This window comes from Pseudoalteromonas aquimarina, from assembly GCF_049257255.1.
Lineage (GTDB): Bacteria > Pseudomonadota > Gammaproteobacteria > Enterobacterales > Alteromonadaceae > Pseudoalteromonas.
In genome coordinates, this window is the sequence record NZ_JBMMUG010000001.1 from 692,059 (window position 1) to 749,729 (window position 57,671).

General features: G+C 39.5%; 58 protein-coding genes (2 of these 58 only partly in view). 35 read left to right on the top strand and 23 right to left on the bottom strand.

What is annotated here, in order from left to right:
* From AAEU29_RS03150 to AAEU29_RS03180, 7 genes are all read left to right on the top strand, one after another.
* Nucleotides 1-52, top strand: partial view of an NADP-dependent isocitrate dehydrogenase gene (locus tag AAEU29_RS03150; protein ID WP_421972019.1) — the end only. 2,177 nt of this gene lie to the left of the window's left edge; only the last 52 of its 2,229 coding nucleotides appear in the window; the start codon falls outside the window, past its left edge; its stop codon occupies nt 50-52.
* A gap of 90 nt (nt 53-142) precedes the next feature.
* Nucleotides 143-814 (top strand): rRNA large subunit pseudouridine synthase E, encoded by a 672-nt coding sequence (locus AAEU29_RS03155; protein ID WP_421972020.1) that lies wholly within the window; start codon nt 143-145, stop codon nt 812-814.
* Between the two features lie 87 nt (nt 815-901).
* Entirely contained in the window at nt 902-2,002 is a 1,101-nt protein-coding gene (gene mnmA / locus AAEU29_RS03160; protein WP_421972021.1) for a tRNA 2-thiouridine(34) synthase MnmA, read from the top strand.
* On the top strand, nt 2,002-2,601 hold the full coding sequence (hflD, locus tag AAEU29_RS03165) for a high frequency lysogenization protein HflD (protein WP_372770692.1): 600 nt from the start codon (nt 2,002-2,004) through the stop codon (nt 2,599-2,601). The genes mnmA and hflD overlap by 1 nt, the downstream gene beginning before the upstream one ends.
* A gap of 29 nt (nt 2,602-2,630) precedes the next feature.
* Complete coding sequence (purB, locus tag AAEU29_RS03170; RefSeq protein WP_421972022.1) at nt 2,631-4,001, top strand: adenylosuccinate lyase; 1,371 nt, start codon at nt 2,631-2,633, stop codon at nt 3,999-4,001.
* Nucleotides 4,002-4,092: 91 nt separating this feature from the next.
* The gene (locus AAEU29_RS03175; RefSeq protein WP_421972023.1) at nt 4,093-5,262 is read left to right on the top strand and encodes a JmjC domain-containing protein; all 1,170 of its coding nucleotides are present in this window, start codon (nt 4,093-4,095) and stop codon (nt 5,260-5,262) included.
* A gap of 11 nt (nt 5,263-5,273) precedes the next feature.
* On the top strand, nt 5,274-5,732 hold the full coding sequence (locus AAEU29_RS03180; protein WP_372770689.1) for a GNAT family N-acetyltransferase: 459 nt from the start codon (nt 5,274-5,276) through the stop codon (nt 5,730-5,732).
* Here the strand turns inward: AAEU29_RS03180 and AAEU29_RS03185 are convergent.
* From AAEU29_RS03185 to AAEU29_RS03205, 5 genes are all read right to left on the bottom strand, one after another.
* Nucleotides 5,716-6,156, bottom strand: a complete 441-nt coding sequence (locus AAEU29_RS03185; protein ID WP_421972024.1) for a DUF4826 family protein — start codon at nt 6,154-6,156, stop codon at nt 5,716-5,718. The genes AAEU29_RS03180 and AAEU29_RS03185 overlap by 17 nt on opposite strands.
* Nucleotides 6,157-6,224: 68 nt before the next feature.
* Nucleotides 6,225-6,755: a DUF924 family protein gene (locus AAEU29_RS03190; protein ID WP_421972025.1), complete on the bottom strand. Its 531-nt coding sequence runs from the start codon at nt 6,753-6,755 to the stop codon at nt 6,225-6,227.
* A gap of 77 nt (nt 6,756-6,832) precedes the next feature.
* On the bottom strand, nt 6,833-8,059 hold the full coding sequence (locus tag AAEU29_RS03195) for an FtsX-like permease family protein (RefSeq protein ID WP_421972026.1): 1,227 nt from the start codon (nt 8,057-8,059) through the stop codon (nt 6,833-6,835).
* Nucleotides 8,056-8,739 (bottom strand): lipoprotein-releasing ABC transporter ATP-binding protein LolD, encoded by a 684-nt coding sequence (gene lolD / locus AAEU29_RS03200; protein ID WP_421972027.1) that lies wholly within the window; start codon nt 8,737-8,739, stop codon nt 8,056-8,058. The genes AAEU29_RS03195 and lolD overlap by 4 nt, the downstream gene beginning before the upstream one ends.
* Entirely contained in the window at nt 8,732-9,928 is a 1,197-nt protein-coding gene (locus AAEU29_RS03205; protein WP_421972028.1) for a lipoprotein-releasing ABC transporter permease subunit, read from the bottom strand. The genes lolD and AAEU29_RS03205 overlap by 8 nt, the downstream gene beginning before the upstream one ends.
* A 203-nt stretch (nt 9,929-10,131) precedes the next feature.
* On the opposite strand from AAEU29_RS03205, the gene AAEU29_RS03210 reads away from it, so the two are divergent.
* The 9 genes from AAEU29_RS03210 (at nt 10,132) to AAEU29_RS03250 (ending at nt 20,879) form a co-directional block, all read left to right on the top strand.
* Nucleotides 10,132-11,793, top strand: coding sequence for a SulP family inorganic anion transporter (locus tag AAEU29_RS03210; protein WP_421972029.1), 1,662 nt, complete (start codon nt 10,132-10,134; stop codon nt 11,791-11,793).
* Between the two features lie 79 nt (nt 11,794-11,872).
* Nucleotides 11,873-12,454: a PilZ domain-containing protein gene (locus AAEU29_RS03215; protein WP_421972030.1), complete on the top strand. Its 582-nt coding sequence runs from the start codon at nt 11,873-11,875 to the stop codon at nt 12,452-12,454.
* Nucleotides 12,455-12,514: 60 nt separating this feature from the next.
* Nucleotides 12,515-13,552, top strand: coding sequence for an agmatine deiminase family protein (locus AAEU29_RS03220; RefSeq protein WP_421972031.1), 1,038 nt, complete (start codon nt 12,515-12,517; stop codon nt 13,550-13,552).
* A 2-nt stretch (nt 13,553-13,554) separates the two neighbouring features.
* A complete protein-coding gene (locus AAEU29_RS03225) occupies nt 13,555-14,442 on the top strand; it encodes a carbon-nitrogen hydrolase (RefSeq protein ID WP_421972032.1) in 888 nt (295 codons plus the stop codon).
* Nucleotides 14,443-14,460: 18 nt separating this feature from the next.
* Nucleotides 14,461-17,928, top strand: a complete 3,468-nt coding sequence (mfd, locus tag AAEU29_RS03230) for a transcription-repair coupling factor (RefSeq protein WP_421972033.1) — start codon at nt 14,461-14,463, stop codon at nt 17,926-17,928.
* Nucleotides 17,928-19,001: a CsiV family protein gene (locus tag AAEU29_RS03235; protein ID WP_421972034.1), complete on the top strand. Its 1,074-nt coding sequence runs from the start codon at nt 17,928-17,930 to the stop codon at nt 18,999-19,001. Before mfd ends, AAEU29_RS03235 begins: the two co-directional genes overlap by 1 nt.
* Before the next feature lie 9 nt (nt 19,002-19,010).
* Nucleotides 19,011-19,259: a DUF3862 domain-containing protein gene (locus AAEU29_RS03240; RefSeq protein WP_421972035.1), complete on the top strand. Its 249-nt coding sequence runs from the start codon at nt 19,011-19,013 to the stop codon at nt 19,257-19,259.
* Between the two features lie 98 nt (nt 19,260-19,357).
* Nucleotides 19,358-20,302, top strand: coding sequence for a LysR family transcriptional regulator (locus AAEU29_RS03245; RefSeq protein ID WP_421972036.1), 945 nt, complete (start codon nt 19,358-19,360; stop codon nt 20,300-20,302).
* 124 nt (nt 20,303-20,426) lie between these two features.
* The gene (locus AAEU29_RS03250; RefSeq protein ID WP_421972037.1) at nt 20,427-20,879 is read left to right on the top strand and encodes a hypothetical protein; all 453 of its coding nucleotides are present in this window, start codon (nt 20,427-20,429) and stop codon (nt 20,877-20,879) included.
* On the opposite strand, the gene AAEU29_RS03255 is transcribed toward AAEU29_RS03250, so the two are convergent.
* The 4 genes from AAEU29_RS03255 to AAEU29_RS03270 all read right to left on the bottom strand — a co-directional run bounded on the left by AAEU29_RS03255 (nt 20,880) and on the right by AAEU29_RS03270 (nt 26,763).
* Complete coding sequence (locus AAEU29_RS03255; RefSeq protein ID WP_421972038.1) at nt 20,880-21,980, bottom strand: isocitrate/isopropylmalate family dehydrogenase; 1,101 nt, start codon at nt 21,978-21,980, stop codon at nt 20,880-20,882.
* A 55-nt stretch (nt 21,981-22,035) separates the two neighbouring features.
* Nucleotides 22,036-23,145: a DUF3083 family protein gene (locus tag AAEU29_RS03260; protein ID WP_421972039.1), complete on the bottom strand. Its 1,110-nt coding sequence runs from the start codon at nt 23,143-23,145 to the stop codon at nt 22,036-22,038.
* A gap of 238 nt (nt 23,146-23,383) precedes the next feature.
* On the bottom strand, nt 23,384-25,972 hold the full coding sequence (locus tag AAEU29_RS03265; RefSeq protein WP_421972040.1) for a TonB-dependent receptor: 2,589 nt from the start codon (nt 25,970-25,972) through the stop codon (nt 23,384-23,386).
* A 398-nt stretch (nt 25,973-26,370) separates the two neighbouring features.
* Entirely contained in the window at nt 26,371-26,763 is a 393-nt protein-coding gene (locus AAEU29_RS03270; protein WP_421972041.1) for a hypothetical protein, read from the bottom strand.
* A gap of 334 nt (nt 26,764-27,097) precedes the next feature.
* Between AAEU29_RS03270 and ccoN the strand changes: the two genes are divergently transcribed.
* From ccoN to AAEU29_RS03330, 12 genes are all read left to right on the top strand, one after another.
* Nucleotides 27,098-28,528, top strand: coding sequence for a cytochrome-c oxidase, cbb3-type subunit I (ccoN, locus tag AAEU29_RS03275; protein ID WP_372769776.1), 1,431 nt, complete (start codon nt 27,098-27,100; stop codon nt 28,526-28,528).
* Nucleotides 28,529-28,538: 10 nt separating this feature from the next.
* A complete protein-coding gene (gene ccoO, locus AAEU29_RS03280) occupies nt 28,539-29,189 on the top strand; it encodes a cytochrome-c oxidase, cbb3-type subunit II (protein WP_421972042.1) in 651 nt (216 codons plus the stop codon).
* 5 nt (nt 29,190-29,194) lie between these two features.
* Nucleotides 29,195-29,383, top strand: a complete 189-nt coding sequence (locus AAEU29_RS03285) for a cbb3-type cytochrome oxidase subunit 3 (RefSeq protein WP_038641407.1) — start codon at nt 29,195-29,197, stop codon at nt 29,381-29,383.
* The gene (gene ccoP / locus AAEU29_RS03290; RefSeq protein WP_421972043.1) at nt 29,380-30,333 is read left to right on the top strand and encodes a cytochrome-c oxidase, cbb3-type subunit III; all 954 of its coding nucleotides are present in this window, start codon (nt 29,380-29,382) and stop codon (nt 30,331-30,333) included. The genes AAEU29_RS03285 and ccoP overlap by 4 nt, the downstream gene beginning before the upstream one ends.
* Before the next feature lie 159 nt (nt 30,334-30,492).
* Complete coding sequence (locus AAEU29_RS03295; RefSeq protein WP_421972044.1) at nt 30,493-30,984, top strand: FixH family protein; 492 nt, start codon at nt 30,493-30,495, stop codon at nt 30,982-30,984.
* A gap of 3 nt (nt 30,985-30,987) precedes the next feature.
* Nucleotides 30,988-33,360: a heavy metal translocating P-type ATPase gene (locus AAEU29_RS03300; protein ID WP_421972045.1), complete on the top strand. Its 2,373-nt coding sequence runs from the start codon at nt 30,988-30,990 to the stop codon at nt 33,358-33,360.
* A gap of 13 nt (nt 33,361-33,373) precedes the next feature.
* Nucleotides 33,374-33,544, top strand: coding sequence for a cbb3-type cytochrome oxidase assembly protein CcoS (ccoS, locus tag AAEU29_RS03305; RefSeq protein ID WP_274760097.1), 171 nt, complete (start codon nt 33,374-33,376; stop codon nt 33,542-33,544).
* Nucleotides 33,534-34,196 carry a sulfite exporter TauE/SafE family protein gene (locus tag AAEU29_RS03310; RefSeq protein ID WP_421972046.1) on the top strand — a complete coding sequence of 221 codons (663 nt, stop codon included), beginning with the start codon at nt 33,534-33,536 and terminating at the stop codon, nt 34,194-34,196. The genes ccoS and AAEU29_RS03310 overlap by 11 nt, the downstream gene beginning before the upstream one ends.
* 47 nt (nt 34,197-34,243) lie before the next feature.
* On the top strand, nt 34,244-34,975 hold the full coding sequence (gene fnr / locus AAEU29_RS03315; protein WP_421972047.1) for a fumarate/nitrate reduction transcriptional regulator Fnr: 732 nt from the start codon (nt 34,244-34,246) through the stop codon (nt 34,973-34,975).
* 80 nt (nt 34,976-35,055) lie between these two features.
* Nucleotides 35,056-35,985, top strand: coding sequence for a universal stress protein UspE (gene uspE / locus AAEU29_RS03320; RefSeq protein WP_421972048.1), 930 nt, complete (start codon nt 35,056-35,058; stop codon nt 35,983-35,985).
* A gap of 58 nt (nt 35,986-36,043) precedes the next feature.
* Nucleotides 36,044-36,946 carry a tRNA 2-thiocytidine(32) synthetase TtcA gene (gene ttcA / locus AAEU29_RS03325; RefSeq protein WP_421972049.1) on the top strand — a complete coding sequence of 301 codons (903 nt, stop codon included), beginning with the start codon at nt 36,044-36,046 and terminating at the stop codon, nt 36,944-36,946.
* 138 nt (nt 36,947-37,084) lie between these two features.
* Nucleotides 37,085-38,077 carry a 6-phosphofructokinase gene (locus AAEU29_RS03330; protein WP_421972050.1) on the top strand — a complete coding sequence of 331 codons (993 nt, stop codon included), beginning with the start codon at nt 37,085-37,087 and terminating at the stop codon, nt 38,075-38,077.
* A gap of 32 nt (nt 38,078-38,109) precedes the next feature.
* On the opposite strand, the gene AAEU29_RS03335 is transcribed toward AAEU29_RS03330, so the two are convergent.
* The 6 genes from AAEU29_RS03335 to AAEU29_RS03360 all read right to left on the bottom strand — a co-directional run bounded on the left by AAEU29_RS03335 (nt 38,110) and on the right by AAEU29_RS03360 (nt 44,835).
* Complete coding sequence (locus tag AAEU29_RS03335) at nt 38,110-38,934, bottom strand: LytR/AlgR family response regulator transcription factor (RefSeq protein WP_274760091.1); 825 nt, start codon at nt 38,932-38,934, stop codon at nt 38,110-38,112.
* A 2-nt stretch (nt 38,935-38,936) separates the two neighbouring features.
* Complete coding sequence (locus tag AAEU29_RS03340) at nt 38,937-40,001, bottom strand: sensor histidine kinase (protein WP_421972051.1); 1,065 nt, start codon at nt 39,999-40,001, stop codon at nt 38,937-38,939.
* A 163-nt stretch (nt 40,002-40,164) separates the two neighbouring features.
* Entirely contained in the window at nt 40,165-41,721 is a 1,557-nt protein-coding gene (locus tag AAEU29_RS03345) for a SulP family inorganic anion transporter (RefSeq protein WP_421972052.1), read from the bottom strand.
* A 172-nt stretch (nt 41,722-41,893) separates the two neighbouring features.
* The gene (locus AAEU29_RS03350; protein ID WP_372768726.1) at nt 41,894-42,352 is read right to left on the bottom strand and encodes an Lrp/AsnC family transcriptional regulator; all 459 of its coding nucleotides are present in this window, start codon (nt 42,350-42,352) and stop codon (nt 41,894-41,896) included.
* A 77-nt stretch (nt 42,353-42,429) separates the two neighbouring features.
* Nucleotides 42,430-43,074, bottom strand: coding sequence for an MBL fold metallo-hydrolase (locus AAEU29_RS03355; protein ID WP_421972053.1), 645 nt, complete (start codon nt 43,072-43,074; stop codon nt 42,430-42,432).
* A 3-nt stretch (nt 43,075-43,077) separates the two neighbouring features.
* The gene (locus tag AAEU29_RS03360) at nt 43,078-44,835 is read right to left on the bottom strand and encodes a M14 family metallopeptidase (RefSeq protein WP_421972054.1); all 1,758 of its coding nucleotides are present in this window, start codon (nt 44,833-44,835) and stop codon (nt 43,078-43,080) included.
* 106 nt (nt 44,836-44,941) lie between these two features.
* On the opposite strand from AAEU29_RS03360, the gene AAEU29_RS03365 reads away from it, so the two are divergent.
* Nucleotides 44,942-45,769, top strand: coding sequence for an SDR family oxidoreductase (locus tag AAEU29_RS03365; RefSeq protein ID WP_421972055.1), 828 nt, complete (start codon nt 44,942-44,944; stop codon nt 45,767-45,769).
* A 252-nt stretch (nt 45,770-46,021) separates the two neighbouring features.
* On the opposite strand, the gene rplT is transcribed toward AAEU29_RS03365, so the two are convergent.
* The 4 genes from rplT to thrS all read right to left on the bottom strand — a co-directional run bounded on the left by rplT (nt 46,022) and on the right by thrS (nt 49,299).
* Nucleotides 46,022-46,381, bottom strand: a complete 360-nt coding sequence (rplT, locus tag AAEU29_RS03370; protein WP_010387194.1) for a 50S ribosomal protein L20 — start codon at nt 46,379-46,381, stop codon at nt 46,022-46,024.
* A 15-nt stretch (nt 46,382-46,396) separates the two neighbouring features.
* Nucleotides 46,397-46,597 carry a 50S ribosomal protein L35 gene (gene rpmI / locus AAEU29_RS03375; protein ID WP_010560234.1) on the bottom strand — a complete coding sequence of 67 codons (201 nt, stop codon included), beginning with the start codon at nt 46,595-46,597 and terminating at the stop codon, nt 46,397-46,399.
* Between the two features lie 171 nt (nt 46,598-46,768).
* A complete protein-coding gene (infC, locus tag AAEU29_RS03380) occupies nt 46,769-47,326 on the bottom strand; it encodes a translation initiation factor IF-3 (RefSeq protein WP_372768734.1) in 558 nt (185 codons plus the stop codon).
* 62 nt (nt 47,327-47,388) lie between these two features.
* Entirely contained in the window at nt 47,389-49,299 is a 1,911-nt protein-coding gene (gene thrS, locus AAEU29_RS03385; protein WP_421972056.1) for a threonine--tRNA ligase, read from the bottom strand.
* Nucleotides 49,300-49,473: 174 nt separating this feature from the next.
* On the opposite strand from thrS, the gene AAEU29_RS03390 reads away from it, so the two are divergent.
* Together AAEU29_RS03390 and AAEU29_RS03395 are read left to right on the top strand one after the other, a co-directional pair.
* Nucleotides 49,474-50,451 carry an endonuclease/exonuclease/phosphatase family protein gene (locus AAEU29_RS03390; RefSeq protein ID WP_421972057.1) on the top strand — a complete coding sequence of 326 codons (978 nt, stop codon included), beginning with the start codon at nt 49,474-49,476 and terminating at the stop codon, nt 50,449-50,451.
* A gap of 99 nt (nt 50,452-50,550) precedes the next feature.
* On the top strand, nt 50,551-50,991 hold the full coding sequence (locus AAEU29_RS03395; protein WP_421972058.1) for a DUF3010 family protein: 441 nt from the start codon (nt 50,551-50,553) through the stop codon (nt 50,989-50,991).
* A 40-nt stretch (nt 50,992-51,031) separates the two neighbouring features.
* On the opposite strand, the gene AAEU29_RS03400 is transcribed toward AAEU29_RS03395, so the two are convergent.
* The 4 genes from AAEU29_RS03400 to cobU form a co-directional block, all read right to left on the bottom strand.
* Complete coding sequence (locus tag AAEU29_RS03400; RefSeq protein WP_421972059.1) at nt 51,032-52,273, bottom strand: amidohydrolase family protein; 1,242 nt, start codon at nt 52,271-52,273, stop codon at nt 51,032-51,034.
* Nucleotides 52,274-52,284: 11 nt separating this feature from the next.
* Nucleotides 52,285-53,667: an amidohydrolase gene (locus tag AAEU29_RS03405; RefSeq protein WP_421972060.1), complete on the bottom strand. Its 1,383-nt coding sequence runs from the start codon at nt 53,665-53,667 to the stop codon at nt 52,285-52,287.
* 106 nt (nt 53,668-53,773) lie between these two features.
* Entirely contained in the window at nt 53,774-54,370 is a 597-nt protein-coding gene (locus AAEU29_RS03410) for a histidine phosphatase family protein (RefSeq protein ID WP_421972061.1), read from the bottom strand.
* Nucleotides 54,351-54,875, bottom strand: a complete 525-nt coding sequence (gene cobU, locus AAEU29_RS03415) for a bifunctional adenosylcobinamide kinase/adenosylcobinamide-phosphate guanylyltransferase (RefSeq protein ID WP_421972062.1) — start codon at nt 54,873-54,875, stop codon at nt 54,351-54,353. Before cobU ends, AAEU29_RS03410 begins: the two co-directional genes overlap by 20 nt.
* A gap of 69 nt (nt 54,876-54,944) precedes the next feature.
* Between cobU and cobT the strand changes: the two genes are divergently transcribed.
* From cobT to AAEU29_RS03435, 4 genes are all read left to right on the top strand, one after another.
* Nucleotides 54,945-55,958 carry a nicotinate-nucleotide--dimethylbenzimidazole phosphoribosyltransferase gene (gene cobT / locus AAEU29_RS03420; RefSeq protein ID WP_421972063.1) on the top strand — a complete coding sequence of 338 codons (1,014 nt, stop codon included), beginning with the start codon at nt 54,945-54,947 and terminating at the stop codon, nt 55,956-55,958.
* Nucleotides 55,958-56,725: an adenosylcobinamide-GDP ribazoletransferase gene (gene cobS, locus AAEU29_RS03425; RefSeq protein WP_421972064.1), complete on the top strand. Its 768-nt coding sequence runs from the start codon at nt 55,958-55,960 to the stop codon at nt 56,723-56,725. Before cobT ends, cobS begins: the two co-directional genes overlap by 1 nt.
* A gap of 2 nt (nt 56,726-56,727) precedes the next feature.
* The gene (gene cobO, locus AAEU29_RS03430; RefSeq protein WP_421972065.1) at nt 56,728-57,324 is read left to right on the top strand and encodes a cob(I)yrinic acid a,c-diamide adenosyltransferase; all 597 of its coding nucleotides are present in this window, start codon (nt 56,728-56,730) and stop codon (nt 57,322-57,324) included.
* A 217-nt stretch (nt 57,325-57,541) separates the two neighbouring features.
* On the top strand, nt 57,542-57,671 hold the 5' portion of the coding sequence (locus tag AAEU29_RS03435) for a DUF3718 domain-containing protein (RefSeq protein WP_421972066.1). The gene runs 221 nt beyond the window's last position; only the first 130 of its 351 coding nucleotides appear in the window; the start codon lies at nt 57,542-57,544; its stop codon lies beyond the right edge, outside the window.

A 57,671-nucleotide genomic window follows, 5' to 3' on the forward strand; every position in this document is an offset into this window, starting at 1 on the left:
AGCAATGCGTCCAAGCGAGACATTCAACAATATCATTGCTCAAATTGCATAATATTTTAGAATGAATGATAAAAGGGCAGCATGTTGTTGCCCTTTTTTATTTGCTACACTTTTCATCTAGCGCGTTTTTTCACTCATCACTATGACACGACTATCAAAACCCAAATCAGCTCACATTAATAAGCAAACAAATAAACCTGTTAAAAAAAAGCCATCAGCATTTAAACGCAAGCCATCTTATGAGCGCGAAGTGAAACCTCATCAAGGGCCAACTCATATCGTATTATTTAACAAGCCATTTGATGTACTCAGCCAATTCACTGATGAAGGTGAAAGGAAAACACTCGCTGATTTTATCGATATAAAAGATGTTTATGCAGCAGGTCGTCTCGATAGAGACAGTGAAGGCCTTTTGTTACTAACCAACAACGGTAAGCTACAACATAAAATCGCTTCGCCAAAACATAAATCACCTAAAACCTACTGGGTGCAAGTAGAAGGTGATGTTTCAGAAGAAGCAATCAATGCGTTAACGCAAGGTGTTGAACTAAAAGATGGTAAAACACTTCCGGCAAAAGTAAAACGCATGGATGAACCAAAGGTTTGGCCGCGCAATCCACCCATTCGTGAGCGCAAATCAATTCCAACCACATGGTTAAGTATCACCATTACCGAAGGTAAAAACCGCCAAGTAAGACGTATGACAGCCCATGTTGGTTACCCTACTCTTCGCTTAATTCGCTATTCAATTGGTAAATATACCCTTGATGGTATTGAAAATGGTGAATTTAAACTTATAACAGAGAATAATTAAGCATTAGGCGTAGTCATTTTAGAACATGTTTTATTAAAACAGCTATGATATAATTCGCGCCTCAAATTTTCGGAGTAATTCAATACTATGAGTGACAACAGTAACATCAAAGTCATCGTTGGCATGTCTGGCGGTGTAGACTCTTCAGTTTCAGCTTATCTACTAAAGCAACAAGGCTATCAGGTTGAAGGCTTGTTTATGAAAAACTGGGAAGAAGATGATACTGATGAATATTGTGCTGCTGCACAAGATTTAAAAGACGCACAAGCCGTGTGTGAAAAACTAGGTATTGAATTACACACCGTAAACTTTGCTGCAGAATACTGGGACAACGTATTTGAGTATTTTCTTGCTGAATATAAAGCAGGTCGTACGCCTAACCCAGATATCATGTGCAACAAAGAAATCAAATTTAAAGCATTTTTAGAGTTTGCTGCAGAAGCACTCGGCGCTGACTATATTGCAACAGGTCATTACGTTCGCCGCGCTGAAAAAGACGGTAAAGCGACGTTAGTTCGCGGCCTTGATGATAATAAAGATCAAAGCTATTTTCTCTACACATTAAGCCACGAGCATGTTGCGCAAACCTTATTCCCTGTTGGTGAAATCGAAAAACCAGAAGTTCGCCGTATTGCTGAAGAGCAAGGGCTAATTACGCACGATAAAAAAGACAGTACGGGCATCTGTTTTATTGGTGAACGTAAATTTAAAGACTTCTTACAGAAATTCTTACCAGCTCAGCCGGGTACCATTGAAGATTGTGAAGGTAACAATGTAGGCGAACACGAAGGCTTAATGTACCACACGCTTGGTCAGCGCAAAGGCTTACTAATCGGCGGTATGAAAGAAGGCTCAGGTGAACCTTGGTATGTTGTTGATAAAGACATCGCACGTAATGTACTTGTGGTTGGTCAAGGCAAAGATCACCCTCGCCTATATTCAAACGGTTTAATGGCAAATCAACTACACTGGGTTGACCGTGAAGGGCCAAAAGCTACACTTCGCTGTACAGTGAAAACCCGCTATCGCCAAACAGATATCCCATGTACCTTACTGGTTGGTGAAGACGGTGTAGCCCGTGTGTTATTTGATGAGCCACAAAAAGCGGTAACACCAGGCCAATCAGCCGTATTTTACCTAGAAGAAACCTGTTTAGGTGGCGGCATTATTGATTCGGTGATCCGCTAATGGATAAAAATCAGGTAATGGCACTGGCTGCTATGTGCCAAATCACCAAAGCGGTACAAAAAGTAGCGCAAACCGGTTCAATTACCGATTATGAAATGCAGCAACTACTTTCAGGTATTTTAGTTACCAATCCAGATGCACCGTCAGATGTATTTCGTGATATGGATTTACGCCAAGGTTATCAATTAGTTGTTGAACAACTCGACCCCGGCCAAAACAAAAGCATTGAATTAGTAAAATATGTAGGTGGGTTAATTCAATTAGAGCGCGCGTTAAATGCAAACCCCAAAGCGCTCAACGAATTAGCAACACGCATCAGTAGTATTGAGAATCGTCTTGCACATTTATCAATCTCAGATGATGCCATAATTGCTAGCCTTGCTGACATCTATGCAGATGTCATTAGCCCGCTTGGGCAACGTATTCAAGTATTTGGAAAACCTGCCCTGTTACAACAGCAATCGGTGCAACATCGCATTCGTGCATTGTTACTTGCAGGTATTCGCGCCGCAGTATTATGGCGCCAAGTAGGTGGTAAACGCCGCCACTTCTTTTTTGGCAAAGGTAAAATTGTCAAAATTGCAAAACAGTATTGTTAATCTCTAGTACAAAAAATTTAGGAGTGATTATGGAGCTTTCAGCGTTAACTGCTATTTCACCTGTTGATGGTCGTTACGGCAGCAAAACAACTGAGCTTAGAGAAATCTTTAGTGAGTATGGCCTAATTAAATACCGCGTAACTGTAGAAGTTCGTTGGTTACAAGCACTTGCTGCTGCAGAAGGTATTGATGAAGTACCATCACTAAGCGCTGAAGCAAATCAAATCTTAGATAACATCGTTGCAAACTTTAATGAAGAAGATGCAATGCGTGTTAAAGAGATTGAACGTACAACCAATCATGACGTTAAAGCTGTTGAATACCTACTTAAAGAAAAAGTAGCTGACAACGCTGAGCTAAATGCAATCAACGAATTCATTCATTTTGCATGTACTTCAGAAGACATCAACAACTTATCGCACGGCCTAATGTTAAAAGAAGCACGTGAAAACGTACTTTTACCTTACTGCGATAAACTACTTGATGCAGTACATTCACTTGCAAAAGAATACCAAACAATCCCGATGATGTGTCGTACCCACGGTCAACCAGCTTCACCTTCAACTATGGGTAAAGAAATGGCTAACGTGTACATGCGCCTTAAGCGTCAGCGTGACCAAATCGCAAATGTAGAATTACTAGGTAAGATCAATGGTGCAGTTGGTAACTACAACGCACACATTAGCGCCTACCCTAACTACGACTGGCATGCACATGCAGAAAAGTTTGTAACAAGCCTTGGTCTTGAGTGGAATGCGTTCACAACACAAATCGAACCACACGATTATATTGCTGAGCTTTACGATGCAATTGCACGTTTCAACACTATCTTAATTGATTTTGACCGTGACGTTTGGGGTTACATTGCACTTAACCACTTCAAGCAAAAAACAATTGCAGGTGAAATCGGTTCATCAACAATGCCACACAAAGTTAACCCAATTGACTTTGAAAACTCTGAGGGTAACTTAGGTATTGCTAACGCTATTTTTGCGCACCTTGCACAAAAACTACCAGTATCTCGCTGGCAGCGTGACCTTACTGATTCAACGGTTTTACGTAACTTAGGTGTAGGCATGGGCTATGCGTTAATCGCATACCAAGCGACACTTAAAGGTATTAGCAAACTAGAAGTTAACCAAGATAAGCTATTAGCTGAGCTTGATCAAAACTGGGAACTTTTAGCTGAGCCAATTCAAACGGTAATGCGTAAATACGGTATCGAAAAGCCATATGAAAAATTAAAAGAGTTAACACGTGGTAAGCGCGTTAATAAAGAAATTATGGCGGATTTCATCGATAACCTTGAATTACCTGAAGCGGTAAAAGAAGAATTAAAACAACTTACACCTGCTAATTACATTGGCCGTGCAGTTGAATTTATCGACGACATCAAATAAACGTTAATTAAAAAACGTTTTTACTTGAATAAAAAGCGGAAGGTATTTTAAATATCTTTCGCTTTTTTAATACTAATTTTTAGAGACAGTTATGTATCAGCTCAGCTTTAATATCAAAACGCCAGATGGAATAATTACACTCTCACAGCAAGAGTTTATCAATCAGTATTGGCAAAAAAAACCAGCATTAATTAAGTCAGGTTTTGCTGATTTTGCTGATCCAATAAGTCCTGATGAACTTGCCGGCCTTGCCATGGAAGAATGCATAGAGTCGCGCCTAATTACCAATCACAACAATGAATGGCAAGCGTATCATGGTCCCTTTGGAGACTTTGAGTTACTAACACCCAACAACAGTACCCTGCTTGTTCAAGCGGTAGATCACTGGCATCCAGATGCAGCTCAGTTAATCGAACCTTTTCGTTTTATACCAAACTGGCGAATTGATGATTTGATGATCAGCTTTTCAACGCCTAGCGGTGGTGTTGGCCCGCATTTAGATCAGTACGATGTTTTTATAATACAAGGCCAAGGCAAACGTCATTGGCGTGTTGGCGAATCAACACAAACAGTTAATGAAGTTATTCCATGTAAAGATTTGCTGCAAATCGATGGTTTCGAAGGATGTATTGATGAAGTACTTGAACCAGGTGATATTTTATATATTCCACCGGGCTGCCCACATGAAGGCTATGCAGTAGAAAATGCAATGAACTACTCTGTTGGTTTTAGAGCGCCTAATCAACGCGAACTGTTGTCATCATTTTCAGACTATTTAATCGATAATGATTCGGGTAATAAACGTTATAGCGACCCAACAATACAGCTTCGAAGCAATCCTGGTGAATTTTTACAAAATGAAGTGAATGACGTTAAGGCACAAATGATAAATGCGCTTAATAACGATAACGACTTTAATTTGTGGCTATTGCAAAGTCTCAGTGAAGCTAAACACGACTTAGATTTAGCGCCACTTGAAGATGAATTTGATGAAGATTACGTGCGTGAATTACTAAGCCAAGATATTGAAATTCATCGTTTAGGTGGCCTTCGTTGCTTTTATTTATCAACAGAAGATGCGGTATTATTTGCAGTAAACGGTAACGTATTAACCCTGCCAAATAACTGCTTAGCATGGGTAAAAACACTTTGTGAGAACGTGACTATGACATCCGATCAGATAAAAAGTTCCACAAGTTGTTCACACTTTATACAAAACTTTACTAATCTTTTAAATGAGGGCTATTGGTATTTTGATTAGTTGAGGCATTGATGAGCTTTACATTTAAGCAAGTGACGTGGCGCGAAAAACGCAAAGAATTAAAGCAAGTTAGGGAAAAAGTATTTGTTTATGAATACCATATACCTATTGATGTTGAATTTGATAAATGCGATTTAAACTGTCAGCATTTGCTTGGTATTGATCATCAAGGCAATAGTATTGCTACCGCTCGGATAAACAACCTAGGTGAAATTGGCCGAGTGGCAGTACTTCAAGCGTATCGTACCAATGAGTTTTACAATTTGATGTTTCAGCAGATTGCGCTTTGTGCAAAGCAATTGGGTGCAGAAGAACTGTCGTTTAATTGTAATCTGATAGAAAAAGATAAATTTACACAGTGTGGCTATTCAGCCCGTGGCAATGTGTTTATGGAAGCAGGTATTGCGCGACAACGTTTAGTATGCCCATTGTCGCGCTTTGATCCCAAACCGTTTACGCTGGTACACTAGCCCAAAGTTTGTCGTTGTTGTAAAGATCATACAAACCATGCGCACGGTTTACGAGAAGATTGGCAAAATCAACTTGTGCTTTCTCTCGTACACCTGCATTCATAATTTCTTCTGCTTTGATTTGCCATTGGAATGAAAAATAACGTAATGCATCACGTGCGTTGGTTGCAGCAGTTACTTCAACATGATCCGTTGGTAAATTACCTGAAATTACCCAATAGGTTTTACCCTGCTGGCTTTTAATTTTCCAAATTGCACACATAGGTGCAAGATAACGACTTTCTTTATCTAAAATCGCTTTTGGAAGAATGCCTTTTTCTGCTAAGTGTTTATTTGCACGATCAAGTGTTTCTCGTGTCCATTGATTACGCGCTGCTTCAATTTCAGCTTGCGTTGGTTGTGGTTTTTGTTCTTGGTTTTCCATAATACATCTTTAGAAAATTTCAATTGCCTCACTCTACTGATTCAACAACGGCAAAGCAAGCAGTAACGTTAAAAAGATGAATTAGGTTGTGTCAGAAATGTTAATTCTTGTTCAGTAGACACTCGACCAAGAATTTCATTGCGATGCGGATAGCGACCAAACTGATCAATGATCTTTTTATGAGCTATTTCAAAATCTAAGTTAGGATGTTCAGCATAGAGCGAGAGTGCAACTTCATGAATTTTTATACTTTCACTGTGCATAAAAGGTAAATATAGAAAACCGACCTCCGTTTGTGTGAGCTGCTTATTAAAGCCTTTTTCAATAGCATGCTGAGCTAACACAAGAGCTATCGCGTCTTGACTAAATGCACTTGGGGTGTTGCGATAAATATTTCGAGAAAATTGATCAAGTACTATTATTTCACAAAGCGCACCTTTCGCAGTCACTCGCCAGTGGCTAAGTTCACCTTTACTTGCTGCAATCAATGTTGCTTCAAATTCATTGCGGATGGTTTCATCAAGTGTCGGATTTACACGAAACCAATCTTCACTTTTCAGCTGTTTAAACCAAAAATCATACACTTCTTGCCACTGCATATCGCACCTCATTTTTACTTTATTAAAGCAATAGATGTAGCACACATAGTGCTTTATTTAAACTAATGAGATTACGGCTAATGACCTAGAATCTTAGCAGGATCCGTTTTACTTGCTTTAACGGCAGGATAAATACAGGCAACCACAGCCATGGTAAAAGTAATGACTGTAGTAATAACCAAATCTTTAATGTTAATTTCACTCGGTAAATAATCAATAAAATACACTCCCGAGAGTACATTTTTACCCAGTAATTCACTTAAAAATATATAAATATCACTAATTGTTAATGATAACAAAACACCAAAAGCCAGCCCTAACGCTAAACCTATCGCAGCTTGATGCACACCTTGCAGTAAAAAGCAGCGGATAATTGTGCCATCAGTAGCGCCCATGGTTTTTAATATCGCAATACTGGACTGCTTTTCTTTCACTTCCATAATCAACGTGGACACAATATTAAAACTTGCCACCGCCACAATTAAAAATACGGTGATATACACAATAAGCCGTACCATTTGAATATCTTGGTATAGGTTACCTTGAGAGCGATACCAAGTTTCAATGTAAACCAATTCATCGAGTGATTGCCCAATAGACAAAGCGCTTTGCCTTGCAGCAAACACATCCGCTACTTTAACTTGTAGGCCATCAAATTCAGTATTTGAAAAACGCTTTAATTGCTGCGCTTTTGCTAAAGTAATTTGGCCATAATTCATATCTAATTGACCGCCTAAATTTATCGTACCCACTAGCGTTAAATTGATACGATTAATACTGGCGAGCGATTGTGTACCTGGCTCTGGTAATAACACAGTTACAGTGTCACCTAGGGATAGTGCCAGCTTTTCAGCCAATGCTTTACCTAAAACAACCTCCCCATCGGCTAGATTAATACTGGATTTTGGCGTAATGTATTCAGCACTTTTAGACACTGTTTGCTCAAGTGCTGGATTGATGCCTTTAAGTACAACCCCATGCATTTTGCCTTTGTGAGACACCATTGCGTTTAATTTGATATATGGTGCAACAGCTTTTACTTCGGGATGCGTTAATAAACGCTGTTGATGGTGAGTAAAATTATCAAGCGGTTTTGATGGTGCATAATATTCAATATGCGGTATTACACTGAGTAAGCGGTCTTTTAGGGCAAATTCAAAGCCATTAATCACCGAAAGTGCCAGAATAAGCACGGCAACACCTAACGAAATACCAATGGTTGACGATTTACTAAAAAAACCACTAACGGACTTTTCGCCCTTGCCTCGCCTAAACCCTTTTACCAAATAAACACTTAAACTCATTGGCTTACCAGTTGCCCCTGTTTAATAAACATGGTTTTATCAAGTTTTGCTGCCAACTCTAAATCATGGGTAACCACAATAAATGCCGTGTTATGACTGACTTTTAATTGATTAATGAGCTCGTAAATTTTCTCACCGTTTTCTTTGTCTAAATTCCCTGTTGGTTCATCAGCCAATACTAATGCCGGTTTTGTAATAAGAGCACGTGCAATAGCAACGCGTTGACGTTCACCACCAGAGAGTTGATCTGGTTTATGTGACACACGATGACTTAAACCAACGTTATTTAACATCTCAGTCGCTTGGGTTTTTGCATCCGTTTTAGCAACGCCGCCAATTAACAATGGCAACATCACATTTTCTAGCGCACTAAACTCCATCAATAAGTGATGAAATTGATAAATAAAGCCTATGTGTTTGTTACGAAACTCAGCCTGTTGTTTACGATTAAGCTCTGTGGTATCAACACCTTTGATTTCTATCGTACCTTGATTTGGTTTATCAAGTGTTCCAAGTAAATGCAGCAAGGTACTTTTACCAGAACCAGAACTGCCCACAATCGCTAATGTGGTACCCGCTTCAAGTTCTAAATTAAGGTCATTTAAGATGTCGAGTTGTACTTCGCCATCTTGGTATGATTTAGTTAAATGCTCACATTTAACAACAACGTGATTATTCATAGCGTAATACCTGTGCTGGGGCTAATTTAGCTGCGCGGGTTGCAGGGTAAAAAGTAGCTAAATAACTCATAATAATGCTTAAAGAAAAAATGACAGTAACTTGAAGCCAAGATACATCTACGGGTAATTGCATTCCTGCAATAATTTGAATGCCGATTAGTGCCAGTATTTCATTGATATTGACCGCCATGCTCAAACCAAGCACAACGCCTAATATGCTACCAACTAGCCCGTTATACAGCCCTTGCACCATAAATACTTGTAACACACCACTTGGGGTTAATCCTAAGGTCTGTAATATCGCTATTTCTGATTGTTTTTCAGAAACCATCATTGTAAGTGCAGAGAGAATATTAAAAACCGCTACTAAAATAATTAAACCAAGCAATAAACTCATAATGCGTTTTTCCATTGCTACCGCTGAAAATAACGAGCCTTGGCTGTCTTTCCAATCGCCTACTTTTAGTGGTTGTAATTGAGGCAGCTCAGTTAATAGGGTTTCAAGTTGAAATGGGTCATTAAGATAAACGGCGACTTCATTAAAATCTTTTGGTTTCACTCTATTAAGGCGAAGTAAATCATTGGTGCTAGTTAAAATAACTTGCGAATGAAATGCTGGATTATCAATCAATACAGCAACCGTAAAAAGGCGTTGCGACGGCATGCGACCAACGGGTGTAAATGTAGTAACGCTTGGTAGCATCAAACGCACTTTATCACCTACAGCAACATCTAACTGTGTGGCTAAACGGCGCGTAATTGCAACGGCATATTTGGTGTTGCTGAGTGCTTCAACAATACTTGGATTTAACATATTTTTGAGCGGGTTTTGTTGCTCTTTATCCACGCCATATATTTGTGCTGCAAGTAATTTACTGTTCGAAACAACAAGCCCTTCACTGCTTTTGAATTTCGAAATCGCGTTCACGTTCGCATTGCTACTGAGTGCTTCAATTACCGTGTGTTGATTATCACTATTCAAGGATAAGGTTAAATGGGGAACAATTTGAAGCATGGATTGTTTTAAACGGTTTTCAAAGCCATTCATAACACTAGTTACACAAATAAGCGCAATCATGCCTAAGGTAATACCGGCTATCGAGAAAAAAGAAATAAAAGAGATAAAGCCATTGCCTTTGGCTAATTTCGCATAGCGCATGCCAATAAACAAACTAACTGGCTGAAACATAGATTAATGATTGTTTAATAAGTGTAATTTTCAGGAAGTTTAACACTTCTTAAGGATAATTGTATTTTTTTCTAGTACACGAATTGTTTTGTTACATAACAGATCTGATCAGTACAGTTTTATGCTTTAAATCGCGTCATGCTACTGTAACTTATTGTACAGTCTGGTTAGAATACCGCGTCTGAAAAATTGGGGTAAAACTTTTGATTGAGCGATTTAAGCATTTTCAACTTCGTGGTGACTTATTTGGTGGTGTCACTACAGCAATCATTTCATTACCACTCGCCCTTGCATTTGGTGTTGCCTCTGGAGCAGGCGCTGAAGCAGGTATTTGGGGTGCTATTCTAGTCGGTTTATTTGCAGCCCTTTTTGGCGGTTCTAACTCGCTTATTTCAGAACCTACCGGTCCAATGACCGTTATTATGACTGCTGTGCTTACTGCTATGATGGCTAAGCACCCTGAGCAAGGCATGGCAATGGCTTTTACCGTGGTAATGATGGCCGGTGCTTTTCAGTTTTTACTGGGCTCTTTAAAACTCGGTAAATACGTCACCTTAATGCCATACAGTGTTATTTCAGGCTTTATGTCTGGCATTGGTGTTATCTTAATTATTTTACAACTTGCTCCACTACTTGGTCATAAACCACCGTCTGGCGGAGTTGTTGGTACGTTATCTGAATTACCAAGTTTAATTGCCAACCTTCATTTCTCAGAGCTCTTTTTAGGTCTCGCTACGTTAGCAATATTATTTTACTTTCCTAAAAAGTACCGCAAATATATTCCTGCACAATTAGTTGCATTAATCGCAATTACCTTAGTTTCGGTTATTTTATTTACTGACGAGGGCATTCGTCGGATTGGTGAAATCCCTACTGGCTTACCAAATATGGTATTCCCTACGTTTACCTCTGATCAGTTCGTTACCATGATTATTGAAGCCATGGTACTTGGTACGCTTGGTTGTATCGACACTCTGTTGACTGCGGTTATTTCTGATTCACTTACACGCCAAGAACACGATTCAAACAAAGAATTAAAAGGCCAAGGTATTGCGAACATGATCTCAGGCTTGTTTGGCGCATTACCTGGTGCAGGTGCAACCATGGGCACGGTTGTGAGTATACAAGTAGGCTCTCGCTCCCCTGCTGCTGCAATCATACGCGCGATTATTTTAATGCTAGTTGTACTCGTTGCTGGTAGCTTAATCGAACCAATTCCAATGGCTGTACTTGCGGGTATCGCACTCTATGTTGGTATCTCCATTCTTGATTGGAGCTTTTTACAACGCGCTCACAAAGCAAGCATGCAACAAACAGCAATTATGTATGGTGTAATGTTATTGACCGTCTTTGTAGACTTATTAATTGCTGTAGGCCTTGGTGTATTTATTTCGAATATTATTGTTATTGAACGCTTAAGCCGCGAGCAAGCAAAACATGTAAAAGCAATTAGTGACGCCGACGATGACGATGTACCGCTTAACAATGATGAGCGTGCTATTTTAGATAAAGCGAAAGGAAAAATTCTATTTTTCTATTTATCAGGGCCAATGATTTTCAGTGTATCGAAAGCGATATCTAGGCAGCATACCTCTGTACACAAATATAAAGCGATGATACTCGATTTAAGTGATGTACCAATGATTGATATGACCGTTGGCCTTGCCCTCGAAAACGCGATAAAAGATGCCATTGAAGCGCGCTGTGAAGTTTTCTTATACTGCCCGAATCAAGATGCTAAATATCAGTTAGAACGCCTTGGTATTGATGAGTTAATCGGTAAAGAACGCTTTGTAAATACCCGATTAGATGCACTCAACCAATCATTAGAAGTGGTTGAAAACGTACCTTTTACAGGCAGCTAACTGAAAAATAATAAATTCTTTGCCTGAACTTACGAGTTCAGGCTAAGATATTAAATTATTTAGTCAAACAGCTTACGTTATGTCTTATCTGCTCGAGCAATTTAATCAATACTTTCAAATTGAACACGCGATTAGTGTTAATTTAGAACCAGTCGAAGAAGCTAACTTGCCAAAAGACGATAGCGACATAGATAAAATCATTCCCCCGCTATTTTTACTCGCTAATGAAGTAAATATACTTGAACAAACAGCGCTTAGACCACTTCGTCAACTAGGTGATGTGGCTGAAGATTTAGCGCAGTACCTTAAACTACAATCCCGTAAAATTGATTTGATCCTGTCACATATTTTAGCCAGTGAAAATCAGCAAGAAGACCAACTTGAAACCCATAGTTTTGGTGGCAGTGGTTTTGTACTCCATACAACTGATCAATATCAAGCTAATGCGTTTTATCGTTGTAAATTATTTTTAGCAGATGAAGCCGCAGCAGTATTTTGTTTTGCGCAAGTGGTCGATTCACAAGCTGACGAAGGAAATTTTAAAACTCGCTTTATTTTTAGCCACATCCGAGAGCAAGATCAAGAGCTCATGGTAAGGGCGAGTCTACATGCGCAAGCAAAAGTGTTAAAAAAGAAGCAAACAAAGAAAAACATCAATTAAACACTAATAAATAACGCCACCATTTGATAATATTGGCCAAAATTCCCTTTGTAAAACACTATGAAAACAGTTTTTCCTGCAGAATGGGCACCACAAGATGCCGTTCTTTTGACATGGCCACATAAAGATACTGACTGGGCAAATATATTAGATTCAGTAGAAGTAACCTATGTTGCTATTGCACGTGAAATTTTATCTGAACAAAGCTTAATCATTGTGGCGCATAACGACGCACTTAAAGCACATATTAGCCAGTTATTTATTGATAACAAAGTAGCTACAGATAACCTTCATTTTGTTGTTTGCCCAACTAACGATACTTGGGCACGTGATCATGGCCCTATTTGCACATATAAAGGTGATAGCTTGCATGCGCTTGATTTTACCTTTAATGGTTGGGGTAATAAGTACCAAGCAGATCTTGATAACGCGATAAACCAGCAGCTTTTTAACTCTGTACTTGCGGCGGATGCATCAAGTAGCAAAGTTGAACTGGCACTTGAAGGTGGCGGCATTGAAACTGATGGTAAAGGAACATTACTTACTACCAGTGAGTGTTTGTTAAACGAAAACCGCGAAAACAATCTTTCTAAAGAAGCGCTTGAAGCCAAACTCAGTGAAGTATTAGGTGTTGATCATTTCCTTTGGGTTGATCACGGGTATCTTGCTGGTGACGATACCGATAGTCACATTGATACATTAGTGCGTTTTGCCCCAAATGATACTTTGGTTTATGTTGCCTGTGATGACAGTGATGATGAACACTTTAACGCATTACAAAACATGGCATTGCAATTACAAACGCTTAAAACACCTAGTGGCGATGCATACACTTTACATGCCCTACCTTGGCCAAGTGCAAAATTTAATGATGAAGGTGATCGTTTGCCGGCAACTTATGCCAATTACCTTATTATCAATAACAAAGTGTTAGTTCCTACATATCAAGATGCTAACGACCAAACTGCACTTGATCTTATTGCTAAAGCATATCCAGAGCATCAAGTTGTTGGAATTGACTGTCTGCCATTAATTCACCAATTTGGCAGTTTACATTGTATTACCATGCAATTACCTAACGGTTTTTTACGGAGCTAATCATGTCTCAGACAATTAAAGTTGCTGCGATTCAGCATTCTAATAGCGGTGATTTACAACATAACCAAGATAAAACTGTTCTTGGTATCAAAGAAGCGGCCAAAAATGGCGCTAAGCTAATTGTACTTCAAGAATTACACCGTAGTTTGTATTTTTGCCAAGTAGAAAGCACAGAGTGTTTTGATCTTGCTGAGCCAATTCCAGGGCCAAGCACAGCTCTCTATGGCCAGTTAGCAAAAGAGCTGAATGTTGTTATTGTGACATCACTTTTTGAAAAACGCGCAACCGGTTTATACCATAACACCGCTGTTGTACTTGATACTGACGGCGAAATCGCAGGTACTTATCGTAAAATGCATATTCCTGATGACCCAGGTTTTTATGAGAAGTTTTACTTCACTCCAGGTGATTTGGGTTTTCAACCAATTGAAACATCTATCGGTAAATTAGGCGTATTAGTATGTTGGGATCAATGGTTCCCAGAAGCTGCTCGCTTGATGGCAATGGCAGGCGCAGAATTTTTAATTTACCCAACAGCAATCGGTTGGGATTTAGATGATGAAAAAGCAGAGCAGCAACGCCAACTTGATGCGTGGGTCATCGCTCAGCGCGCTCATGCGGTATCAAATGGTTTGCCTGTTATTGCATGTAACCGTCAAGGTCACGAAGCCGATCCAAGTGGTCAATCTAAGGGGATTCAATTTTGGGGCAACAGTTTTATCACTGGCCCACAAGGTGAAATCCTAGCGCACGCTTCAAATAATGACGATGAAATTCTGTATGCCGATATTGATAAAGCACGTAGCGAATCTGTTCGTCGTATTTGGCCGTATTTACGTGACCGTCGTATCGACCATTACCAAGATCTAACGAAATTATACCGAGATTAATACTAAGGAGTGACATTAATGCAAAGTCAGTGGCTTAACTTACCCTGGGTTAAAACACGTAATGACAAAATTGCCTGGGGCAATTTAGTTGGTTCGGCCCTAAGTTTAGCAATTTCAGATGCAGTACAAAGCCATACTGGATTTAAATTAATTGTCACTCAAAACTCGCAACAAGCTTTAAAACTTGAGGCTGAGCTTTCTTATTTAGTGCCAGATGTCCCAGTCAATTTATTCCCTGACTGGGAAACACTGCCTTATGACCATTTTTCACCCCATCAAGACATTATTTCGCAGCGTTTAAGCCTGCTTAGTCAACTGCGTAATCAGGAAAATGGCGTGCTTATTGTGCCAATTGCCGGCTTGATGTTACGCACTGCGCCATGTGAATTTATTTATGGCAAAGCAATTAAGTACCGCGTTGGTGATACCTTAGATAGTATGACGCTTCGCAGTGCCCTCGAATCGGTTGGCTATATTAATGTGCAACAGGTAATGGCGCATGGTGAATTTGCGATACGTGGGTCAATTATTGATTTATTTCCAATGGGCAGTGATACCCCACTACGCATTGATTTATTCGACGATGAAATTGATTCAATTCGTCAATTTGATCCTGAAACACAACGCTCGCGCGACAACATTCAGGAAATCGATTTATTGCCTGCCCATGAGTTTGGCACAGACGAAGATGATATTGAACGTTTCCGCATCAATTACCGCGAAGCATTTGGTTTAGCACATGAAAAAGGTTCGATTTATTCGCAAGTGAGTCAAGGTAGTTTACCTGCAGGGATTGAATACTACTTACCGCTCTTTTTTGATAATACAGCGACTCTGTTTGACTACTTACCCTCAGATAATGTGATTTTCACATTAGGCGATATTGAACACAGTTGCCGCGAAACCTGGCTTGATATAGAAAAACGTTTTGAAAACCGTAAAGTCGACCCATTACGCCCGCTTTTAGAGCCCAACAAACTCTATCTGAATGTTGAGAATATATTTTCTAAACTCAATGAATCGCCACGCATTGCGCTTTCACAAGGTAAGTTAGGTACCAAGGCAGCGAATCACAACATTGCGCTTCTAGACCTTCCTGATATTCGTGTAAATCATCAACTGAAACAACCGTTTGAGTTAGTGTTAAATTATATTTCAACGCTTAAATCGGATAATCATCGCATTTTATTTAGTGTAGAAAGTGATGGCCGTCGTGAATCATTATTAACATTACTTAAGCCAACCGGTCTTAAACTAGCCGAATTTGATAATCTATCGCACTTTTTGAACAATAACAGTGACGTTGGTCTGATTGTATCGCCACTTGAGCAAAGCATTTCATTACACACTGAAAAGCTCACAATTATTACTGAGCAAGAGTTACTGGGTGTAAAGATTTCTCAGCGTCGTCGCCGTAAACACAAATACGAAGTCAGCCAAGATGCTATTATCCGAAATCTGGCTGAGTTACAAATTGGCCAACCAATTGTTCATTTAGATCATGGTGTTGGTCGCTATCAAGGCCTAGAAACCATTGATGCCGGTGGTGTTACAACTGAATTTGTGACAATTCACTACCTTAATGAAGCAAAGCTCTACGTACCTGTTGCCTCTTTGCATTTACTGTCGCGTTATTCAGGCGGTGATTTAGAAACAGCACCGCTCAATAAGCTCGGCTCTGAAGCCTGGGAAAAAGCCAAGCGTCGCGCTGCGGAAAAAGTCCGCGATGTCGCCGCTGAATTATTAGATATTTACGCTCAGCGTGAAGTAAAACCGGGTTATGCCTTTAATCATGATAGTAAGGCCTACCGTCAATTTGCCGATAGTTTCCCGTTTGAAGAAACCGACGACCAACAAAATGCCATTGGTGCCGTGCTTAACGACATGCAAAAACCGCAAGCGATGGACAGACTTGTGTGCGGTGATGTTGGTTTTGGTAAAACAGAAGTTGCCATGCGCGCCGCTTTTGTGGCGGTAAATGATTCAAAACAAGTTGCTGTATTGGTACCAACCACCCTACTTGCTCAACAACATTTTGAAAACTTTAAAGACCGATTTGCCAACTCTGCTGTTGAAGTTGCTCTGCTGTCTCGTTTTAAAACTGCAAAAGAACAAAAGCAAACCCTTGAAGGCTTAGCTGAAGGCAAAATTGATATTGTTGTTGGTACCCACAAATTACTTCAGCAAGACATTAAATTTGACGATTTAGGACTTCTTATTGTTGATGAAGAGCACCGCTTTGGTGTGCGCCAAAAAGAAAAAATAAAGTCGTTACGAGCAGATGTTGATATTTTAACGCTTACTGCAACACCAATTCCACGTACGCTTAATATGGCGATGAGTGGCATGCGTGATTTATCAATTATTGCAACGCCACCTGCTAAACGTTTGGCAGTTAAAACCTTTGTTCGCCAAAATGATGATGAACTGACAAAAGAAGCCATCATTCGTGAAATTAAGCGCGGTGGTCAAGTTTATTTCTTACACAATAATGTTGAAACTATTGAAAGCTTTGCGAATGATATCGCCGCGTTAGTGCCTGAAGCAAATGTGCAATTTGCGCACGGCCAAATGCGCGAAAAAGAACTCGAATCTTTAATGTCGGATTTTTATCATCAAAAATTCAATGTGCTTGTGTGTACCACAATTATTGAAACTGGTATTGATATTCCAACTGCAAATACCATTTTAATTGATAGAGCTGATCGTTTCGGTCTAGCACAATTACATCAGTTGCGTGGTCGTGTTGGACGAAGCCACCATCAAGCTTACGCCTATTTACTAACACCACATGAAAAGCTAATCAGTAAAGATGCCAAAAAACGCCTTGAAGCTATCTCGTCTTTAGAAGATTTAGGTGCTGGTTTTACCCTAGCAACTCATGATTTAGAGATCCGCGGTGCGGGTGAACTACTCGGGGATGAGCAGAGTGGTCAAATTGAAAGCATCGGCTTTAGCCTCTATATGGAAATGCTCGACCAAGCAGTTGAAGCATTAAAACAAGGTAAAGAGCCAAGCCTTGACAATTTATTGCGTAAACAAAGTGATGTCGACTTAAAAATCCCAGCGCTTATTCCAAATGACTACATTCATGATGTAAACACACGTTTAAGCATGTACAAACGTATCGCAAGTTGTACAGATAAAGATGCAATGGACGAGTTAACAGTTGAATTAATTGACCGATTTGGTTTACTACCTGAAGCATTACAAAATTTGTTTGCAATTCAGCAACTCAAAATTACGGCAGGTGAAATAGGCATTACAAAAATTGATGCCAATATAAAAGGTGGCTATTTTGAATTTAGCCAAGATACTAAGGTTGATCCGAGTTTCATTATCGGGTTGCTGCAATCAAGCCCACAGTTTTATAAAATGGAAGGTGCAAGTAAGTTGCGTTTTATGATTGAAGAAAAGAATAATCAAGAACGCTTAAAACTTGTAACGGCAATGCTTAAAGACTTTGCACAAAAGGTTTTGAAATAATGATAATAAAATACGTTTTGCCATTTACGCTGCTAAGCGCAAGTTTTATGGCAAATGCCAATCTACGTTGGTTTGATATTGAATTGATCTTTTTTGAAAGACAACTTGATAGTGAATTAAAAGAAGACTTATCCGCTGATGATTTTGCTGCAATAGACTACAGCAAAACGAAAGATATCATCGCGGATGCATATCAAGAAATTCAAAAAATTAAATATAAAGAATGTACTGGTGAATTTGACATAACGGTTAATCAGGAAGAAACCTCTTCAATCGGTGAGCAGCGTTTCGAACGCACTGTTACAGAGCCTGAAATGCAAACGCCTGCTGAAGTAATGCCTGAACAAGATGCCCCGACTGAATTTGACGACGAGCAACTAGCTTGTCATAAAGACATCGACATTACAGCACTTGAAACACTCCCGTTAACACCGGAAGCCCTTACTCAAGAGCATACAGACTACATTTACTTGCTTTCAGAAGAACAACTCGAACTGAAAGAAACAGTCGCACGATTAAAACAGCGTGGTTTAAAACCATTATTACACACGGGTTGGCGTCAGCCTGAAAGCAACGTCAGGAATGCAACTCCAATGTACCTTTACGGTGGTAAAAATTTATCTGCTGTTGTTAATAAAACAGAAAAAGCTCAATCATTAGAGCAAATGTTAGAAGAATACACGCAATTCGATACTTCATATGAAATGGATTATGGAATTGATGAATCATCTACTGAAACGCTTCATCAAGCATTACCTGCAATTGATGACGCACCGAAAGAATCAATTTTAGCAAAGCAAACTTGGCAGTTAGAAGGTAAATTCAAAGTGTTTATTCGTCACAATTACCTTAATATCGAAGCTGATTTTGACTTAAATGATTTAACTGAGCAAACTGTAGAGCAATTAAATTTTGAGCAAAATCAAAATGCATTTTCTGCAGAGCAGCTTACTGAAACCGTATTAAAAACAGATCGTTTTTCACAATTTCGCCGTGTGATAAGTTCAGAAATTCATTATTTCGACCATCCAAGGCTCGGTGTGATTATGCAAATTCGACGTTATAACCATTAAGGAATAGCCATGAAAAAACTACTAATCACTGCTGCGGCAATGCTTACACTTACTGCTTGTTCAAAAGTGACTTTAGAAAACTACGAAAAAATCAAAGTAGGTCAGAACAAAGAAGAAGTTGAAGCAATTTTAGGTGGCGCATCAAAATGTGAAGAGAAAACAATGCACACTGATTGTACTTGGGGAAATGATAGCACCAACATTAAAGTTACATTTGTTGGCGGTAAAGTTACTTTGTATTCAGAAAAAGGCCTGTAATCAGACTTTTTTACACAATAAAAAAGCCGAATCTATCGGCTTTTTTTATTTTTCAATACGTTGTACTCTAAATCAAATTTTAGTTTGTACAGTCACTAATGAATATTCGCAATATTGATCTCAATTTACTGGTTTACCTTAACGTTTTACTTGAAGAAAAAAGTGTATCTCGTGCAGCTAATAAACTAGCATTAACACAGCCTACCGTAAGTGCAGCATTAAAAAGATTAAGAGAGTATTTTTCAGACCCGCTATTGGTTAGAACATCTGGTGGTATGCAGCCAACGGAAAAGGCGCTAGCATTAAAACCTCAGATCAGCGAATTTATTCGTTTAAGTGAATCAATTACTCAATCTGACAGCCATTTTGATCCAACATCTGCAACTTACACCTTTAAAATTCTCACTAATGATTACATTGAAAGTTGCTTACTATTTCCTTTTATTGCGAGTACCTCAAGTAGTTACCCTAACCTTAGCTACAACATCACTTCGCCAGGCGATACCCAACTAACTGAACTACAAGAAGGCAGTGTTGACCTTGCAATTAATCGCTTTAAACAAGCACCCACCTCTTTTCATCAAAAACGTTTATGGCGCGATAATTTTCGTGTTGTTTGTCATCAAAATAACCCGTTTGCAACATCACCAACACTCGAGAGCTATTTATCACAGCCACACATTTGGGTAAGTAGAAGTGGTATTACGAGTGAAAACCGTATCTCAAAAGATAGCCATCCGAATAAGCTAGGAGAACTCGATGAAGCGCTATGGCAATTAGAGAAACGCCGCAATATTCAAGTTTTTACACGGCATTTTCAAGCGCAAAAGTTAATTGAACAATCGCCTAATTTACTACTCAGTATTCCAAACAGATTGGCAATATCGAGCTTTCAGACAGATAACTTAGTCACACTGCCGTTGCCATTTCAAATGGTACCGCAAGAAATTTCTATGGTGTGGAGCCCAATAAAACACTACGACCCTGCCCATACATGGTTACGGCAACAACTTAGTGAGTTCGCAACCACGTTAGCGAGTTAAATAACACACTATAGATACTGTCTATAACTACAATTGAATTATTCAATTTTTAAATTGTGATGTTGTTCGATAGTCTTTTTGTTAAGGCAAATGCCTTTTATCAAAAATAACGAGGAACATTACAATGAGTACAGGTCAATTTCATAAGCATCAATTTTTATACATTGAAGAAAACTTATTCAATCAATTAACTAAAACATATCATTTAGAAAACCCTGAATGCCAAGCTCAATTTATTGAAAATTATATTAAATTATTAAAAGAGTTTGGTGGACAAATCAGAAAAACAATCAATGAAACAAATACTCAAACGATTGGTAATGAAAGCCTATGTGAACTAGCGAGTATTTCAACACCATTAATTACTGAGCGTTTATTAACAGGTGAAACACTTGAAATTAAAGATAAATACAGCTGCCCTACACCAACACTTGTTTTTGCTGCATTTATCGCTGCTTCTGGTACTGCACAAGTGGTAGATACATCGCAAGTGCCAACCAAACTTGCCACTATTTTCCAGCAATGTGTCAATTACTTACGCCCATTTTATCAAGCTCAACTTAAGTTATCGGCTTAATTAAAGCACCAATGTTTCTTGAAACTGCTTAAAGGATATCGGTTTATCCTTTAAGCTTTTTTCTACCTCAAACAAAGCCTTAGAAAGGCACCTTGCAGCCTCGTCACACTTTAAATGATAAAACAGCGAAACAACCGCATTGAGTAAAGCGACGGGTGTTATTTCATCTTGCCCCACAAGCGCGTGAAGCGGGCCATGTTTTGGCTCAACAATACAAATATTATTGCCATAGTTAGTTTGGCTCACCTTGTTAATCAAGCCTAAACTTCCCGTAAAATACTCATTTAGAATGGTTGCTAGATAATTTGCACACACAAAAATGGTATCTTCTGATGCTGTGTTTTGATGGCTAAAAAATTGCAACAAAGAACACACATCAATCGCAATATCATCTACGTATTTTGGCAATGTTTCACTGTCATCATTTGCACTTTGGCTATTGAGTGATGCCAACGCCCAGCGCACCACACTGCCCTCTGAAATCGGTAAACTATTGGCATGATGGACTATAATTATTTTTTTAACATTTCTTGATTTTGCAAGCGCAATCGCAGATTTTAGAAGCTGTTCAATGCTATTTTGTGACAAATACTTGAGCGCCATAACACTTTGCTCGGCTAGCGCTACTTTATTTACACCAAGTTCATCTTTTAAGAAATTAGCAAGTAGCTTGCCGTCGAACGATGCTGTTTGCCATTCAAGTTTTACAGGTAAATCTTCGCTATTATCTCGCAGCACATAAATATCATTTTGATTATTGGTTTGATAGCGGGTGTAAGATGTTTTAAGGCCAAGTTCATGGCGTAACGCAACGTTTAGAGATTTAAAGCCATAGCCAATAGGTGCAGTAATAGGCCCAATCAACGCACATTTTTGTTGCTCAATAGTATTGAGGGTGTGTTCTGGAAACCAATCCCCTTGATATTCAAAAGCCGCTTTTTCACCACACAACACAGCTAACCATTCAATTTTCCTGTTGCCGTGATAACAATTAAACATCACCTTGTCGGCAATTTTACGGGCATAGTTGATAAGTTCTGGACCTACACCGTCGCCTTCAACATAGGGTACTGTGTAGTTTAATGTGGTGCTGTTTGTCATAGTGTAATTTATTGCTCTTTTTGATTTACACTATGACAAATTAACAGCCTGTGATTCAAGCTTTATAGCTAAAGTGTTGGTAAAACCTTAGTAGCATAGCTTGGTCATGCTCTGTAAGTTGTAATTTTTGACCTAGTTTATCGAGTAATTTGATTACTTTATTTATGTAAACCGCATAGCCAGATTTAACCGACGTCGATTCAGGCATATAAAACACAATATGAGCTGCACTATTAGTGTATTCATCTTCAATAATTTGAATCACTTCATGCTCAGTGTTGCCAAAATTTAAACTCACCAATTCACCTTTTTGATTCGCACTGCCAGTGACAAAATTCGATTTAACAACTGGATAACGATTTGATGCAACGTAAGCTAAATGATTAATACCAACTTCTTGTGCAAGCTGAATAAGCAGATGCGAAATCTCCGCATGCATTTGGCTCACTTCATAGTTTTGGCTCAACACCTTTTCATTTAACAGTTCGCTAAAATTTGCTTTTACAACAATAAACGCTTTGCTATTTCGCTCTTCTGGTAGCATTAAACCTGAACTTTCATAGCGCTTTTCAATCACTCGAAAACCATGGGCTTTTGATTGTGTTGCAGATGAATGCTTTTCTAAAGTAAAGCTAATATGCTGATGATCTTGTAATTTGATGCCATCAATAAAATTAAACGACAGTTTAATTTCAGATACTAAGTTAACTACTTTCTGATGAAATAATGCCGCATTTTCACGCAGGTTATTGCCTGTTGCAAAACACACTAAACGAATTGATTTAAGTGATTCGGTGCCTTCTGGGCAAATGCCAATGACCCCTTTGCTCTTTTCAGGGTTGTAATAAACAATGTGCTGCTCTTGGGTGGTGTTAATCTCATTATCCACACCATAGCGTACTCGGATAAATTTATTCGAAGCAACTAACGCGACAAAGTCGATATCATGCTGTGCAATAATACGACGTACTTTGTTTAGTAATAAACTTAGTAGTTCTTTTGGCGTGGGATTAAGTGTTTTGTCAGAAAGCTGTGCGATTAAATTATCGTTTACTGCAAGTTCAGCGATAATGTATTGGTTGTCCCTTGCATCAGCCGGTACATACACGCGGTTATCTTGCTGTTTAATACGACTGATTAAATTTCTATTCCTGATGATACCCATTTACTTTCAACTCAGTTAACAATTTGCCGAGAGAATAGAATGAATGGGTGACAATTACTTTTCAGAACTATGACGCTTTAATGAAACAACTTAATTACTTAAATTAAAAGCGCTAAACACTCCTGTTTATCTTTTTTAAATCGACTGAATTGACATTAATATGACATTTAAGTGTCAATTTATTTAATGCAAAAAAAAACCGCACCAAAAGGCGCGGTTTTATACTGGTTAAATGTTATTAGAATTTAACATTAACGCCAGCGTAGAAATAACGACCTAATACATCGTATGTGTATGGGTCAGTATTTGAATCGTTGTTACCTGAATAGTATGGCGGTTGCTTATCAAATAAGTTATTGATACCCGCAGATACTTTTACAGTTTCTGATACGTGATATGCACCACCGATATCATGATACACAACAGAGCCTGTGCTTGGTGCGTAACATTTAGCTGGGTTATCTAGACATGAATAGCTGTCCATACCTGAGATGTAACGTGCTTTATAGTTAGCATCCCACGCATCACCTTTAACAGAAACAGATAGGTTTGATTTGATATCAGCATAACCACCTGAACCAGATGTGATTAAGCCAACATAATCTACTGTTTCATCAGTTAATGTAACTGTTGTTTCCATTAGGTAAGTTGTATCTAGTGCAGTGCGCCAATCTAAACCAAGTGCTTCAAATGAGTATGCTAAGTTTAAGTCAATGCCTTTCGCAGTTTCAGCACCAATGTTTTGTAATTGGTTGTTGAATGAAATACGACGAGAGTTATCCATTGAGATATCAGCAGATTTACAAAGCGCAGAATCTGTATTGATTGGTGTACCCGCAGCATCTAAACAGTTATCAACAATGTACTGGTTATCTACAGTTGCAATTGAGTTTTCAATTGAAATATCGTAGTAGTCAACCGTCATTGAAGCGCCATCTAACCAGCTTGGCTCATATACGAAACCAACTGTTAGTGTTTCAGCTTCTTCAGGTGTTAATGCTGCATTACCGCCAACAGTTACTTCTGCTTGATCCTGACCTACTGGGTGAGATACTTGGTTAAACGAAGGTGATTTACCACCGTATAGCTCATCAACCGTTGGTGCACGGAATGCAGTAGACGCTACACCACGGAACATGATGTCGCTGTTCACTTTCCAAGTAAAACCAAGCTTCCATGTTGCATCGCTACCGAATGTTGAGTAGTCAAATGCACGGATAGCAGCGCTAAGCTCTAGGTTTTCAGCAAATGCTTTGTCTGCAAGCACTGGGATAGCAAGTTCAACAAACGCTTCGTTTACATCGTAACGGCCTTCAGTTGGTTCAACTTTAGGGTCGTTAGCAAGACCTTGTGCAGTTAGTGAATCAGGAATGTACCAAGCTTTTTCAGAACGGTGTTCAACGCCTGCTGCAAAACCTAAGTAACCTGCTGGTAACTCAAATAACTCACCTGCAAGAGAACCACTAAACATTAACATTTGGCTGCCGCCAGTGTTTTGCTCAGTGTACAGGTAACCTTGCATGTTGTCGTATTGCCATGAAGTTTGATCAAGCGGGTTAAATATACCTAGCTCGATATCTTCTTGGATTGAACCCATGTTATGAAGATTTGATAAACGGTCAACAGAATCGTTACGACCAAAGTTTAATGCCGCATCCCATGACCAATCATTTGATAGAATACCTTCAGCACCGATTACAACACGCACTGTATCAACAACTTGTGAGAAGTCACGTGTACCTGTATCGCTCATACGACGACCGTATGAAATCTCGTCACCGTAGTTAACGCCATGTTCAACTAGTGAATCACCCATCCAATCTTGGTAAGTGAAATCGAACCATACTGGCTGTGGTGCCATTTGTTGCTCAGACCAACGCTTTGAATACATTGATTCTGCAAATAGAGTTGTGTTATCTGTTAGCTCGTAAGTACCTAAACCAGAAAGGTTAAGACGCTGCATTGGTGTGAATAGGTAGCTATCTTTCGAGTAGTTATATTTATCTTGATCACCAAAGTCATGCCAAGAGTTGTCTGGGTTACCTTGCAGTGACTCATCACCTGACCAAATGTGGCCGTAAGGTGTGTAGCTTGAACCACCACAGTAAAGCTCTACATTACCTGCGTCGTTTTTACGCTCTGAAACTGGGCAAGAAGAGAAACCACGGTCTGCTTGAGACGCTTCACCACGATCCATGTATTGTACGCCAAGTACAATGTTACCTTTATCGAATGAAGTACCAACAGTAAAATCTACTGAGCTCTCTTCAGCATCGCCTTCACCTGAAATACCCGTTTGAGCATTCATGTCTAGGCCCTCAAAATCCTTTCTAAGAATGATGTTTACAACACCTGCAACTGCGTCAGTACCATATACTGCTGATGCACCGTCTTTAAGAACTTCAACACGTTGGATCATCGATACCGGAATGGTGTTTAAGTCTACAGTTGACGCAGCACCAGTACCTGAGTTGATCATACGACGGCCGTTTACTAGTACTAGCGTACGCTGTGAGCCTAAACCACGTAGGTTCATGCTTGCATTACCACCAGAGCCATTATTAATGCCTGGGTTTACCATCGCACCGCCAGCAGCAGTCATATCTTGTAAAATTGAATCAATTGATGTCGCACCTGAAGCACGAATTTCCTCTGCACCAATTACTGTTACTGGGCTTGCCGTCTCCATATCGGCACGCTTAATACGAGAACCTGTTACTTCGATGCGCTCTACGGCGTCTGCTGAGGTTTCTGCTGCGATTGCATTTGTTGCTGAAAACAACGGTAACGCGGTAGCAATTGCTAAACCCAATTTAGTTTTATTCATAATAAACCTTTATTAGTTGTCTAACCCGATTAGTTGAAAACACATCAACTAAAGCGAATAACTTGTTGCATTACCCGTTCTAAGAAAGTGACTTTATGTTTCTTGTATAACGCGAGAAACGTGGCTTCGGATAAAAAACCAAGGAGAAATCTTACAACGGACGCTGCAAACTAGGCTTCTGAAAATGAACGAAAACTGAATGAGTGTTCAGCTTTTATTCAGGCACAAAAAATGGCGCTTAGATTGCGCCATTTGTTATTTATTTATTAACAGCAGTAACATATTTAATTTCTTACTATCAATAACTTATATTTATCACTGAACTTTCTATTGATACTCGTTTTCGTGCGTTACTAGATGTAATCAATTGTAATCACGCTACAACTGTAGATGCTCGGTTAAGTATTTGTTACTACAAAGTTGAGAGTGGCAATTTTGCCCTCTTGAGAGCCATTTTTGCGGTAATGTAAATAAATACGCCATACCATTTCATTTTTACTGCACACGCCAACCATGCCGCTAGCAGTGTATTGCTTGTGCTTAGTACGAGAAAAAAACAATGGGATTTTCCCCATATACATGTCTACACCTTCAATATAAGCATCGATTATTTCAACTTCATTATTTGGGCTAAAAACGATACTAAATTCAGTTTCTGGTGTTACAGATTCATCTTTAATTGTTAACAAAGATGAAGACTGCTGCTCTGATAACTTAGTTAAATCTTTACTATTTATATCATCGCAAGCGCTAATAATTATTACTGCTAAAATAACTAGAAATAACCGCATCTATTACTCTTTTATTGGGCGTGTATAAACATTGGTCGCGAATTTAGACTAAATTTGCACAAAAATAAATCACACTCACTGAGAATATTTGATTGAGGTCATAATTTTGGGCAAATGCGCTATCTTTTTAAAAGCAAAAATTTTATCATTTCTCATGCAAAAAAAGGGTTTTACCGGGTTGGTTTTCTTGCTAACTCAAACTCAGACATCATTTGATGGCAAAAGTTCGAGTAAGTAAGGTAACGAATTTGGTAAATTTTTAGAGGCCCCATTTCTTTAATTAGAATTGGGAAATTCATTTCTTAATGCAATTTATTGCAGCGGAAACCGGAAAATGAGCCAAACAACAGTAGCATCACAAACAGAATACAACTATAAAGTTGTACGCCAATTCGCCATTATGACGGTGATTTGGGGCATTGTTGGCATGGGTGCAGGGGTTTTCATCGCAGCTCAGCTAGTATGGCCTGCGTTAAACTTCGACATTCCATGGTTAACTTACTCTCGTCTACGTCCGTTACATACGAACGCAGTTATTTTCGCATTTGGTACAAGTGCACTATTTGCAACGTCTTACTACGTTGTACAGCGTACATGTCAAACGCGTTTATTCTCAGATAAGCTTGCATCTTTCACCTTCTGGGGCTGGCAGCTTATTATTGTTCTAGCAGCAATTACACTTCCTCTTGGTTTTACAAGTGGTAAAGAATACGCTGAGCTAGAGTGGCCAATCGACATCCTAATTACGGTTGTTTGGGTTGCTTATGCGGTTGTATTCTTTGGTACATTAATCAAGCGTAAAGTGTCGCATATTTATGTTGCTAACTGGTTCTATGGTGGTTTCATTATCACTGTTGCTGTTCTTCACATTGTTAACAGCATGGCAATTCCAGTTTCATTAACTAAATCATACTCAATCTACGCGGGTGCAGTAGATGCAATGGTTCAGTGGTGGTATGGTCACAACGCGGTAGGTTTCCTTCTTACTGCAGGTTTCTTAGGTATGATGTATTATTTCGTTCCTAAGCAAGCGGGTCGTCCAGTTTACTCTTACCGTTTATCAGTAGTTCACTTCTGGGCTCTTGTTTCTCTTTATATTTGGGCAGGTCCTCACCACTTACATTACACAGCACTTCCTGACTGGACTCAGTCTTTAGGTATGGTAATGTCAGTAATTCTATTTGTTCCATCTTGGGGTGGTATGATCAACGGTATCATGACACTTTCTGGCGCATGGCATAAGCTTCGCCACGACCCAATCCTTCGCTTCTTAGTTGTTTCACTATCGTTCTACGGTATGTCAACGTTCGAAGGTCCAATGATGGCGATTAAATCAGTAAACGCATTATCTCACTACACTGACTGGACTGTAGGTCACGTACACTCAGGTGCATTAGGTTGGGTAGCAATGGTATCAATCGGTGCGGTTTACCACTTAATCCCTAACCTATTTGGTCAGGCTCGTATGTACAGCACTAAACTAATTAACACACACTTCTGGTTACACACAGTGGGTGTTGTTCTGTACATCGTAGCAATGTGGATTTCTGGTGTTATGCAAGGTCTAATGTGGCGTGCAGTTAACTCTGACGGTACATTAATGTACAGCTTTGTTCAGTCACTAGAAGCGTCTTACCCATTCTACTTCATGCGCTTTGTAGGCGGTGTATTCATCGTTGTTGGTATGCTAATCATGTTATACAACGTTGTTAAAACTGTTGCAGCTGAAAAAGGTGCATTACAAGCTGAAGCTCAGCCTGCGTAAGGAGTAATGTATGAGTCAGAATAATTCACAAAATAAACACGAGATTGTTGAAAAGAACGTTGGCCTTATGGCTATCCTGACTGTTTTCGCAATCAGCTTTGGTGCACTTGTGGAAATTACGCCACTAATGTTCCAAAAAGACACTACTGAGCCTGTAGATGGTCTACGCCCACTAACTGCGTTAGAAATGGAAGGTCGTGACATTTATGTGCGTGAAGGTTGTTACAACTGTCACTCACAAATGATTCGTCCTTTCCGTGACGAAGTTGAGCGTTACGGTCACTACTCTGTTGCTGGTGAAAGTGTGTGGGATCACCCATTCCAGTGGGGTTCTAAGCGTACTGGTCCAGATCTAGCTCGTGTAGGTGGTCGTTACTCAGATGATTGGCACTATGCGCACTTGGTAAACCCACGTGACGTAGTTCCAGAGTCAAACATGCCAGGTTACCCTTGGTTAGCGAAAAACGAAGTTAATACCACGCACACACTTAAAAAACTGCAAGTGTTCCGTGATAACTTCGGCATTAACCAAGAAGCGTATCCAGGTCGTGGTTACGGTAGTGATGCAGAACTACAAGCTGATGTTGATTCCATTAAAGGCAAAACTGAAATGGAAGCGCTTATTGCGTATCTTCAACAGCTTGGTACTCACTTGAAGTAACCAGCATGGATTACGGCACATTCAGAGGCATATTTACTCTGGTATTATTAGTACTTTTTATTGCCATTGTACTGTGGGCTTACAGCAAACGTTCTAAAAAGAACTTTGATGAAGCAGCAAACGCGATTTTCGAAGACGAAAACGTACATAACAATACAGTTGGCGAAAAGGAAAAAAAGGAGTCTGAGAAATGACTACGTTTTGGAGCATTTGGGTTATTGTATTAACCATAGCATGCTTAGCAATCTGCTTCGGACTACTAGTTTGGAACTTAAAGAACTACGTAGGCGTTGAAGAAAATGAAACATGTGGCCATGAGTTTGATGGCATCGAAGAAATTAACAACCCACTTCCAAAGTGGTGGACAATTATGTTCTTCGCTACTTTCGCATGGGGTGTGGTATACCTAATTCTTTACCCTGGTATGGGTAACTTTGAAGGTATCTCTAAGTGGACAAGTTCAAACCAAGGCATCAAGTCAATTGCAGAATCAAAACAAGCTGTAATTGATAGCGAAGCTGCAGGTAAACGTGTTCAACTTGACCAAGAAATCCGTAATGCGGATGAGCGTTTTGGTCCTGTTTTCCAACAATTCGCACAGCAAGATATTAAAGACCTTGCTGCTAATGAAGAAGCGTTAGAAATCGGTCAGCGTTTATTCTCGCAAAACTGTGCTCAGTGTCACGGTTCAGATGCACGTGGTGGCCAAGGCTTCCCTAATCTGACTGACAATGACTGGTTATACGGTGGTTCACCTGAAGCAATCAAGCAAACACTACTACACGGCCGTGTAGCAGCAATGCCAGCTTGGATTGACGCGCTAGGTGAAGATGGCGTTAACGAAGTAACAGCTTATGTACTTAGCCTATCAGGCCGTACTGTAAACCAAAAAGATGCCGCAGCTGGTCAAGCTAAGTTTGCAATGTGTGCAGCGTGTCACGGTATGGACGGTAAAGGTAACTACGCATTTGGTGCTCCTAACCTAACAGATAATGTTTGGTTATACGGTGGTTCACAACGTGCAGTTAAAGAAACTATCACTAACGGTCGTGCCGGTGTAATGCCAGCATGGAAAGACATCCTTGGTGAAGATAAAGTACATATCCTAACAGCATACGTATACAGCTTATCTCAAGATAAGTAATTGATTAGTGAATCTTAACGAGTTATTTAATCAAATTTTATAAACACGTTAAGAGTACGAATCTAGATCAAAAAAGCTCCCATTTGGGAGCTTTTTTTTACCCTTTTCACAGCACATCAAGTAGAATAACGCCACATTTGTTTTTAAGTATTAATCACTATGTCTACAACTCCTTGGTATAAACAATTTTGGCCTTGGTTTATTATTGTTATTCCAGCAGGCACCATCGTTGCTTGTATCACTTTACTTATTTACATGTCAGATAAAGGACCTTCAATGGTTGTTGATGACTATTATAAAAAAGGTAAAGCAATCAACCTTGAGCTATCTAAATTCAATCGTTCAAAAGCACTTTATTTACATGCTGATTTAGAAATTCACGATGGATTAGTCAAAGTGAGTTTTACCAAAGGTGATTCTCTAAATCCCCCTGCCCTAAAAACATCTTTTTATCACACAACGCTTAAAGATAAAGATGTTGAGGTGATGCTTTCTCCAAATGCAAATGGCGATTACTCCGGTGTAACTGAGTTATTAGAAGAAGGCCGTTATACCGTGTTTATTGAACCAATCACTGGTGAATGGAAGCTAAAAGAAAATATCACACTACCTTACGAAAGCGCGTTTATAATTAAACCAGAATATAAGTAAGCCATGGCCAAAAACTGTTTTCACTGCTTGGAGCCTATTCCAAGCGGTATCTCACTAAGCATAGAATTTGAAAATGAAGCTAAACCGATGTGCTGTTTGGGTTGTCAAGCTGTTGCTGAAGCTATTATCCAGCAAGGCATGTCGGATTACTATAAGTACCGCACAGAGAGTGCCGGCAAAGTTCAAGAGCTGGTACCGGAACAAATTAAAATGTTCCAAAGTTATGATGACGAAGACATTCAATCAGAGTTTTTAGTAAAGCAAGGTGATATTGCTGAAATTCTATTAAGTGTTGAAGGCATTAGTTGTGCTGCTTGTGCATGGCTTATTGAAAAACAGTTACTCAATTTAGGCCATGTGGTGCGCGTTGATGTGAATACATCTACTTATCGCGCCATGATTAAATGGGATCAGTCAAAACTAAAACTGAGTACCATTATCGAATCCTTAGCACGAATTGGCTATCGTGCTTACCCTTTCCAACAAGATCACGAAGAACAACAAAAAAAGCAAACCGCTAAATCTTATGTCAGACGTTTAGGGGTCGCTGGCCTGATGACAATGCAGGTGATGATGTTCGCCTTTGCTATGTATTTTGGCATGTTTTCTGGCATGGATGAGGACTTTGAACAGTATTTCCGTTGGATCAGCTTTATTTTAGCCACGCCTGTAATTCTTTATTCAGCGCTACCGTTTTTAACCTCGGCAGTGCGTGGTTTAAAAGCCAAACAACTCAATATGGATTTACCCGTATCACTTGCCATTTTTGGTGCTTACGCCGCAAGCAGTTGGGCCACTATTTTTGAAACAGGTGAAGTGTATTTTGAATCCATCTGTATGTTTACCTTCTTATTATTGTTAGGTAAATACCTTGAATTCCGCGCCCGTTTAAAAGCGTCTGAATTTACTGCTAATTTACAAAAATTGTTACCGCTTACTGCTCGCTTAATTAACAATAATGAAGAAGAAATCATTGCAGCAAAACGCCTTCAATTAAATGACAAGGTGATGATCAAAGCCGGTGAGACGATTCCAGCTGATGGTATTTTAATTGATGGTAAGACCTCTGTTGACGAAGCAATGATGACCGGTGAGCATGCTGCAGTGGGTAAATCTAAAGGAGATCAAGTTTACGCTGGCACAGTAAATCACGATGGTGTGATTACTATTTGTGTTAATCAAATTGGACAAGACACCTTAATTAACCAAATTGTTCGTTTACAACATCAAGCGCTTACTTCTCGTCCTAAAATCGCTGAAATTACCGACAAAGTCGCTCAGTGGTTTGTGGCATGTTTACTTGTATTTGCATCAATTACTGCTTTTTCGTGGTATCACATTGAACCTGAACATGCATTTTGGGTGACTATCGCTGTTTTGGTCGCTACCTGCCCTTGTGCGCTCAGTTTGGCAATTCCTACAGCGCTCACCTGTGCAGTGGCAAAATTAACCCAACAAGGGGTGTTAATAAAACAAGCGCATGTATTAGAAACCCTGACCAAAGTCACAGATATTGCTTTTGATAAAACAGGTACCTTAACCGAAGGCAAATTCACATTACTAAATACAAAATTGTTTAATGCTGATTATTCTCTCGATAAAGTCTATGCAATTGCAAAGACGCTTGAAAATTATTCTGAGCACCCAATCAGCAAGGCGTTTATGGAGCTCAATGTAGCACCAGTTGAGCTAAGTGATGTGGTTATTGAAACAGGTAAAGGCATTTCAGCCATTTATAACCAACAAGCCGTTGCAATTGGTAAGGCTAATTGGTTTTGTCAGTTTGATGAAGAGGGTTTTGACGTATTCTTATACATCAATAACCAAGTAATTGCTGGCTTCAAGCTACAAGACAAAATCCGCGATCATGCTCAATCTACTTTAACTGAGCTTAAACAAAGTGATCTTGAATTACAGGTATTAACGGGCGATCCATCGACTGCTGGAAAAGAGTTGGTTCATAGTTTGGGTATAAATAATATCCAAACCGGCTGTAGCCCATCAGATAAACAAAACGTTGTAGAGCAGCTTGCAAGCAAAGGCAAAATTGTTGCAATGGTAGGCGATGGCGTTAACGACAGTCCTGTATTTAATAGTGCGCACCTCTCCATCGCAATGGCATCTGGTGCAGATATTTCCAAAAATACGGCAGACGTTGTTCTACTCAACAGTGAGATCAATGGCATCAGCCGACTTTTTGAAACAGCTAAACTAACACGCCGCGTAATTAAGCAAAATTTGACAATTTCGCTGTGTTACAATGGCTCTATTCTACCATTAGCTGCGATGGGATTAGTTCCACCTTGGGTTGCAGTAATTGGTATGTCCGCAAGTTCACTTATCGTAATTGGTAACTCATTACGATTACTTAAGTAAGGGGCACTTAGTTGTGAGCATCATTTATGTATTAATACCAATTGCAATATTATTGGTTATTGTGGCAATCGGCATTTTCTTTTGGGCTGTGCGCAGTGACCAATTTAATAATCTCGACAAACAAGCCCACAGCATTTTGTTCGAAGACGATAAAGAACAACACAAAAAAAGTAATGACAACTAGTCAGCTGTTATCCGCACTTATTATGGGATTGCTAGGCAGTGGGCACTGTTTAGCAATGTGCGGTGGTGTTGCGTCGTCTCTTACGCTTGCAGTAAAAGATAAAGCCTTAGTTAAACGCTACACCCTACTCTACAATCTTGGTCGCATTTTAAGTTATTGCCTTGCAGGTGCCCTTGCAGCTGGCATCAGTCAACAGTTTGCATCTCGTTCAACCACATTTTCATTTGTTTTATCCATATTAAGTGGCGTGTTTATGATCTTGGTTGGTCTTTACATTATGCGCTTAACATTTTCTCTTAACTGGATAGAAAAAGTGGGAAAATATGCGATATGGCAACATCTAGTTAAATTTAATAAGCGTTTATTACCGGTTAATACCAATCACAAAGCACTTGCTTACGGTATGCTTTGGGGCTGGTTACCCTGTGGTTTAGTCTATTCAGCCCTATTATTCTCCATATCAACACAATCGGCTATTTATGGTGCAACCTTTATGTTGTTGTTTGCACTTGGTACTTTACCAGCGATGGTTGGACTTGCTTTTGCAGCAGATAAATTTAAACAAATACTTAACCATAATTTCGTACGAATGATGTTTGGTAACATCTTCATTTTCTACGGTTTATACCTTTTGATAATTGCGTTATTATAAGGTTTTATTATACATTATTCTGGTATTACGTTTTCTCTAGGTGTGTCATGGAATTGAGCAAAAAATCAGTGTCAAAAAACTGCGCTATTAAGTGTCAGGATTGTAGTATTAGTCAACTGTGTATCCCTGTTTCGTTAAACAGTGAAGAAATGGGTAAATTAGATGACATCATCGAGCGTAAAAAGCCGCTACACAAAGGTGATTTCTTGTTTGAAGCAGGTCAACCGCTTCGCTCAATTTACGCTGTGCGTTCAGGTTCATTTAAATCTTACACATTAACTGAAAGCGGTGAAGAACAAATCACAGGTTTCCATTTAGCCGGTGATATTGTTGGCTTTGATGGTATTAGCACCATGAGCCACAGAAGCTATGCTCAGGCAATGGAAACTGCCATGGTATGTGAAATTCCATTTACCACCCTTGATGATTTATCTGGCAAATTACCTAAATTACGCCATCAGGTCATGCGTATGATGAGTAATGAAATCAATTACGACCAAGAAATGCTATTGATGCTTAACAAAAAAACCGCTGAAGAACGTTTAGCTGCATTTTTAGCAAACCTCTCTACACGCTTTGGTGAGCGCGGCTTTAGTAAAAAAGAATTCCGCTTAACAATGACCCGTGGTGAGATAGGTAATTATCTTGGTTTAACTGTTGAAACCATCAGCCGTTTATTAAGTCGTTTCCAAAAAGCGGAAATCATCAAGGTTGAAGGTAAGTTTATTACCATTCTTAATGCTGACGAATTATTCAAAGTCGCTTCTATTAAGTCTTGATCTAAAACAAAATATTCTATTAGAAACCTTTCAAATTAGTTTAGATCCATTACACTGGATTTATACTTTGGGAGGTTTTTATGAATACCATCAAAAAAATACTTGCGGTAATTGACCCAAGTAAAGAAAAACAAATTGCGTTAAACCGATCATTTGAGTTGGCAAGGAAGTCCGGCGCACAAATTACTGCTTTCTTATCTATTTACGATTTTTCCTATGAAATGACCACCATGCTTAGTCGCGAAGAACGTGATGCAATGCGTGATGCTGTGATAAATGATAGAAAAGAATGGATAAATTCACTTATTGAACAACAGGCTGGCGACTTAAACGTTGATTGTCAGGTGGTTTGGCATAACCGCCCTTTTGAATCGATAATTGAAACCGTGCTAGAGCAAGAATACGATATTGTTGTAAAAGGCACCCATCAACACGACACTTTAAAGTCCGTTATTTTTACACCCACTGATTGGCATTTGATCCGTAAATGCCCTGTTTCACTCTTACTTGTAAAAGAGCATGACTGGCCTGCAGGCGGCCAAATCCTAGCAGCAGTAAACGCCTCAAGTGAAGAAGAAACACATCAAGCACTTAATCACACCATTTTAAAAGAAGCGGCTTATCTTGCAGATTTAATTGATGGCAATCTCAATGTTGTTAATGCCTACCCTGGAACTCCTGTAAATATTGCAATTGAAATCCCAGAATTTGATGCTGGGCAATATACAGAATCAGTTAAAGCACATCATATTGCTGCTACTCATAAATTAGCCGAGCAATATCAGATAAATCCAAATCACTGTTACATTAATGAAGGTCTTCCTGAAGATGTATTGCCGCAAGTGGCAAATCAGTTAGATGCAGAGCTCGTTGTAATGGGTACTGTTGGACGTACTGGTATTAGCGCTGCGCTTATCGGCAATACTGCTGAGCACGTGATTGATAGCTTAAACTGTGATGTATTGGCACTTAAACCACAAGGTTATAAAAGTCCATTAGATAAGTCTTAACCTCGTTAATATTTTCACCTATAATACGCCCCTTTATTTGTTCTAGGGGCGTATTTGTATGTCGCATTCAGCAGAAGCTAAAGCGAAATATAACCTTAATAAGTTACAGAAACGACTTCGTCGTTTTACCGGCCAAGCGATTGCAGACTTCAATATGATTGAAGAAGGCGACCGTATAATGGTGTGCTTATCAGGCGGTAAGGACAGCTACACACTGCTTGATATTTTGCAAAACCTACAACGCTCAGCGCCTGTTAACTTTGAGCTTTTTGCGATTAACCTAGATCAAAAACAGCCTGGTTTCCCAGAGCATATTCTGCCTGAATATCTTGATTCATTGGGTATTGAATACAAAATTGTAGAAGAAGATACCTACAGTATTGTTAAAGATATTATTCCTGAAGGTAAAACTACTTGTTCACTGTGCTCACGTTTACGCCGTGGTATTTTATACCGTACAGCGAAAGAGATGGGCGCAACTAAAATCGCACTAGGCCATCACCGTGACGATATGATTGAAACTATGTTTTTAAACATGTTTTACGGTGGTAAATTAAAAGGCATGCCTGCTAAGTTATTAAGTGATGATGGCCAACATATGGTGATACGGCCACTTGCCTACTGTAAAGAAAAAGACATTGTAAAATACGCAGAAGCTAGAGAGTTTCCAATTATTCCTTGCAATTTATGTGGCTCACAAGAGAACTTACAACGTAAACATATTAAAGCAATGCTTAATGAGTGGGATAAAACGCAACCAGGTCGCGTAGAAACTATTTTTACTGCAATGCAAAACGTGGTGCCGTCACACTTGGCTGATCCTTCTATTTTCAACTTTGTTGAGCTGAACAAAGATTCGCAAATAACTGAAGGTGATATTGCCCTCGATAAGCCAGATGTACCTGCGGTACCAGTTGGCCTTGAAATAGAAGAGCAAGACGTCAACATTATCCAACTTTAAATTGTTTGGTAGTTATCAATTTATAAAAGGAAGCGTTGGCTTCCTTTTTTATTGCTCGAAATAAAGTTATCAACTATTTAATTTAAGAAGATTTTTTACTAGTATTGAGCATTATGCGCAGCCACTTAGTAACTTCATATGAATAAAAAAATTGCTCTCATCACCTCTGGCGGCGATGCACCAGGAATGAATGCCGCTATCCGAGCCGTCACCCTGCAAGCAGAAAAGTATCAGTACCAAGTACTCGGTTTTATCGGTGGTTATAACGGCCTAATTGACAATCATTCTATCGAATTAAATTGCCATCGTGTTGACGATATTATTCGTAAAGGTGGCACCATTTTAAAATCAGCTCGCTGTAAAGAAATGTTAAATCCAAGCGGCCCAAAACAAGTGGTAGATACACTAAACGCCAATAATATCGATGCATTAATCGTAATTGGCGGTGATGGTAGCTTTAAAGGATGCCAAGCGATTAGTGCCATATGGCAAGGCAACATTATTGGTATTCCCGGCACTATTGATAACGATATCAATGGTACCGATCAAACCATTGGATTTTGGACTGCAGTTGAAACCGCACTCGACAGCATAGATAAAATTCGTGATACCGCAAATGCCTTTGAGCGCATTTTTATCGTTGAAGTGATGGGACGAAATTGCGGTTTTCTCGCTGTTGAATCCGCAATCGGCTCAGGGGCTGAACACATTGTGTGTAAAGAAATAATAGAAGATGAAGTGCAGTTTATTGATCATTTACTCGTTAATATCAACAAAGCCATTAAAAATCACCGCACAGATAGTTATATTATTGTTATGGCAGAAAATTCGTTAAGTTTTAGCGCTCACGAATTAAGTAAAAAAATTGAGCGCTATACAGGCGTTGATAGTAAAGCTGCCATTTTAGGTTATATTCAGCGTGGTGGTAGCCCTGTTGCATCAGATCGTGTACTTGCAACACAACTAGGAGTTGCTGCTGTCGATGCGGTAAAAGAAAACAAAACCGACATTATGGTGGGAATGCTAAATAACTCACTCAATGAGATTGCACTTAGTGCTACCAGTTACAGTAATACTTATAACCAAGCCATTATTAGGCGTTTAAATAAGCTTAACTTCAATTTGGGATAATAAAAAAGCGCGTAAATCGCGCTTTTTTTACATCAACTCGCCAGTGCCGCTTTCACTTTATCGCGATAACTGCGGCTAACTTTCAGCTCTTGACCATTTTCTAGTACAAGTAAATATTCGCCACTTACTTGTGTTACTAATTTATTGATTTGTTTGCTGTTTACAATGGCACTTCTGTGCACACGAACAAACTCTTTCGGATCAAGTTCTGCTTCAAGCTCTTTCATTGTTTTGCGTAGAATGTGTGTTTTGCCATCGGCACAGTGTAAACACATATAATCGCCTGCAGCATCAACCCATTGAATACTGCTTACTTGCACACGCACAATTTCGCCCTGCTCTTTTACAGCAATTGATTCTGGGAAACGGGTTTCTTCTAATTTATCACCAGCAGCAAGCTTTTTAAGAATTTCTTCACAGTTGTTACCCGTAATACCCGCAACAAAGCTGGCAAGTTTACGTTTATGGCTTGTATCTTCTTGTGATTTTAAATATGTTTGCACTTTTTCTACCGCCTTCTTCAATCTGTCGTCATCTACTGGTTTCAGAAGGTAGTCTAATGCATGAATTTCAAACGCTTTTACAGCGTATTGGTCAAATGCAGTAACAAACACAATGGCGGGGATCCCTAACGCCGACTCAGAAAGTTGTTTTACTACTTCTAAACCCGACAACCCCGGCATTTGAATGTCTAGGAACATTAAATCTACTTGTTGGCTTTTACATTCAGCCAACGCTTCTTCACCGTTTTTACAAAGGCCCACTACTTCAATTTGTGGGAAATCTCTTAACCTTATTGATAACCCTTTTCGTGCAAGAGGTTCGTCATCAACAATAAGTGTTTTTATTGTGTTCATGGTTATCCTTTTTCAAACGGTATACGAATATTAACAACAAGACCTTGCGGCTGGTTGCTAGATAATACAAATGAATAGTTATTTTCGTAAAGCGTCTTTAAGCGATCTTGCGTATTTGCTAGACCAACTCCAGAACTTTTTACTAACGCGCCATTCTTTATATCAGTGCCTGGACCGTTATCGGATACTTCTAATAGTAATTCGTTGGCAAATACCTGCCCTTTAATCGAGATCAATCCACCGCTAGCTAAATTTGCGATGGCATATTTAATCGAGTTTTCAATAAGTGGCTGTAAAATCATGCTGGGTACTAGGGCATGTTTCGCCTCGTCTGTCACATCAATTTCAATGCTTAAGCGGTCTTCAAAACGGACCTTTTCGATATCAAGATACAAGCCTAACACATGTAGCTCTTGCTCAAATGGCACCCGCTTAATTGGGTCGGTATTGAGAGTGTAACGCAAGAATTCACTGAGTTTTGATACCATTTGATTGGCATTTTTATTTTCTTCAACCAATATCAAAGTCGAAATCGCGTTTAGTGTGTTAAATAAGAAATGTGGGTTTAGCTGATAGCGTAACATTTTAAGTTGCGCTTCATGTGCCATGGTATTCGCTTTAAGTGCGTTTTGTTTTTCACCTTGTAGCAATTGATAATATTTAATACCAAAGTACAAACCACTCCAACACAGCACAATATAAACTGAATCTAAGCCTTGCTTGAAATAGTAAAACCACTCATCTGGGCGATAACCGTGGCGGTATATTTCCCATAGATTAAACTTCTGAATAACAGACCAAGTTGTACCAATCACATAGGATGCAACAAATACAATGAAGATTAGTAATAGCGGTTTTGCATTCCAAATTTTACGATACAAATATCGAAGTGGAATGGTGAGTAAGCAACCAGCATAGGCATTTAGTACGATAACAAATACATAGATGTCACGCATTTCGAAAACACGTGAACCAATATAGTTTACTAAGGCATAACCTACCCATCCGGCGATTTGTAATACCCAAAAAAACTTTTGTCTATCTTCTACTAGTCTTTGCCAGTTCAAAATTCTTACATTCATATATCTTTAGTAACTCTTATTATAAGAATGTGCCTCAAGAAAGGCACTGATAGCCATCCTGCTTTACGTGCAACTCATCGCATGACAGTTGCAATTTGCCATAAAAAAAGCTGGCAGTAGCCAGCTTTTTTTATTTTTCGGTTAATTACTAACCTAATTTATCAGATGCAACTTTATATGTTGGATCTTCAATCACATTTACTTCCACTAAATCATTTGCGCGACTTAATAGCTTTTGACAATCTTTAGAAACATGACGTAAATGTAACTTTTTACCTTGCTTAGAATAGCGCTCAGCTAAGCTGTCGATTGCTTCAATCGCACTGTGATCAGCAACGCGACTGTGCTTAAACTCAACAATCACATCTTGCGGATCATTTTTCACATCAAATAATTCTAAAAAGTTCTTAACTGAACCAAAGAATACAGGGCCATGAAGTTCATATACTTTCGAGCCATTTTCATCAATATAAGAAGTTGTGTAGATATGTTTCGCATGCTCCCACGCAAACACTAATGCAGATACAATCACACCGACACATACCGCTACCGCTAAGTCAGAAATAACCGTTACACCCGATACCAACACAATTACAAATGCATCTGTTTTAGGTACTTTGTTCATAATACGGAAGCTTGACCATTCAAATGTACCAAGTACTACCATAAACATTACACCAACAAGCGCCGCAAGCGGGATCATTTCAATTAAGCTTGCAGCAAACAAAATAAACATTAATAACATTAACGCTGCAGTAATGCCTGATAATCGCGAGCGACCGCCAGAATTAATATTAATCATTGATTGGCCGATCATCGCACAACCACCCATCGCACCAAAAAAGCCACAAGTAACATTCGCTGCACCTTGACCGATACATTCTTGGTTACCATTACCGCGAGTTTCAGTAATTTCATCAATAAGAGTCAGCGTTAGTAATGATTCAATTAAACCAATTGCGGCAAGCACTAACGCGTATGGGAAAATAATCCATAGTGTTTCAAGTGTCATTGGTACATTTGGAATATGAAATTCAGGTAAGCCGCCAGCCATTGTTGCATTCGCATCACCTGTCATATCTTTTAAGAAATCGACGACTGTACGTGCTTCTAAATCTAAGCCAATCACTAAACCCGTTACCACCACAATCGCAGCAAGTGATGAAGGTATAGCGGATGTTAATTTAGGTAAAAAGTGAATAATAGCCATTGTTAGCGCTACAAGACCGGCCATAATATACATAGGCTCACCAGTCATCCATTGCATCTCACCGCTTGCGTCTGGGGCTTTAAACTGGCCAAGCTGCGCTAAGAAAATCACAATTGCTAACCCGTTAACAAAACCAAGCATCACAGGGTGTGGCACCATGCGGATAAACTTACCAAGTTTCATTACCCCAGCTAAAATCTGCAAAATACCCATCAAGAGCACCGTTGCAAATAGGTATTCAACACCATGGGTCACTACCAAGCTCACCATTACCACCGCTAAGGCGCCTGTTGCACCTGAGATCATGCCAGGACGCCCACCAAATACAGCAGTGATTAAGCCAACAATAAATGCGGCATATAAACCAACGAGCGGTTCAACATGGGCAACGAATGCAAACGCAACTGCCTCAGGTACAAGGGCTAACGCAACTGTCAGACCTGATAAAATATCGTTTTTAGCCGACTTGGGGGCTTTGGATAATAAGTTAAACATGGATCTCCCATTGAATCGCACAACATTGAGCAAAATTTGCTGTTATGACTTTATTTTAGTCTATTTTGAGGGCGCGAATTTTAACAGAATGAGCGGTTTATAACAATTTAATAAAATTCACAAAAAAACCGCCTAAATGGCGGCTTTTAAAAAGATAAAACGCGATTTGTTATTAAATTGGTAACGATGTTGAGCGTTTTACACACGTCATAGTCACGTTTGAATGAACTTCCTGCACATAATCTAAGCTTAATAACTTATCACGAACAAACAGCTCATAACCTTCAATGCCTTTAGATATGATGCGTAACATAAAGTCCATGGTACCAGCCATAGTGTAACACTCTGTCACTTCATCATAACTTTGGATAAGCTCTTCAAACTCAGCTAATTGAGCACGTCCATGGCTTGAGAGTCTAACATGTGCATATACCAACATATCAAAGCCAAGTTTTTTCGGCTCTAAAATGGCAACTTTGCCTTTAATATACCCTTCTTGCTCTAAACGAGAAATACGGCGCCAACATGGAGATTGCGACAATCCTACTTTGTCTGCTATTTCAGCCGTTGATAAGCTCGCGTCTTTTTGAATTAATGCGAGTATTTGACGATCTACTTGGTTTAATGACATAGCTTATTCTTAAATTAACTCATTAAGGATTAAATAATACTATAGAATTCAGATCTCGTCTGCCAATTTCTTTCTATTTAGCCAAAACGACCACTAGTAAATGGGTTCGTTTGTTTTTCATAACCTACGGTTGTGCAAGGTCCATGCCCTGGGAATACCGTATAGTCATCTGGCAAACTGTAAATTTCAGATTCAATAGAGTTTTTTAATTGTGCGGCATTGCCACCTGGGAAGTCAGTACGACCAACTGACCCTTTAAATAGCACATCACCTACAAATACACGTTTTGTTGTGTGTTCTACAAAAATCACATGGCCAGGCGTGTGGCCAGGGGTAAAGCGCACTTCAAGTGTCACATCGCCAAATGAAAAGCTATCACCCGCATCTAACCATTTCGTTGGTGTAAAAACCTCCGCCATCGGGAAGTTAAACATCTCACTTTGTCTCGGTAATGCATCGAGCCAAAACTTATCGCCAAGATGTGGACCAACAATATCGATATTGAATGTTTCTGATAATTGCTTTGCGGCGCCAACATGATCTAGATGACCATGGGTAAGCAAAATAGCTTTAAGTTCTGCATTTGCAGCCTTTACTGCTGCGACTAACGTTTCAATATCACCACCGGGATCAACCAGTACTGCCTGCTTTGTTGTTTGGCACACAAGTAGATTTGCATTTTGTGCAAACGGTGTGACTGGATTTGTAAATACGTCTAACATCATTTACTCATAATCAATTAATACTGGGTAATGTAAATAACCACCATCATAGAATGGGGTTTTACTGTAAAGCCACTCTAAACGTTTTTTCGGGCTTTTTTTAAACTCTTTATCTGCTGCCAGCTTATCTTCAAACTCTCTTTTTAATACTGCATCTTCTGCCAGCATTTTTTCTGCAAATGGCAAAAGCGCATAGTTTTCTGAATACTCAGTACGCTGGAAAATACTATTAAAGTAACCCCAACTAAAAAATGAGTCTTCGGCTTCTGGCTGTAACAAGTGTACCGCAAGTTTACCACTGATTTGCGCTGTGCTTATCTTAAAATAATCACTTAAATCGACACTGGGTACGTTTTGATAATCGAATTTACCGAATACTTGTAAACGGTCTTCAAATGGTGCTTTGGCAAATTGATGATCGACCACTTGAATTTGTTTTAAGTGATCAACAACACCATAGGCACGTTCTAATTTAATGCCATGGTTTTGTAATTTTGCAGCTATATTGCTCCATGATTTTGGTAAATAATACGCAGTAGGCACCTTCACTTTTTCAACCACTTGCTCGCGCCAAAATATAGGTAATTTAGCGTAAGTTTTAGCTTTACCGGTGTAGCGTACTTCTTGTTGATTACTTAACTCACTAAAGAATTTCTCGTACTCAATTCCCAAGAAATCAATATGCTTAGGCGTTTTGCTATAACTTCGTGCAACCACTAATTCACGCGGCATAAAATCTTTTTCAATTTTAACAACACGGCGCAACTGAGTTAAATTACTAGAAACCGCATCAATAACACCGTCTAAAAACACATAAGTACCAAGTACACGCTGTTTATATGGTTTGAGTGAATGGTTTTCTAGCAATATGGTCGGTAAATTATTAAGGTCGCCCCAACCATTTGAATACCGGGGTGTTGCCACCCACCCTGCCAAACCTTCACTTAGCTCGCGTTTATTCATAACAAAGACTAATGGCCCTGGGGTATGACCAAAGCGAGTAAGTTTGGCATCTATAGCTGGATTAATTTTATCTTCAATAAACGCGGCAATTTTTGGCGATTCCGAGGCAAACTTCGGCGTCGAACCATACGTAATGTCGTACTGATAATCCGCGCCGTCAGTAACATGCATATCAACATACATATCCGGTTGATACTGATTAATCACACGCATGACGGCTTGAACACCCGGCGTTTCAAGCTTAGTGTAGTCACGGTTTAAGTTTAAATTGCGACCATTGGTGCGAAACCCCATCACTTCAGGACCACGCTGGTTAATGCGGTTAAAACGGCTGGCATTCTCGTGGCCATCCACGTTTAAAATCGGAATAAACAGTAAATTTACACGCTTTAAAATGTCATTACGTTGCCCCTGTGCTATATCGCGAAGTAACATAAAAGTAGCATCTTTACCATCAATTTCACCTGAGTGAATACCTGCCTGCAGTAAAATAGTCGCTTTATTTTTATCAATTTGACCCGTTTCACTGGCGATAAGCATTTTTATTGACCGACCAGCGTCACTCGTACCTATGGTATCAATTTTAAATTGTGCGCTATTCTCACTCGCTAACTTATCAAGATACGCCATTGTATCTTGGTAATTGGGTGATACTACTCCATTTGAAAGTTCAAATTGGGTTGCAAGTGGATTAGTTGGTTGCAAAAGACGTTCACTTTGACCTTGCCATGTTGTTAGTGGTGGTAAGTGATCAACTGCAGAAAGGCTCGCAGTCAATAATAAAGCGTTTAAAAACATGCGTGTTAATTCTTTATAATAATTTGGCTTTACGGTAATCAAATTAACTTGAATTTGCAATTGAACGCGTTAAGGTAGGGCCAATTATTCTTTAAAATCAGAACTTATGACTAAAACAGTACTAATTACAGGTAGTTCAAGTGGTATTGGCTATTACTGTGCAAAAGCACTCAGCGAGCGAGGCTATAAGGTTGTCGCCAGTTGCCGTAAATTAGAAGACGTTTCGCGCTTACAACAAGAAGGCATTCACAGTGTACAGCTCGATCTTGCAAGTGAAGCCAGTATTGAAAGTGGTTATCGCCAAGCACTCGATATTCTTGGTCATATTGATGTGCTGTTTAATAACGGTGCGTATGGTCAGCCTGGTGCCGTGGAAGATTTACCAACACATGCGCTGAGAACGCAATTTGAAACCAATCTTTTTGGTTGGCACCATTTGACCTGCCTTGCCATAAAACATATGCGTGAGCGTGGCCAAGGCCGCATTATTCAAAACTCATCTGTGTTAGGTTTAGTTACTTTACCCTATCGCGGTGCCTATAACGCCAGTAAATTTGCACTAGAAGGCTTAACTGACACACTGCGCCAAGAACTATCAGATACCAATATTCAGGTGAGTTTAATTGAGCCAGGCCCAATTGAATCGAAATTCCGTGATAATGCTTTAGCCGCATTTTTTAGTGCTGAGATTGACGCAGAAAACAGTGCCCACTATGAAAACTATTTAAAACAACAAGCCCGCCTTGAAGTGAAGGGTAAAGCACAGCCATTTACACTTGGCCCAGAAGCCGTTTATAAAAAGTTACTACATGCCATTGAAGCTAAACATGCAAAGCCACGTTACTATGTGACCTTCCCTACCTATTTATTTGGCTACTTAAAGCGTATTTTATCAACCCGCTTAATGGACAGCATTTTAACGAAGTCGAGATAGGGTTCAGGATTCAGGCGAATTGTAACCACAATAATATCGGGAATATTATTGAACAGCGATACTGGCCCAGAGGGTGTAAGGCAGGAAGCCTGAAGTAACCCAAGTCTTGCAGTGCAATGAGGTGAGGTCAAGGATGACCGATGTAACCCAGCTTCATGGACGAATTGCTAAAAACAATTCCTCATCAAGAACTAAGCATTAAAAAAGGGAGCAAAAGCTCCCTTTAAATCTGTAAAGCGTTTTAATCAAAGATTAAGCAGCTAGACCTTCTTTTGCTTTAGCAACTAGTGCTGCGAAAGCTACTTGGTCGTATACAGCGATATCTGCAAGGATCTTACGATCGATTTCAACAGATGACTTCTTAAGACCGTTAATGAAACGGCTGTAAGATAGACCGTTCTGACGTGCTGCCGCGTTGATACGTGCAATCCATAATTGACGGAAAGTACGTTTCTTAGCGCGACGGTCGCGGTAAGCGTATTGACCTGCTTTAGTTACTGCTTGGAACGCTACGCGATAAACACGTGAACGTGCTCCGTAGTAACCTTTAGCTTGCTTTAAAACTTTCTTGTGACGTGCACGTGCGATAACACCGCGTTTAACTCTTGCCATGACTAAAAACCCCTATTAAGCGAATGGTAACATACGGTTGATAAGGCCGATATCGTTCTTATGAACCATAGCCTTAGGACGTAAGTGAAGCTTACGCTTAGAAGATTTCTTAGTCAGAATGTGACGTAAGTGCGCTTGTTTACGCTTGAAACCGCCTGAAGCAGTCTTTTTGAAGCGCTTTGCAGCACCTCTGTGGCTTTTTAATTTATAGCCCATTGCAATAACTCCAATTGATATTGCTTTAATATTCAGCAAGTAGGCGGAATTTGCATTCACTTTGCAGGCCTAACTTACTACCAATTACCGGTGGAAATAAATTTCACTTTAACCGGCTAAACAAGGTGGAGGCTTAAAACCTCACTTTATACCTAGTTTATCTTTTCACTATTACTTTTTAGCAATAGGAGACATCATCATAATCATTTGACGGCCTTCCACTTTTTTAGGGAAAGACTCAACTTGAGCGATGTCTTGTAAATCGTCTTTAATGCGGTTTAATAAATCAATACCGATTTCTTGGTGCGCCATTTCACGACCACGGAAACGAATAGTAACTTTTGCTTTATCGCCCGCTTCTAAGAACTTAGTTAAACTGCGTAATTTAACTTGATAATCACCGATGTCAGTACCTGGACGGAATTTAATTTCCTTAATCTGGATCTGCTTCTGCTTTTTCTTTTGTTCTTTTTGTGCTTTGCTTTTTTCAAAGATGAACTTACCGAAATCCATTACTTTGCAAACAGGTGGCTCTGCATTTGGGCTAATTTCTACCAAATCAACACCAGCAGCATCTGCTTTTTCAAACGCTTCTTGCAAGCTAACTACGCCTAATGGCTCACCATCGAAGCCTACTAAACGGACTTCTTTTGCTGTAATTTCTTCGTTGATACGATTTTTTTGAGCCGCTGGGCTCTTTTTTCCGCCTCTAATGGTTCGTTCCTCCACGAAATACCAAGATTAAAAACAAGGTGCGTAATGTACATTATTTATACACACCTTGCACTATTTTATTTTCTATTTTTAACTTCTTCAGCAAGCTTAGCAATAAAGTCTTCAACTTTCAGTTTGCCAAGATCTTCACCAGTACGTGTTCTTACTGCTAGCTCTTGTTGTTCTACTTCTTTATCACCAATCACTAATAAGTAAGGAATACGTTTTAAAGTATGCTCGCGAATTTTAAAGCCAATCTTCTCATTTCTCAAGTCAGCACAGGCTCTAAATCCAAGATTATTCAATTTTTCTACAACTTCTGTCACATATTCAGACTGTTTGTCGGTAATATTCATTACCACAACCTGTTTTGGTGCCAGCCAAGTTGGGAATAATCCCGCATATTCTTCAGTTAAAATACCGATGAAACGCTCGATTGAACCTAAAATCGCACGGTGGATCATCACCGGTGTTTTACGTTCGTTATTTTCCGCAACATAAGTTGCACCTAAACGACCTGGTAATGCGAAATCTAGCTGTACTGTACCACATTGCCACGCACGTTCTAAACAATCGTATAGAGTGAACTCAATTTTCGGACCGTAGAATGCACCTTCGCCTGGTAAGTATTCAAAGGCAATGCCATTTGCATCAAGTGCATCAGCTAATGCTTTTTCAGACTTATCCCACATTTCGTCTTCACCAATGCGCTTTTCTGGACGCGTTGATAGTTTTACAACGATTTTTTCAAAGCCGAATGTTTCGTATGTGTCGTATACCATTTTGATACATGATGATACTTCTTCCATTACCTGCTCTTCTGTACAGAAAATGTGAGCATCATCTTGCGTAAAGCCACGTACACGCATTAGGCCATGAAGAGCACCTGATGGTTCGTTACGGTGACAACAACCAAACTCAGCCATACGCAGTGGTAAATCACGGTATGATTTTAAACCTTGGTTAAAGATTTGAACGTGACCTGGGCAGTTCATTGGCTTGATTGCATATTCACGCTTTTCAGATTCAGTGGTAAACATCGCATCGCCATATTTATCCCAGTGACCTGATTTTTCCCAAAGTACACGGTCCATCATAAATGGGCCTTTTACTTCTTCGTATTTGTATTCGCGCAGTTTTTCACGAACGAAATCTTCTAGTTCGCGATAAATGCTCCAGCCATCGTTATGCCAAAACACCATGCCTGGCGCTTCTTCTTGCCAGTGCCATAAATCAAGCGCTTTACCAATTTTACGGTGGTCACGCTTTTCAGCTTCTTCAAGACGTTTTAAGTACGCTTTTAATTGCTTTTTATCTGCCCACGCTGTGCCGTAAACACGCTGTAGCATTTTGTTCTCTGAATCACCACGCCAGTATGCACCAGCAACTTTCATGATTTTGAAATGGTGACAGAACTTCATATTAGGTACGTGCGGACCACGACACATATCAATGTATTCTTCGTGGTGGTATAAACCTGGTGTGTCATCACGGCTGATGTTTTCGTCTAAGATTTCAATCTTGTAAGTTTCGCCACGCGCTTCAAACGTATCGCGAGCTTCTTGCCATGACACAACTTTTTTAACAACGTCATAATCTGTTTTAGCAAGCTCTAACATGCGCTTTTCTAGTTTTTCTAGATCTTCCGCTGTTAATGAGTGCTCCATATCGATGTCATAGTAAAAGCCATTATCGATAGTCGGACCAATCGCCATTTTAACATCTGGGTAGAGTTGTTTAATTGCATGGCCTAAAAGGTGAGCACATGAGTGACGAATGATTTCTAAACCATCGTCGTCTTTTGCGGTAATGATTTCCAGTTGGCTATCTTCGGTAATTAGTTGACATGCGTCTACACGCTCGCCATTAATGCGACCAGCAATCGTTGCCTTGGCAAGACCAGGACCGATATCTGATGCTACGTCTAATACAGAAACAGGGTTTTCAAATGCTCGTTGTGAGCCATCTGGAAGAGTAATAATTGGCATGTTTAATCCTTGCTACAGTGGTGATGCCTACAATGCATCACATGCAGTTAATAAAGTGAGTCCAGTATTTAAAACACTTTTACAATAAGTGTGGTTACTTAAATACTCGGCTCATGAAAGTAAAGCAGTTATTTTAACTAGCAAATTATTAAATACAAGGAGAAAGCGCAATGATTGACTAATTTTCCAAAAGCCACATACTTAAGTCAATCTTGTGAAGAAGTAACCGTAATGTCACTGACCATCGCCACGCTTAATTTATGTAATTATTGTGCACCGCCCTATTGCTTTTATGATTTTGAATCAAGCTACACAAAATCACAGTGGCAGCAAAAGCAATCTTGGCTTTTTGAGTTACTAAACGCTACTTCTCCTGATGTTGTTTGTTTTCAAGAAGTCTTCTCACTCAATGAATTAAGTGACTTAATTTCGCCACTGGGTCTTTGTCACTTTGCGACCTGCGATGAAGCGGTGTTAGATGCCAATAACCCCTACCTTTTTAAACGCCCAATAGTGGTAATTGCAGCAAAATACCCGCTCACAAATGTTCGCAGAATAAACCACCCCTCTTTTTTGCAAATGGCACCGCTATCGCGCGAAGTCATAAACTGTGAAATGGAACACCCTAAATATGGTCATATTAGGCTCTATGGCACACATTTAAAGTCTAAACGTGCCACTGATTTTGTTGAAGAACATCCAAAGTACCAAACTATGCCAGCAGATTGCATTCAACATATTGGGCGTTTGCTTTCTGATAAACAGCGCAGTGATGAAGCAATGGCGCTTTATTTCGACTTTATCACTCAGCAAGTTAGTAATCCTTTAGCCACATTTGTTATGGGTGATTTTAATCAGCAAGCGATTCAATCTAACTTAGCTTTCTTTACCGAACATACAGAGTTTAAAGACAACCTAGATGTTGACCTTAAATTACTCGATAGTTTTTATCTCAGCTCTTTATTAACCCGTAAACCGACGCACTATTATTATGGTAATGGCAGTGTGCTTGATTATATTGTTTGCCCTGAATCGATATTAAGTCAGCTGAATTTAAAAGAGCTTAATTTTAACGTGCTGGATAGTCACATAAGCCAAGATGAAATTAATGTCGCCACGGATCATGCAATGGTCACAATCACCCTTTGCTAACATTTTATGTTATTTGCTGACGCATTTCCTTGTTATGCGCTAATGTTATTTGCTAACCCTGTGGTAAACTAGCCAAAATTTTTAGTTAGGAATGCCCCAATGAGAACATGTGGTGTTGAAATTAAAGGCTCTGAAGCCTTAATTTGTGTATTAGCAAAAGACAACGACGTATTTGATATTCGCGATGTACGTCAAACGCGTTTTGTTTTACCAAATAGTAAAGATGCTGAATCAATTCGTAAGTTTCAATTTGATTTTGCTAAGTTAATGCAAGATTACCAAGTAGATACGATTGCAATTAAAGAGCGTCAACAAAAAGGTAAATTTGCAGGCAGTGCGCAAGGGTTCAAATTAGAAGCTGTATTGCAACTTATCGACGGTATGCGTGTTGTATTACTCAACCCAACTGAAATGAAAGAGCAATTAAAGAAAAACCCAATCCCAATTGATTTTGAGGATACCGGTCTTAAAAAGTTTCAAGAAACGGCATTTGTAACTGCGTATATCGAACTAACGCATCGCACTTACAACAAAGTATAAAAAAAGGCGCTTTAAGCGCCTTTTTTTATATGCTTGAGCCTTATTTAGTGTAAGCACGTGGCATATTGCTCTCAGCCATGTAACGGTCACGAAGTTTATCGTGGCGAGATTCTGTAGAAACTGCTACACCGTTAATCATCACTTTTTCAAGTGTCGAACTGATTTCAAATGGATCAGCTGACCAAATTGCTAAATCAGCAGCTTTACCAACAGCAATACTACCTGCATCTTCAATATTAAAGATGTCTGCAACATTACTGGTAATCGCTTTAAGCGCACCTTCACGGCTCATACCATAAGCAACAGCGTTACCTGCATCATAACGTAATTGATATACATTATGGCTGCTGTCACCTGCAATTGTTAGCGCAACTTGAACGCCTGCTTTTTCTAATTCACCCGCTGTTGTGAGTGACGCATTAAGTGAATCAAAGCTTCCAGGTAGGTTTGCCATTGCACTTAAAATAACAGGTACCTTTGCTGCTGCAAGTTCAGCTTTAATCGGTAATGCATCTTCTGCACCTGATAATACTAAATCAATACCAAAGCGCTCTTTCACTTTAATAAGTTCAAGCATATCTTGGGCACGTGATACACGAACAACAATCGGCTTTTCACCTTTAAGCGCAGCGGTTAATAGCTTTTCTTCTTTTGAAGGCTCTGCTTTATCGTCTTTTTTATCAGACTTTTTCTCAAGTTTCGTTTGCTGACCTTCAAGTTTATCGATGAACTTAGCAAGTGACGCTGCACGAGAACCGTCTTTAGTACCACCTAAATTCACGATAATGGCATTTTGGCTATCAACAACGCTCGTACCAAACTCACCGCTTAAATTTACTGTTGAGCTTAAACCAACAAATGGCTCATCGCCCCAGCTAGGTGCAATCACATCACGGGTAATGCCACCTTTACGTGCATAGGCAATTAATGTTGATTTAGGGTTAAACGCAAGTGACGGATCAAATGTAATACCGCCTTTTTTCTCGTTACCATCGCGTGATGATGCAACTGCGCCAACTTCCACTAAACCAAGTTGGTTCATGCTACCGATAAAACCAGGTGTAACAATTTTACCCTGAGCATCAATAATCTCATCTGCATCAAGTTTAAGGTTACTAATTGCTGCAATTTTGCCATCTTCAATTAATAAGCTGTAATTTTTAAGTACACCCTGCTCTGTTGCAGTATGAATATCAGCATTAATAATTGCGGTTGTTTTTGCCATTGCACCTGCAGAACTTAAAACCGCTGCAGCAAGTAAGGTCTTTTTAAATAATTTCATTGTTATCATCCTTATTGCTGGCCTAACATAAAGTCACTTTTCGCTTGGTATTTTTCATCAGAACGGTCATATACTTTTGCACCATCGATAAATACTTGCTCAGCTTTAGCGTATACGCTGAAAGGACTTTGGTTCCAAATAACGACGTCAGCTTGTTTACCTGTTTCTAGGCTACCTACTTTGTCATCAACACCTAATGATTTAGCCGCATTTTGCGTGATCCAACGAATCGCATGCTCTTCTTTGATATCAAAACCGTTTTCATTAGCGCGGTACATTACTTTTGCAGCTTCTTGGTTTAGACGCTGAATAGTTGTGTCAGAATCCGAGTGAACAATGGCACATGAATTTTTAACTGCATCAACAATTGCAATGTTTTCTTGAACCATATCGTAGGCTTCCATTTTAAAGCCCCACCAATCTGGCCAAAGTGCAGCACAGCTGCCGTTATCTGCTAGTAAATCAGCAATTTTGTATGCTTCAATACCGTGGTGGAAAGTGCCCGCGTGATAACCAAACTCTTTTGATAGGTCAATCATCATCGCCATTTCTTCGGCTTTATAACAGTGGTTATGGATCATAATCTCACCGTCAAGCACACCACGTAAGGTATCAAGCTTAATATCACGTTCAGGGGCATCAACAGCTAAACCTAACTTGTGATCAGCGTCATACTTTTCCCAAGCGCGCTTGTATTCAGTCGCTTCTGCCCATGCGCTGCGGTAGCCCGCCATATTACCCATACGTGTTGATGGCGTGATTTTACGAGAGCCATAAACGCGTTTCGGGTTTTCACCACAAGCCATTTTTAAGCCGTACGGTGCATCTGGGAATTTCATTGCTTGCATGGTGTGCGCTGGTACATTTTTAAGTGTTACACCACGCCCGCCAAATAAGTTTGCAGAGCCAGGTAAAATTTGCAGTGACGTAATACCACCAGCTCGGGCAGAATTAAAACCTGGGTCCTGCGGCCAAATTGAATGTTCAACCCAAACATAAGCAGTATTAGGGCTGGTCATTTCGTTACCATCTTGGTGCGATTCAACCGATGGGCTAGGATAAGCGCCAAGGTGTGAGTGAACATCAATGATACCTGGAGTTACCCACTTACCATTTGCGTCAATAACGCGTGCACTTGCATGCGATAAATTTTCACCAACTTGTGAAATTTTACCATTTAAGATTAATACATCTGCATTATCTAAGCGCTCACCAGTACCAGTTAATACTGTGGCATTTTTAATTAGTAGCTCAGCACTTTCATACGGTTGATAAGTACTCGGGTATGGGTTTTTGTTAATTGATACATGCTCACCTTGCGGTGCTTGTTTGTTACAAGCAGCCAAACCAAGTGACATCGCAACAACTAACGCAGAAGGGATAAATCTTTGCATTATTGTTATTCTCCGAAAAAATACTGTTTAAATGTATCTAATAAAAAACGCAATTGCACACTTTTACGGTAAACACACGCGTATTTGCCATAAACAAATGTAAACATTACAAATGCAATCGGAAATAAAGCTGATCCTTGTCTTCAATAACACTTATTTTTATTAAACTGGCATAGTCTAAATGAAGCGATTGATGACAAGATAAATGAGGTGGAATACCTAACACAAATTGCACAATTTCGCGCATTACACCGGCATGGGTTACTAAAAGCACCTGCTTGCCTAAATATTGTTTACATAAGCTGTTAAATACCTTGGTAACCCGTTGATTAAAGTGCGTCATAGTTTCACCATTTGGCGGTGTAACTTCGTATGGGCATTCAAAAAAGAGCATTATATTAGTGTTTGATTCCTCGAACAGTTCACTCAATAGTTGCCCATCCCAATCTCCAAAATTCATTTCTGCTAAATCAGGATTTTCAATAAAGTTAGCCATCTGTTTTGTTGCTAATTGCTTTGCAAAGTATGCACAACGGCTAAGTGGCGATGAAATAACAGCATCAAATTGTAAATTGGCTACAGCAACTTCCATTTGCTCAAGTCCCAGCTCTGTAATTGCAAAGTCAGTAATGCCTCTAAGGCAATTATCACCTTCTGGTAAACCATGGCGAAGCAAATAGATATTAGTCTTTTTTGAGCTCATAAGGGATGCCTGCAATGGTAAAGGTCACATTATTTGAAATGGCGGCTACAGCTTGATTTAACCAACCTTGTTCATCTGCAAATTGTCTTGCTAGTGTATTGTCAGGCGTAATTGAAAAGCCTACTTCATTAGTTACCATAATGACTGTCTGCTCTGTATGTTGAAGCCATTCAAGAAATAACGCTTTTTCACTTTGCCAATCAATTTCTTCGTAGTACAAACAGTTATTGAGCCAAACAGTTAGACAGTCGATAAGAATAACCGCTTTATTGTCGATTTTCGCTAGCGTATGTGTGAGCTTAGGGCCGCTTTCACGTGTTTGCCAATGTACAGGGCGCGCGTCTTTATGATGTTCAATTCGCTTTGTCATCTCATCATCAAATGCTTCGGCAGTGGCTACGTAAATAACATTCGCGTTTTGCTCTTGTGCAAATTGTTCCGCCAATTTTTCAGCATGTCGCGACTTGCCAGAACGCACACCGCCAATCACTAAATATTTATTCATTCTTTCTAAAAGCCCTTGTTCCTCTTGGGTTTGTCACGCACAATAGCTAAAAAAATATTGGAAATCCAGATGTCTACTGGCATTGACTTGACACAACTCATTCAAAACACCATCAATGGTAAAATTAAACCCGTTGGTTCACTTGGCAAAATTGAAAGCCTTGCTGCGCAAATAGCTGGGGTTCAAATCACCGAACCATCACATAACAAACTCCATTTACAAAACCCAAGTTTACTTATTTTTGCAGGCGATCATGGCATTGCAAAACACAATGTAAGTATTGCACCAAGTGATGTTACAAGCTTAATGGTGAATTGTTTTATCAACGACCAAGCTGCTATAAACAGTTTTATTAAAGATACTGATTGGCAATTACACGTTATTGACTGCGGTATTCAAACCGAATTACCAGCACATACAAAGTTAATTAATGCGCGCTTGGGTAATTGCTGTGGCGATATCAGTGAAGTCCCTGCACTATCAGATTCACAATTTCAACAAGCCCAAATTAACGCTGAACAAATTATAACTAATTTAAATACCAATATTATTGGCTTTGGTGAAATGGGTATCGCCAATACCAGCCCTGCGAGTGCGATTTTTGCAAAGCTGTTTGGTTTAAGTGCAAACGATATTGTCGGTGTTGGTACTGGGATCAATAATGACCAGCTAGCTATAAAACGCAGTCTTATAGATAAAGCGATTTCACGCATAGATTCAACCGAGCCAAAAAATATTTTAAGGGAGCTTGGTAGTTTCGAAATAGCAACAATGGCCTTTGCAATGCTTACAGCCTTTAAGCAGAATAAATTAATTATTGTCGATGGCTTTATTGTCACCGCTGCCGCGGCAATAGCGCTTGAAATTGAACCACAGATTAAAAGCCACCTTATTTTTGCCCATGTTTCAAATGAATCAGCTCATAAGCAGGTACTCGCACTACTTAACTGTGAACCGCTGCTTGATTTATCGCTTCGCCTTGGCGAAGGTACGGGTGCTGCGCTTGCGCTTCCTTTAATACAAGCAGCCGTTAATTTTTACAACCATATGGCAAGCTTTGACGATTTAGGAATAACGCTTTAATGAATCTAACCTATGAAGTCTCACTTTTTAAATTAGCACTTAGTTTTTTAACGCGTATTCCAGTTAAAATAACTGATTACTCAAATGAAAAACTTAATGAAGCGACAGGCTATTTCCCATTAGTTGGTGCACTGATAGGAGCAATCCTGGCAGCCAGCTTTTATGTTCTTTCGCTGCTATTTCCAGTTGAGCTCGCTGTTGTTTTGGTGATTGTAATTGGTTATATGCTAACAGGTGGCTTTCATGAAGATGGCCTTGCCGATGTTGCAGATGGGTTTGGTGGCGCTTTTGAGCCCCACAAGAAACTTGAAATCATGAAAGACTCTCGCCTCGGCACCTATGGTACCCTTACGCTTATATCTTTATTTGCGATTAAGTACCAAGTATTAGTAGCAAGCAGCCATATTTTGCTTTTACTTATTATTGCACATACCGTAAGTAGAACATTTGCCACCAGCATTATTGGTAAATGTCCTTACGTTACAGCGGATTCGCTGAGTAAAGTTAAACCAGTGGCTAAACACCTCTCAATGAGTGCAGAAAACCGACTTTGGCTTACCTTTGCTTGCGTTTGTGTAATGTTATTATTTGTGGGTTTTACTATCGCTCAACTAATCATCTTGATTGTGAGCTGCTTTATCGTAAGAGCCGTACTAATCGCTTGGTTTAAAAAACATATAAATGGTTATACTGGAGATTGCTTGGGCGCAGCTCAACAAATTTTTGAAGTCTTTGTATATTGCCTATTACTTCTCTTTTTGGATTAACAATGTCAGATAAATTCGAACAACATCAAAAACGTCAAGAAAAAATCAAAAAAGCCGTCGACGAAAAAGTGGCAAAGGCCACCATTGAAAAAGGACTTTTCCTGGTAATTACCGGTAATGGTAAAGGCAAGTCCACCAGCGCTTTTGGTACCGTTGCACGTGCTGTTGGCCATGGCCAAAAAGCAGTTGTTGCACAGTTTGTTAAAGGTGGCTGGGAGTGTGGTGAGCGCAATCTGCTTGAAGGTGCAGGCGCCACTTTCCATGTGATGTCTACAGGTTTTACTTGGGAGACTCAAAACCGCGATTCTGATACAGCAGCTGCACAGAGTGTTTGGCAAGAAGTTAAAAAATCTCTTAGTGATGACAAGATTGATTTAGTGGTACTCGATGAAATCACCTATATGATCAACTACGACTATATTGATCTTGATGATGTACTTGAAGCAATAAGTAACCGTCCAAAAGAGCAATCAGTGATTGTTACAGGGCGAGCGGCACATCGAAAATTAGAAGAGCTTGCTGACACCGTTTCAGAAGTGCGCAATGTAAAACACGCGTTTGATAACGGCGTAAAAGCGCGTAAAGGCATCGATTGGTAAAAAGTTTAAAAATAATTTTCCCAATTTATTGCAAACTACACATATTAACGCCATGAAAAGTGGCGTTTTTTCTATTTGCTCGACACATTTGAAATACTCTTTTACACCCTGTCACGTTAGATTAACAGCATTTTTCTGATTTTCAGCGACTATATAAGTACGTTCAAACAAAACGTGAACACTTTAATTTAAATAATGTTGGAATGAGGAATTTAACATGAAAGTTTTAGCAGCAGCCCTAGTTAGCGCAACACTACTTGCATCAGCAAACGCATCAGCAGATACACAATTTGTTGCTTTAGATAATTCGCCAGGCACTGAGCTTTGTATGGCGTTTGCATCAAATA

Excerpts from the sequence above, each read along its gene's own strand:
- rpmI (WP_010560234.1), bottom strand. The coding sequence starts at position 46,597 with ATGGGCTATAAATTAAAAAGCCACAGAGGTGCTGCAAAGCGCTTCAAA.
- AAEU29_RS03365 (WP_421972055.1), top strand. The coding sequence starts at position 44,942 with ATGACTAAAACAGTACTAATTACAGGTAGTTCAAGTGGTATTGGCTAT.
- cobU (WP_421972062.1), bottom strand. The coding sequence starts at position 54,875 with ATGAATAAATATTTAGTGATTGGCGGTGTGCGTTCTGGCAAGTCGCGA.
- AAEU29_RS03195 (WP_421972026.1), bottom strand. The coding sequence starts at position 8,059 with ATGAGTTTAAGTGTTTATTTGGTAAAAGGGTTTAGGCGAGGCAAGGGC.
- AAEU29_RS03395 (WP_421972058.1), top strand. The coding sequence starts at position 50,551 with ATGAGAACATGTGGTGTTGAAATTAAAGGCTCTGAAGCCTTAATTTGT.
- AAEU29_RS03410 (WP_421972061.1), bottom strand. The coding sequence starts at position 54,370 with ATGAGCTCAAAAAAGACTAATATCTATTTGCTTCGCCATGGTTTACCA.
- mfd (WP_421972033.1), top strand. The coding sequence starts at position 14,461 with ATGCAAAGTCAGTGGCTTAACTTACCCTGGGTTAAAACACGTAATGAC.
- ccoO (WP_421972042.1), top strand. The coding sequence starts at position 28,539 with ATGAGTCAGAATAATTCACAAAATAAACACGAGATTGTTGAAAAGAAC.
- AAEU29_RS03190 (WP_421972025.1), bottom strand. The coding sequence starts at position 6,755 with ATGCAGTGGCAAGAAGTGTATGATTTTTGGTTTAAACAGCTGAAAAGT.
- AAEU29_RS03350 (WP_372768726.1), bottom strand. The coding sequence starts at position 42,352 with ATGTCATTAAACCAAGTAGATCGTCAAATACTCGCATTAATTCAAAAA.
- AAEU29_RS03235 (WP_421972034.1), top strand. The coding sequence starts at position 17,928 with ATGATAATAAAATACGTTTTGCCATTTACGCTGCTAAGCGCAAGTTTT.
- AAEU29_RS03345 (WP_421972052.1), bottom strand. The coding sequence starts at position 41,721 with ATGTTTAACTTATTATCCAAAGCCCCCAAGTCGGCTAAAAACGATATT.
- AAEU29_RS03240 (WP_421972035.1), top strand. The coding sequence starts at position 19,011 with ATGAAAAAACTACTAATCACTGCTGCGGCAATGCTTACACTTACTGCT.
- AAEU29_RS03205 (WP_421972028.1), bottom strand. The coding sequence starts at position 9,928 with ATGTTTCAGCCAGTTAGTTTGTTTATTGGCATGCGCTATGCGAAATTA.
- cobS (WP_421972064.1), top strand. The coding sequence starts at position 55,958 with ATGAATCTAACCTATGAAGTCTCACTTTTTAAATTAGCACTTAGTTTT.
- AAEU29_RS03335 (WP_274760091.1), bottom strand. The coding sequence starts at position 38,934 with ATGAACACAATAAAAACACTTATTGTTGATGACGAACCTCTTGCACGA.
- AAEU29_RS03215 (WP_421972030.1), top strand. The coding sequence starts at position 11,873 with ATGTCTTATCTGCTCGAGCAATTTAATCAATACTTTCAAATTGAACAC.
- AAEU29_RS03400 (WP_421972059.1), bottom strand. The coding sequence starts at position 52,273 with ATGAAATTATTTAAAAAGACCTTACTTGCTGCAGCGGTTTTAAGTTCT.
- AAEU29_RS03175 (WP_421972023.1), top strand. The coding sequence starts at position 4,093 with ATGTATCAGCTCAGCTTTAATATCAAAACGCCAGATGGAATAATTACA.
- ccoP (WP_421972043.1), top strand. The coding sequence starts at position 29,380 with ATGACTACGTTTTGGAGCATTTGGGTTATTGTATTAACCATAGCATGC.
- AAEU29_RS03225 (WP_421972032.1), top strand. The coding sequence starts at position 13,555 with ATGTCTCAGACAATTAAAGTTGCTGCGATTCAGCATTCTAATAGCGGT.
- thrS (WP_421972056.1), bottom strand. The coding sequence starts at position 49,299 with ATGCCAATTATTACTCTTCCAGATGGCTCACAACGAGCATTTGAAAAC.
- AAEU29_RS03405 (WP_421972060.1), bottom strand. The coding sequence starts at position 53,667 with ATGCAAAGATTTATCCCTTCTGCGTTAGTTGTTGCGATGTCACTTGGT.
- AAEU29_RS03355 (WP_421972053.1), bottom strand. The coding sequence starts at position 43,074 with ATGTTAGACGTATTTACAAATCCAGTCACACCGTTTGCACAAAATGCA.
- AAEU29_RS03255 (WP_421972038.1), bottom strand. The coding sequence starts at position 21,980 with ATGACAAACAGCACCACATTAAACTACACAGTACCCTATGTTGAAGGC.
- AAEU29_RS03180 (WP_372770689.1), top strand. The coding sequence starts at position 5,274 with ATGAGCTTTACATTTAAGCAAGTGACGTGGCGCGAAAAACGCAAAGAA.
- AAEU29_RS03330 (WP_421972050.1), top strand. The coding sequence starts at position 37,085 with ATGAATAAAAAAATTGCTCTCATCACCTCTGGCGGCGATGCACCAGGA.
- ttcA (WP_421972049.1), top strand. The coding sequence starts at position 36,044 with ATGTCGCATTCAGCAGAAGCTAAAGCGAAATATAACCTTAATAAGTTA.
- lolD (WP_421972027.1), bottom strand. The coding sequence starts at position 8,739 with ATGAATAATCACGTTGTTGTTAAATGTGAGCATTTAACTAAATCATAC.
- fnr (WP_421972047.1), top strand. The coding sequence starts at position 34,244 with ATGGAATTGAGCAAAAAATCAGTGTCAAAAAACTGCGCTATTAAGTGT.
- rplT (WP_010387194.1), bottom strand. The coding sequence starts at position 46,381 with ATGGCAAGAGTTAAACGCGGTGTTATCGCACGTGCACGTCACAAGAAA.
- AAEU29_RS03360 (WP_421972054.1), bottom strand. The coding sequence starts at position 44,835 with ATGTTTTTAAACGCTTTATTATTGACTGCGAGCCTTTCTGCAGTTGAT.
- AAEU29_RS03245 (WP_421972036.1), top strand. The coding sequence starts at position 19,358 with ATGAATATTCGCAATATTGATCTCAATTTACTGGTTTACCTTAACGTT.
- ccoN (WP_372769776.1), top strand. The coding sequence starts at position 27,098 with ATGAGCCAAACAACAGTAGCATCACAAACAGAATACAACTATAAAGTT.
- AAEU29_RS03265 (WP_421972040.1), bottom strand. The coding sequence starts at position 25,972 with ATGAATAAAACTAAATTGGGTTTAGCAATTGCTACCGCGTTACCGTTG.
- purB (WP_421972022.1), top strand. The coding sequence starts at position 2,631 with ATGGAGCTTTCAGCGTTAACTGCTATTTCACCTGTTGATGGTCGTTAC.
- AAEU29_RS03310 (WP_421972046.1), top strand. The coding sequence starts at position 33,534 with ATGACAACTAGTCAGCTGTTATCCGCACTTATTATGGGATTGCTAGGC.
- cobT (WP_421972063.1), top strand. The coding sequence starts at position 54,945 with ATGTCTACTGGCATTGACTTGACACAACTCATTCAAAACACCATCAAT.
- cobO (WP_421972065.1), top strand. The coding sequence starts at position 56,728 with ATGTCAGATAAATTCGAACAACATCAAAAACGTCAAGAAAAAATCAAA.
- AAEU29_RS03250 (WP_421972037.1), top strand. The coding sequence starts at position 20,427 with ATGAGTACAGGTCAATTTCATAAGCATCAATTTTTATACATTGAAGAA.
- AAEU29_RS03260 (WP_421972039.1), bottom strand. The coding sequence starts at position 23,145 with ATGGGTATCATCAGGAATAGAAATTTAATCAGTCGTATTAAACAGCAA.
- AAEU29_RS03185 (WP_421972024.1), bottom strand. The coding sequence starts at position 6,156 with ATGGAAAACCAAGAACAAAAACCACAACCAACGCAAGCTGAAATTGAA.
- AAEU29_RS03295 (WP_421972044.1), top strand. The coding sequence starts at position 30,493 with ATGTCTACAACTCCTTGGTATAAACAATTTTGGCCTTGGTTTATTATT.
- AAEU29_RS03270 (WP_421972041.1), bottom strand. The coding sequence starts at position 26,763 with ATGCGGTTATTTCTAGTTATTTTAGCAGTAATAATTATTAGCGCTTGC.
- AAEU29_RS03155 (WP_421972020.1), top strand. The coding sequence starts at position 143 with ATGACACGACTATCAAAACCCAAATCAGCTCACATTAATAAGCAAACA.
- mnmA (WP_421972021.1), top strand. The coding sequence starts at position 902 with ATGAGTGACAACAGTAACATCAAAGTCATCGTTGGCATGTCTGGCGGT.
- hflD (WP_372770692.1), top strand. The coding sequence starts at position 2,002 with ATGGATAAAAATCAGGTAATGGCACTGGCTGCTATGTGCCAAATCACC.
- AAEU29_RS03300 (WP_421972045.1), top strand. The coding sequence starts at position 30,988 with ATGGCCAAAAACTGTTTTCACTGCTTGGAGCCTATTCCAAGCGGTATC.
- AAEU29_RS03285 (WP_038641407.1), top strand. The coding sequence starts at position 29,195 with ATGGATTACGGCACATTCAGAGGCATATTTACTCTGGTATTATTAGTA.
- AAEU29_RS03220 (WP_421972031.1), top strand. The coding sequence starts at position 12,515 with ATGAAAACAGTTTTTCCTGCAGAATGGGCACCACAAGATGCCGTTCTT.
- uspE (WP_421972048.1), top strand. The coding sequence starts at position 35,056 with ATGAATACCATCAAAAAAATACTTGCGGTAATTGACCCAAGTAAAGAA.